Below are 41,976 nucleotides of genomic sequence, written 5' to 3'. Positions count from 1 at the left end.
GTATTACGAGCTCCTGTGCGAATTGGAGAGAGCGCTCCCGCAAACTGCCTCTTGACAACTTATAGGAGCGTCGGTTTTATTTCTCGAAATTCGGCATGCTTGAGGGTGATCGGTTAAACGTAGTAGATAGGCCCATTTCGTGGCGAACGAATCAGACTGAGGTGCAAAATAGCCCCCGCTCCAGAAAAATCGTCGGCAAGGTAGCAAAAGGCCCCGCGGGCAGGAGGCTGCTCGCGGGGCAAAGAAGAGGGGCTTGTTGGCGGCGGGCCAAGGCGCTCGGCGGGGAGTTTGCCGCGACCCGCTCTTAAGGCATTACAGCTCGACGAGCTGGCCGGTCTCGGCGGCCTCCTTGATGGCGTTGAGAAGCGTGAGCGTCTTGACGTTATCGGCGGGGGTCACGACGGGCTCGACCTCGCGGCGGACGACCTTCACAAAGTGCTTGAGCTGCATCTTGTGCGGCAGCGCCGGGTCCACAGCCGGGATCTCCATCTGCAGCGGCTTGTGCCAGTTAGAGGCGCCGTCGTAGGAGAACTGGTGCAGGCGGGGCAGCGACAGGGCGCCCTTAGTGCCGCCGATAAAGTAGGCGTCGGCGTCGAAGGGGCGGTACTGCGGATCCTCGCGAGCGGTTGCCTCCCAGTTCCAGGGGCTGGCGGTGGCGTCGGAGATGGTCATGCTCGCAAGTGCGCCATCGGCAAAACGGACGTTGACCACGGCGGAGTCCTCGGTCTCAAAACCGCGGGCGGCGCTGGACTGCATACCCTGGACGGCAACGGGCTCGCCCAGCAGATAGCGGAGTAGATCGACGTCGTGAACCAGGTTGACCAGGATCGGGCCGGCGCCCTTCTTGCGGCGCCACTCGACATCGAAATACTCGTCGTTCTTATAGATCATGTAGTGGAAGCTCGACACGGTGAGCTTGCCCAGCTCGCCGGACTCGATGATCTCCTTGGCCTTGTTGACGAAGGGGTTGTGGCGACGGTGCTGGCCCACGAGCACGGGCACGCCGGCGGTCTCGGCCTCGGCGGCGAAGGCCTGGGCATCCTCCAGGTCGTTGGAGATCGGCTTTTCGACCAACGGCACGATATTGCGCTTCACAGCCTCGCGAGCAACGCCCAGGTGCAGGTCGTTGGGGGTGGCGATAATGACGGCCTCGGGCTTGACCTCGTCCATCATCTGGGCGGGATCGGTGTAAAACGGCACACTGGCGGCTTCGGCCGTGGCGCGGGCGCCCTCAAAGGCGTCAGCGATGGCGACGAGCTCGGCCTCGGGCTCCTCGGTGACAAAGCGGATGTGGTTGCGGCCCATGGCGCCGGCGCCGATAACGGCAATGCGGACGGGGTTGAGCTCAGACATTTCGACTCCTTAATACTGGTGACCGGTGGAATGCGACAAAGGGGCTGTCCCTTTGTCGCATCGGTAAAACTAGGCGGACTTCTTCTTGCTGTCGGAGACCATCATGTAGACGGTGAGCACGACGGCGATGGCGGCGATTACGATGGCGCCGTAGAAGGACTGCTGGTAGGCGGCGCTGCCGGCCTCGGCGTGATACAGCACGGCGGTGATGGGCTGGCTGATCCAGGTGGAAGCGGCGTAGCCCAAAAACATGATGCCGTAGTTGACGCCGATGTTGCTGGTGCCAAAGGCGCCACCGGTGAGCGGCGGGTAGATGACGAGCAGGGCGCCAAAGCTAAAGCCGAGCAGGGCGAGCGCCACGAAGAACATGCTCTGCGTAAAGCTCATCGACATGATGACGAGGGCGACGATGGTGACGACAAGGCTGATGAGCAGTGACTTATAGGCGCCGAGCTTGTCGATGATCTGGCCAAAGGACAGGCGGCCAACCAGGTTGGCGCAGGTGTTGACGGAGACCACCACGCCGCCGAGGGCGACGGCCGCGGCGCTCGTGGGGTCGGCGAAGAGCTGGACGGCGGCGATGGAGGCAACCTTGCCCACGAGCAGGGTGCCCGCGGTGGCGGCAAAGGCGAAGGTGACGATGAGGACCCAGAAACGCGGGGTCTTGACCATCTCGCCCGGGGTGAGGTCGCCGAAGGTGCCGGCATGCGCGCCGCCCTTGGGAGCCTCGAAGCCCTCGGGTAGCCAGCCGGCCTCGGGGGCCTTCAGGAACAGGGCGGAGGCGGCGATCGTCACAAAGAAGATGACGCCGAGTGCCTTGAGGGCGCCAAAGATGCCCAGGCTCGGGATGAGCAGCGAGGCGAGTACCGGGGACAGCACGGCGGGACCGGCGGTCGAAGCGGCCAGGGTGATGCCGGAGGCGAGACCCTTCTTGTCGATGAACCACTTTTGGCCGGTGGTGAGCGCCGGGTTGTAGCCCAGGCCGTTGCCGACAGCGGCGACGAGCGAGAACCACAGGTAGAACTGCCACGGCTCGGTGACGGTGCCGGACATGAACCAGCCCAGGCCGTAGCACACGGCGGCGGCGATCACGACGTTGCGCGGACCGATCTTGTCGGAGATGCGGCCGGCGAAGATGCCCGTCACGGCCATGATGGTCTGAAAGACCGGGAACGCCCAGGTAAGGGCGCTGGACCACTCGGGGTAGACGGCGAGCAGATTCTTGCTCACGACGGAATACAGCGCGATGGAGCTGATGAAGAACATGGTGACGCACGCGGCGGAAAGCACGACGGCGCGACCCTTGTTGGAGTTGGTGGAAGCCATTGGACTCTTTCTAATCGATGCGGGGGAGGGGCGGGCGCGTCCGCGAGACCTCCCTGTCGGGCTGGTTTACTGGTCAGTCGGTTTTTCGACGCCGGACTCGTCGGACCAAAGCTCGACACCCTTGTTCTTGAGGTAGTTGTCGGCAAAGGCTCGGCGGCCGCCGGGCTTGGCGGTGAGGTCGCCCATCATATTGGAGAAGCCGCCGTCGACCTTGATGGCGTCGCCAGTGGTAAAGTCCGAGCGCTTGGATGCCAGGAACATGACGGCGTTGGCGATATCGCTGACCTCGCCGATGCGGCGCGTGGCGATGAGGCGGCTGCGGCTCTTCTCGACCTCGGGGTCGGCGTAAAAGCTCGCCGACATGGGGGTCTTGACAAAGCAGGGCTCGACGCAGTTGGAGCGCACGCCGTAAGGGCCCCACTCGGCAGCCAGCATCTTGGACATCATGTTGACACCGGCCTTGGTGGAGCTGTACACGCCCGAGAACGTCTCGGGGGAGTGGCTGGCAACGGTCGAGATGTGTACCAAGCGGCCCTGGCCGGCCTTGATCATCTCGCGACCAAAGCGCTGCGAGGTGATGAAGTAGCCGGTAAGGTTGACGTTGAGCACCTGCTCCCAGTCGCTCAGCGGCAGGTCCTCCATGGCGGCGAAGCGCAGGATGCCGGCGGTGTTGACGAGGACGTCGACGCGGCCGAAGTTGGCGATGGTGGCGTCGACGGCGGCCTGAACCTCGGCCTCGTCGGTGGCGTTCATCTTGTAGCCCTCGGCGTGGATGCCAAACTCGGCAGCGAGGTCGGCAGCAGCGGCCTTGACCTTCTCCTCGTCCAGGTCGAGCATGACGACGTTGGCGCCATTGCGGGCGAACTCACGGCAGATCTCGGCGCCCATACCGCCGAGTGCGCCGGTCACGGCGCAGACATCGCCCTCGAGCTTAAGCCAATTGCTCATAGGAACTTCCCTTCTTGTGCCTCCCTGTGGGTCGTTCCCATTAACCGACCCACGTGGTTTTCGCTGGTTATCGTATGCTTTGCGTTTGCGCAGGTGAATTGCATATTTGTTAGAATGGCGTTAATCGTAGGTTTATACCGTGTGCCGCAGTTTATCTGTGTTGAGCGTGTGACCTGCGAAAACGACCCCCTACGGCACCGTGTGGCCGTACGTGCGAAAACGGAGAGATGACGTGTACGATCGACGACTCGAGGCTATTTCGGCCGCCGCGGAGCTGGGAAGTTTCTCGCGCGCCGCGGCAAAATTACGCGTGTCGACGCCGGCGCTCGTCAAACAGGTATCGGGATTCGAGGCAGAGTTTGGTATCACGCTGTTCGAGCGCTCGCATTCGGGCGTCAAGGTGACGCCGGCGGGCGCACTGCTGGTCGATGACGCGCGCTCGATCATGCGCCAATCCGAGGATGCCCTGCGCCGTGCCCGACGCGCAGCGGGCGATGGCGGCGCGGTGCGCCTGGGCGTGTCGATGATGTGCCCGGGCCGTCAGACGCTTTCGATGTGGACGGGCGTGCACGAGTTGGAGCCGTCGCTGCGTTTTGAGATCGTACCGGTGAGCGACCTGTACGACGAGCGCGAGACCGTCATGCGCAGCTTGGGCCGCGAGGTCGACGTGGTGCAGTCGAGCTTTTCGACCCCGCGCTGGGGCGATGCGTGCCAAAAGCTCCTCATCGTCAACGTGCCGTTTTATATCGATGTGCCTCGCACGAGCCCGCTTGCGCGTAAGAGCCGCATCACAGTTGCCGACTTGGAGGGCATGCGCCTGCGCGTGCTGCGCCACGGCAACGACGCCATGGACAGTCTGCGCATCGACCTTTTGGCCGACGGCGGCGTGGACGTGATCGACGTGGACAGCTTCGACTTCGCACTCTTTAACGAGGCCGAGGAGAAAGGCGACGCGGTACTCACCTGCGGCGCGTGGTCGGGCGTGCATCCGGCCTTTGTGGGCGTGCCGTTCCTGTGCGGCCGCGAGGTGCCGGTCTATCTGCACTACCCGCTCGAGCCCACCCTCCAAGTACAAAAATTCGTCAACGCCATGGCCCAACTCCTCAACTAGCTCATCCTTACAAAACGAGGCCCTGGCCAAACGGCCAGGGCCTCACCAACTTTTATTCTGTTTTAATGACGGGTTGATTGCGCGCAGGAGGTCTCCCAGGCGGGCCGGGGTGTAACTTCCGCGCGCAGTTTCGCAGCGAAGCGAGAATGTTTGAGCACGGAGGTTACACCCCGGCCCGCCTGGGAGACCTCCGTGGAACAAACCTACCTACTCGAGCTCAAATGCACCCGTGTAGAGCTGATAGTAGTATCCGCGCTTGGCGATCAGCTCGTCGTGGTTGCCGCGCTCGATGATGCGGCCGTGGTCCAGACAGATGATCGCGTCGGAGTTGCGCACGGTGGACAGGCGGTGCGCGATGACAAACGTCGTGCGGCCCTCCATGAGCTTGTCCATGCCCGCTTGCACGATGGCCTCGGTGCGGGTGTCGATGGAGCTCGTGGCCTCGTCCAGAATCATCGCCGGCGGATCGGCGACGGCGGCGCGTGCGATCGAAATCAGCTGGCGCTGGCCCTGCGACAGCTGCGCGCCGTTGCCGGTGAGCATCGTGTCGTAGCCGTCGGGCAGGCGGGTGATAAAGTCGTCCGCGCCCGCGAGCTTGGCCGCCGCGATGCACTCCTCGTCGGTGGCGTCCAGGTTGCCGTAGCGGATGTTATCCATCACGGTGCCGGTGAACAGGTTCACGTCCTGCAGCACCACGCCCAGCGAGCGGCGCAGATCGGCCTTGCGGATCTTGTTGACGTTGATGCCGTCGTAGCGGATCTTGCCATCGGCGATGTCATAGAAACGGTTGATGAGGTTGGTGATGGTCGTCTTGCCGGCACCGGTGGCACCGACAAACGCGACCTTCTGACCCGGCTTAGCAAACACGGACACGCCGTGCAGCACCTCGTGGTCGGGCGTGTAGCCAAAGTCGACGTTGTCCATGACCAGGTCGCCGCGCAGCGGTACGTACTCGATCTCGCCGGTCGCGCGGTGCGGATGCTTCCACGCCCACATGCCGGTGTGGTGGTCGGCCTCCTCGAGCTGCCAGGTATCGGGGTTCACCTGCGCGTTGACGAGCGTCACGTAGCCTTCGTCGGTCTCGGGCTTCTCGTCGATGAGCTCAAAGATGCGGTCGGCGCCGGCGAGGCCCATGACCACGGCGTTGATCTGCTGCGAGATCTGACCGATCTGTCCGCAGAATTGCTTGGTCATGTTGAGGAACGGCACCACGACGGCGATGGACAGTGTCATGCCCGAGATGCTCAGGTTGGGCACGCCCAGCGCCAGGAAAATGCCGCCTGCCAGTGCGACCAGCACGTAGAGCAGGTTGCCCAGGTTCATAAGGATAGGCATGAGGATGTTGGCGTACATGTTGGCCTTCTGCGAGACCTCGAAGAGCTTTTCGTTGCGCTCGTCAAAATCAGCCTCGGCGGCAGACTCGTGGCAGAATGCCTTGACGACCTTCTGGCCGTTCATGACTTCCTCGATATGGCCCTCGACCACGCCGAGCTCGGACTGCTGCGCAATAAAGAAACGCGCGGAGTTGGAGCCGAGCAGCTTGGTCATAAAGGTCATAAAGACGACGCCGGCCACAATGACCAGGCACATCCACACGCTGTAGTACAGCATGATAAAGAATACCGTGACGATGACGATGGTCGTCATGAGCAGGTTGGGCAGCGACTGGCTGATCATCTGGCGCAGCGTGTCGATGTCGTTGGTGTAGTGGCTCATGATGTCGCCGCGCTGGTGCGTGTCGAAGTAGCGAATCGGCAGGTCCTGCATACGGTTGAACATCTTCTCGCGCAGCTTCTCGAGCGAGCCCTGCGTGACGATGGCCATGGCGCGGTTCCAGAAGAGCGAAGACAGGATGCCGATGCCGTAGATGCAGGCGAGGGTGGTCACGAGCTGTGCGATCTTGGGCTGTGCGGTCGTCCAATCGCCCGACTGCCACGATTCGCTAATAATCTGCAGGGCGCTCTGAAGGAAGGTCGCGCCGATGGAGTTGATGATGGCGCAGAGCACCACGCCGACGACGACGAGGGGCAAAAGCACGGGGTAGAAGCCAAAGAGCGTCTTGATGAGGCGCGACATGGTGCCGCCCTTGCGGTTGAGCGCGCGCTCGGCGGTCGTTGCCTTACTCATGTGCCTCGCCTCCTTCCTGGGTCTGAGCCTGCGTTGCGGATGCCTCGGTGTCGGCCTCGACGGCCCCTTCGCCCTCGGCAGACATCTTGTTTTGCGAGGTAAAGGTCTCGCGGTAGATCTCGCTCGTCTTAAGCAGCTCGTCATGGTTGCCGATCTGCGCGATGCGGCCGCCCTCCATGACGATGATGCGGTCTGCATCCTGTACGGAGCTAATGCGCTGGGCGATGATGAGCTTGGTCGTGTTGGGCAGATAGCTTGCCAACCCTGCGCGAATCTTGGCGTCGGTCTTGGTGTCGACGGCGCTAGTGGAGTCGTCCAGGATCAAGATCTTGGGGCGACGCAGCAGGGCACGCGCAATGCACAGGCGCTGCTTCTGACCGCCGGAAACATTGGAGCCGCCCTGCTCGATCCAGGTGTCGTAACCCTTGGGGAAGCCGTCGACAAACTCATCGGCGCAGGCCAGATGTGCCGCCTCGCGGACTTCCTCGTCGGTGGCGTTCGGGTCGCCCCAGCGCAGGTTCTCGGCGATGGTGCCGCTAAACAGCACGTTTTTCTGTAGCACCATGGCCACTTGGTGACGCAGTGCGTCCAGGTCGTAGTCGCGCACGTCCATGCCGCCCACGCGCACGGTGCCTTCGGTGGCGTCGTACAGGCGGGCGATGAGGTTTACGAGCGTGGACTTGGCCGAGCCGGTGCCGCCGATGATGCCGATGGTCTCGCCGCTCTTAATGTGCAGGTCGATATCGTCGAGCGCCTGGCGCTTCGCATGCGCGGAATACTTAAAGCTCACGTGGTCAAAGTCGATGGAGCCGTCGGCAACCTCGAGCACGGGCTCGGCGGGATCGGCGATCGTGGGCTCGGCGGCCAGCACCTCGGTAATGCGGTGCGCCGATTCGTCGGCCATGGTCACCATGACAAAGATCATCGACAGCTGCATCAGGCTCATGAGGATCTGAAAACCATAGGTAAAGATCGAGGAGAGCTGGCCCACGTCGAACAGCGTGCCCTGGCTCGTGATGATGAGCTTGGAGCCCAGGTAGATGATGACGACAAACGCGCCGTTGACGCAGATGTTCATCATGGGGTTGTTAAAGGCGAGTAGCTTCTCGGCGCGGGTGAAGTCCATCTGGACGTCGCGCGCGGCGGTGGCGAACTTCTCCTTCTCAAAGTCTTCGCGCACGTAGCTCTTGACCACGCGCATGCCGGTGACGTTTTCCTCGACGGACTCGTTAAGGGCGTCGTACTTGTGGAACACGCGCGAGAAGATGGGGCGTACCTTAAAGATGATAAAGAACAGTCCAAAGCCCAGCAGCGGAATGATGACCAGGTAGACCATGGCGACGCTGCCGCCCATGATAAATGCCATGGTAAAGGCGAAGATCAAGACCAGCGGCGCGCGCACGGCGATACGGATGATCATCATAAAGGCCTGCTGCACGTTGTTGATGTCAGTGGTCAGACGCGTGACGAGCGAGGAGCTCGAGAACTCATCGATGTTGGCAAAGCTGAACGTCTGGATCTTGTAGAACAGGTCGTGACGCAGGTTCTTGGCGAAGCCGCAACTCGCATGGCTGCAGGTGACGCCGGCAGCGGCACCAAAAGCAAGCGACGTCAGCGCGATGAGCACCAAAAAGCCTGCGGTGGGAAGCATCTCGGCTACGGTGGTACCGTCTTTGATGGCGTCGATCAGGTTGGCGGTGATAAATGGAATCAGCATCTCGCAGAGCACCTCGCCAAGCACGAGCAATGGCGTGGCAACAGCGACTTTCATATAGTCGCGGATGCTGCCCATGAGGGTTTTAATCATCCAGTTCCTCCCAGGTTACGCGGATTTTATCGAGCATTTCGGCGAGGTCCTCGCGCTCGTCGTGGGTGAGCGCGCTAAAGGCCTGTTTTCTAAAGCGGATGCGGGCCGCCTGGTCGATGCGGGCGTTTTCCCGGCCGGTTTCGGTCAGGCGAATGGTGAGTTGCCGTCGATCCTTGGGGTTACGGCTGCGTTCAATGAGGCCGTTGACCTCGAGCTTGGACAGGATTTCGGAAAGCGACCCCGGCTTGAGGTCAAAGTGCATGCCGAGTTCCTGCTGCGACATCTCGCCGTTTTCCTGCTTGGCAAGCAGGCAGACGATGGGCGCCTTGCCGGACACGCCGCCGCCGTGAAAGTGCATGTAGTGGCCGCAAAAGCCTAGGCCGCTCAGGATGCGCTTGGCGAGCTTGTCTTCGCCGTTAACTGCTTCGGGCACGTCTGCCGGCTGCGACGGGTCGCCGCCGGGCTCGTGCGGACGAAGGTTAAGGGGTTCATCGCACATGAATTCGTATCTCTCCTTTCTTTAGTTAGGTAGTGGGATTGTTTTGTGCCTAACCAATTTAGGAGCGCATAGATTCATTGTCAAGGTACCAAACTTTATAGTTACGGCGTTTTGCCAAACGCCGTAACCGCTCGACGCTGCAAACGCTCCTAAGCGGCAATCTGGCGTTCAATCGTCGGGCATGGCCACAAGGCCTATGCCCTCCTCTTTCACGCCACCTTGCTCGCTTAGGAGCGTTTTCGCTGTCCGTCCTCAACCTGTGATTCCGCCACGGTCTGCTTGGGTGCATGTGATCCCTTGGGGACGGAGGAAAAGGGATCATTTTCCGAAACCTTTCCGCAACAATGCGCTCTTCGCGGCCCTGGCGCCTGCTCGCAACGTCCCCTGCGCTACACTTAGTCGCACTGTGGCGCTGCTGCGCCGTGCCCGAACCAAGGGAGACCCTCATGAAGAACACTCAGCTGCTGCTGATCAACGATATGTGCGGCTACGGCAAGGTCGCGCTTTCCGCCATGCTGCCGGTGCTGTCGCACATGGGCTACCGCATCCACAACCTGCCGACGGCACTTGTGTCCGATACGCTCAACTATCCCAAGTTCTACATCCACGACACCACCGAGTACGTGCGCCAGAGCCTCGCCATCTGGGAGGAGCTCGGCTTTGAGTTCGACGCCATCTCTACCGGCTTTATCGTGACCGAGGAAGAGACGCGCATCATTTCGGACTTCTGCCACCGTCGCGCGCAAAAGGGTACCAAGGTGTTCGTCGACCCCATCATGGGCGACAACGGCAAGCTCTACGCCGGCGTGCCCGAGTCCACGATCGGTCTCATGAGGCACCTGCTCGAGTGTGCCGACTATGCGGTGCCCAACTATACCGAGGCGTGCCTGCTCACCGACACGCCTATTGCAGAGCAAATCACGCCTGACGAGGCCCACGCCCTTGTGGACGCCATGCGCGCGCTGGGCGCCAAGTCGGTGGTCATTACGAGCGCTGTGGTCGACGGCACGAACGCCGTCATCGGTTACGACCACGTGGCGGGGGAGTACTTCACGATTCCCTTCGACCTGATCCCGGTCTATTTCCCGGGCACCGGTGACACGTTCTCGGCGGTGCTCGTCGGTCGCGTGATGGCCGGCTGGAGTCTGCAGCGTGCAACGGCCGATGCCATGCGCGTGGTGGCAGAGCTTATCGAGCGCAACGCCGACCAGGAGGACAAGTCCGCCGGCCTGCCCATCGAGGCCTGCCTGGATGTGATCGACCATGAGTAGCGCCGGCGAAAGCATCCCCGAGCCCGCGAGCGAGAACAAGCCGCTCGGTGCGCCGCGTGGCAAGCGCCCGCGTATTCGCATTAGCTGCGTGGACCAGCTGGGTACGTGTCGCTGCCACCATGGGCACAAGCCGGGCGACGTCTTCGACTTCGACCGCGATCGCGGCAAGATGTGCTCCATGGCCTGCCATGTGGGCTTTCCCTATATCGATATCCTGCGCTATGGCGGAACCGTGCCCGGCAACGAGCCCGGCACGGCAAAGTTCTGCTGCCCCGAGGTCGATACGTTGAACGTTTGGCTCGCTGAGATCGTCGACGAGTAGTTGAGCGCAATGTGACAAAGGGACAGTTCCTTTGTCACATTCGCGGGTGGTGCCCGTTCTTTTTCGATTATAATCTCAAATCTCTGCATTTCATCCGATTTTAGGTTCTTAAAATTCTGCGTTTCATCGATAATCAAGCGTATAAAACTTTGCATTTCATTTGATGACACTGAGGGGAGAGCCTATGCTGCGCAGGAAAATAGCGGTAGAGCTGGAGCGTTGGCTGAAGTCTGCCGAGCAAAAGGCCTTATTCATTACGGGTTCTCGCCAGATTGGCAAAAGCTATTCGATTCGCGCATTTGGCAAAGCCAACCATGCAACCTACATCGAGCTTAACCTCATGGAAAATCGCCAGGCAAAAGATGCTCTTCTCGAGGCGCGGGATGCCGATGATTTCATCAGCAGGGTGACGCTTCTTTCGGGAAAGTCGATTGCACCAGGCAAAACGCTCGTGTTTATCGATGAGGTCCAAGAGGCCCCCGACATCATGACGATGGCAAAGTTCCTTGTAGAGGACGGGAGGTGCCGCTGGGCGTTTTCGGGGTCAATGCTCGGGACCCAGTTCAAGGGCGTCAGGTCCTATCCCGTGGGGTATGTCCACGAGCTTAGGATGTTCCCGCTCGATTTTGAGGAGTTTTGCTGGGCAACCGGGGTGAGCGAGGGGGCTCGCCAAACGATACGTGACGCGTGTATCAGCGAGAGGCCCATTCCTGATTACATTCATGACGCGATGATGGCAAACTTCAGGACCTATACCGTTGTCGGCGGAATGCCGGAGGTCGTGCAGCGTTTCCTTGACACGCAGGGCGACCTTGCCTCTGTTCGTCAGCTGCAGTCAGAGCTCAACGAACAGTACCGGCGGGATATCTCCAAGTATGCAAGCGGGCGAGCCCTGCAGGTGCAGAGCATCTACGATCAGCTCCCTATTATGCTCGAGGGCGAAAACAAGCGCTTCGTGCTCAATTCCATTGACCCCAAGGCTCACTACGAGAAGTATCAGCGAGATTTTGTATGGCTTGTCGATGCCGGCGTTGCTCTCAAAGCCGATATCGTAACCGAGCCAAAATCGCCCCTGCTCAAGACGGCACGGCCATCGCAGTTCAAGCTATATCAATCGGATACGGGCATGTTGATGGCGCGCTACCCCGTTGGAGTCGCCCAAGCGGCGTATCTTGATAGCAAAGAGCCCAATCTGGGCGGCATTTACGAAAACGTGGTGGCCCAGCAGCTAGCTGCCCAAAATCGCCAGCTTTACTACTATCAGACAAAAAAGCGCGGCGAAGTGGACTTTGTGGTCAATGGACCGGATGGGACGGCTGTTCCGATCGAGGTTAAATCGGGCTCCTATTACCACGCGCACGCTGCGCTCGGTCATGTGCTTGATACGGCTGAATATGGCGTAAGGCTCGGGATTGTTTTCTCGAGAGGCAACGTTGAGCGCAACGGAGCGGTTCTCTATTTGCCGCTATATGCGACCTGGGCCCTTTCGGATGTTTTGGGCGACTCCTGCGCCGAAGGGATAAAGCTGGAGGTCAAGCCGGTCTAGGGCCAGTCCCGGATGTGGCAAAGGGGCAGTCCCTTTGCCACATTCATGAGCGTGAATTTTCTCCCACCGAGATAACGAGCGTGGCCCGTGTGCCCGCGCCGCCCGAGCGCCTACAGTTGCTCGAGCATAGCGGTGCAACCGGCGAGCACATCGCGGTAGGTGGCATCGAAATTGCCGGTGTACCAGGGGTCGGCCACGTCGCCGGGGCGATCGGTCCAATCGAGCAGGCGCGAGATCTTGCCATCGGGGTCCTTCCCAAAAATTCGGTACAGGCCGCGGGCGTTCTCGTCGTCCATATAGACAATGTGGTCCCAGTCGCCATACTCCGCGCGACGCACCTGACGTGCACGATGTGCGACGACGGGAATCCCGACCTCGCGCAGCTTGGCAACGGTACCGTGGTGTGGCGGGTTGCCGATCTCCTCGGTCGAGGTCGCAGCGGAATCAATGACAAACTCGCCCGCGCGCCCGGCGCGCCGCACTAGCTCGGTAAACACGGACTCAGCCATCGTCGAGCGACAGATGTTCCCATGGCAGATAAACAGTACACGTTGCATATGCGGTTTCCTTTCGATCGCCATCATCGAGCTCGAGTATCGCATCTACGCCTGCGCCCTTGCCCGCCTGCGCTCCCAGTGAGCCAATTTAATCGTCACCAGCGTAAGCACCCAGGCCACAAGCGAGAACGCGGCACCCACTGCGCCTACGTGCGCAATGCCAATGCTGCTTACCACGGCGCCGCCCACTGCGGTGCCAAACGAGATGCCGACGTTAAACGCCATGGGCTCAACCGAACTTGCGAGTACCATCGACTTGGGATGGCGGCTGCGTGCCACGTCCATGAAGTGCGTGATGCACGACACCGAGAACAAGTACATGAGCAGCGCCAAGCTAAAGACAAAGGCCAGCGCGAGCGGCATGGTGCCGCCCACAGCAAACAGCCCGAGTAACGCCGCAGCCTGCAGCACGAACGTCACAAGCAGCGCCTTCATGCCAAAGCGCGCATCGATCCATCCGCCCAGGATGTTCGAGATCAGGCAGAACACGCCGTAGGCCATGAGCGTGGTACTGGCTTCGACCGTGCCCATGCCCAGCACCTGCTCAAGATAAGGCGTCACGTAGCCATAGAAAACGTAGACCGACCCCACGCCAAACAAAAAGATGAGCATGCCGGTGACGATGCTCGGCTCGCGTAGCAGACCCGCCTGCTCGCGAAAGGTGGCGGGCTCGTCGGTTTGCCCAGCGCGCGGCATAAACATCACGAGCGCTCCGCAGATCAGAACGGCAAAGGTCAGCGTGCCGTACATGGCCACGTGCCAGTCGAGCGTGTCGGCCACAAACTTGCCGATCGAAGTGACAAAGACCATTGCCACGGAAAACGCGCCGTACACCACCGAGATGGCGAGTGAGGTCTGCTGCGGGGACAGCAGCTCGGGGATATACGTCACGCCCACGGCGAGCAGTGCGCCCGAGACGGAGCCCAAGATGATGCGCGAGGCGAACAGCACTTGAAAGTTGGGTGCCAGCGCCATGACCAGATTGCCGAGCACAAAGACGATGCTATAGCACACGAGCAGTTGGTAACGACGGAAGCGCCCCGTGCTGAGCGCGAGCACCGGCGTCGCGATAGCGTAGATCAGTGCGAACACGCTAATAAGTTGGCCTGCGGTGGCAAGCGATACGCCGAGTTCCGTCGCCAAGTCACTTTCGATGCCGATGACCACGAACTCCGAACAGCCGAGCGAAAAGCCTAACAACACGAGCAGCGCCAGGCAGAGCTTGGTGCGCGCGGGGGAGAGCGCGGCGGCGGTTGACTTACTTTTTGGCGTGGTTGCGGCGGTCAAGGTTGTCACTCCAATGTCGCGTGAATAAGCGGGATTCAATCCCTGCAACTCTAACAGAATGTGACAAAGGGACAGTCTCTTTGTCACATGGAGAGCTTGCCTGTATAGTCGCAATACAGGCGAAGATGGTCTCAGGTACATCGCGGGCGACAGGAGATCCCATGGGTATGCACACGACAAAGGTTGCAGTGGGCGAGGGCAAGTTTGCGCTCGAGGCCCAGCTGACGGTGACGCCGCGAGGCATGGCGGTGTACGCCTGCTCGCCGGAGTTTGCGCACCTGGGCGCCACGGCGCAGGCCATTCCGCGCCCCGAGCCCGGCCGTACGGCGACGGTGGGCATCCTGGCCGTTCCGTGCCATCGAGACGAGATCCCGGCGCACGATATCGCGGCGGCGCTGGCCACGCGCTTTGACGTGCCGGTAGTTGCAAGCACGGGCTTTCATGTTGAACAGGCGAGCGGGGACGACCTGCAGCGCGTGCTCGACACCACCAAGGAGCTCATCGTTGCGCTCGAGGAGGCCGCAGCCCGTGTTCTGCGTGCCGGCTGGGATGAGGGCGGTGCGGGCGCCGAGGTCGTGGCGGTCGATGCCGCGACCGGCGAGACGCTTGGCCCCGTCGATCGCATCGATGCCCATACCGGCGAGGGCATTTTGCATCAGGCGTTTCTGACGCTTTTGGCTGAGGGCCGGGGCGAAGACGCGCGCCTGCTGCTCTGTCGCCGCAGTCCGCTCAAGCGACTGTGGGGCGGGGTGCTGGCCGATAGCTGTGCCGGCCATCCGCTCCCCGGGGAAGATGTCGCGGCCGCCACGGCGCGCCGCATCAACGAAGAGCTCGGCATTACGCGCGAGCCCGATCAGCTCGAGCACCTCGGACACGTGGCGTACCGCGAGGACCACGGCGACGGTCGCTGCGAGTGCGAATGGTGCGAGGTCTACCTTGCCCATGTTGAGCCGGGCGAGCTGCATATCAACCAAGAGGAGATCTCGGAGGTGCGCCGCGTGGCTCCGTCCGAGCTCGACGGCTATCTGCAGAGTCACCCCGAGCAGCTGGCCCCCTGGCTTCGCGAGGCCCTCAGCGACCCGTCCATCCGCACGGCCCTCGCTATGTAAAAAAGACAGTCCCTTTGTCGCATCCAAACCATCACAACATTCGATGAAAATCTCGAAATCGAGGAAAAGCGTCGAATGTTGTGACGGTTTTTGTGTCCGGCGCGGGTGAGCTTCGGTGTCGTCTGGGGGTATAAGACTAGCGAGTGTTTATTTGCGAGGCCTAAGGGGCGCCCCGTATGGATATCGATAACTTTGAATGGTGGTATAGCGAGGGTGAGGCTCCGGACGAGGGGTGGGACGAGCCCGCGTCGCGTGACGTGTCGAGCGACGAGGACGAGACCGGCAACGACGTCGCCGCCGACTCGGACGCCGCCCTCGACCCTGTCGAGCCCCTGACCTTCGAACAAGCTTGGGCCCAAGCCGAGGCAGACGCGGCCAAGGCCGACGCTACGGCCACGCTCGGCGAGCCAGCCGACATGTCGATCTCGCCGGCAAAGACCCCGCAGCCGCGTCACACTATCGACCCCGACAGCACGGCATCCTTCAGCATTCTCGACGTGCCCTCGCAGGGTGCCCAGGCGCCCGCACCCACACGTCGCCCCAATCTGTCTCGCGAGGAAGATGCAGGACGTCGCTCGCCGCTCGGCCCCATCCTTATCGCCTTTATGGCCGGCGTTATCGCATGCTCGGTAATTGGAAACGTCTGGAGCCATGTCGAACAACAGCGAAAAGACGCCGCCAAGGTCGAGATGTCTGTCGAGCAATCGCTCGGCCGCACGCGCTCGGTACATGTGTCGGTCGAGGTCAAGGACGGCGCGACGTGGGACACCGCGCGCGGCGACAGCCAAATGCTCATCCATATCGTGGGGCGCACGCTCAAAGGGCAGACGATTGACGAGTACCAATACGTCAATTCCGCTGGTGACGGCATCGAACTTAAGCCCGGCGACTACGAGCTCACCGTCGATGAACCGCCCGTCGCCACCGATGGCACGCGCTTCCGCGCCTCAAAGCGCATGGTTCCCGTGAGCTTTAACTCGCAGGCGCCCGATACGGTCGACAGCACGCCGCAGGGCGGATTCGACCTTTACGTGGATACCTAGTAGGCGCTCCCGCTCATTCCGCTATGGCTACTCAATAATCGCCTGCCGTCCCGTCCCGTCGCCAAGAGTGGGACAATAGCCCTCGACACTATTGTTTACTTTTGGAGGAAGTAGCATGTCTACCGTCACTACCATCAAGCGCGGCGGCCTCACCGCGGCCATCGATTCTATGGGCGCCCAGCTCACGAGCCTTGCCCTCAACGGCAACGAGTATCTGTGGCAGGGCGACCCCGCCTTTTGGGGCAAGCACGCGCCCATCCTGTTCCCCATTGTGGGCTCGCTGCGCAACAACACGGCAACGTCTGCGGCCGGCACCTGCGAGATGCCGCGCCACGGACTCGCGCGCATTGTCGAGCACAAGCTGGTCGAGGTTTCGGAGGACGGCTCCTCGGTAACGTATGAGATCACCGATACGCCCGAGTCGCTCAAGGCGTTCCCGTTCCACTTTAAGCTCAACATGACCTATGCCTTGACCGGCGATGCCACCCTCACGCAGACCTTTGCCGTTACGAACACCGGCGACGTGGACCTGCCGTTCTCGGTGGGCGGCCACCCCGCATTTAACGTGCCCGCCCCCGGTGCCGAGGACGAGGCGTTCGAGGATTACGAGCTGGCGTTTACCGAGGCTTGGACGAACGAGGCTCCCATCATCACGCCCGACGGTCTTATGACGTTCGAGGGTAGCTACAAGGCTCCCGATAACTCGGACGTGCTGCCCATCACGCACCGCAGCTTCGATAACGACGCCATCATGTTCACCGATACCCCGGGCTCCACGCTCACGCTGCGCGGCCGCAAGTCGGGCCACGGCGTCAAGATCGACTTTGAGGGCTTTAGGTACATTGGCGTGTGGTCTGCCGCCAACGACGCTCCGTTTGTGGCGCTCGAGCCCTGGACCGGTCACACCACCATGGACACCGAGGACGACGTCTTTGAGCACAAGGTCAACACCATCACCTTGGCTCCTGGCGCCACCGATAAACGTAGCTTTAGCGTCACACTGCTCTAGAGGTTCCGCCGTTCTGACGAACGGCGGGCCGGTCGACGCTGCGCGCTACCCAGAGCGACAATTTGTCATTCAAAAGGCACGGCATGACCAGAAGGTCTATGCCGTGCCTTTTTCATGCCAACTTGTTCGCTTTGGGCGGCGCTCGCTGGCATTGCCAAAACATCGACGTTCCCAATGACTACCGCGTGTCTATTAATTTTTCGCGCACATGCCGCGCTGCTGGTTGCGGGCGTATATCCTGTTAAGTCGTCAGCATACGATTCAACAGGGAAGGCAGATTATGCATTCTCCCCAACAGTGCGATGCGCAGACCCAGCCGATATGCAGCCGTCGCATCTTTTTGGGTAGCGCTCTCGCTGCGAGCGCTTCTGTCGTCGCCGGCGCACTTGCCGGTTGCCAGCGCCCCTCCACGCTGGAAGTAGTTCAGCCCACGACGGGCGGCGGTCGCGACGACCTGTCCGATTCCGTGATCGGCAAGGATAAGATCCGCATTGGCATGGAGGCGGCCTACGCCCCGTACAACTGGCAGGTCTCCGAAGCCAGCAAGTACACTATCCCCATCGACAACGTGCAGGGCGCCTATGCCGATGGTTACGACGTGCAGATCGCCAAGATCGTCTGCAAGGCCCTCGGTGGCGAGCCCGTTGCCGTCAAGCAGGGCTTCTCGGGTCTTATCGATTCGCTCAACAACGGCCAGATCGACCTCATCATTGCCGGCATGAGCGCCACGCCCGAGCGCGAGGAGTCCGTCGGCTTTTCCGACCCGTACTTCATTGGCTACTTTGGCCTGTTCGTAAAAGAGGGCTCGCCCTACCAAAATGCGACCAAGCTCAGCGACTTTAGCGGCGCAACGGTCCTCGGCCAAAAGGACACCATGCTCGATACCGTCATCGACGAGATTCCGGGCGTTGTGCACAAAAACCCGGTCGATTCGGTTCCCACGGTGTTTTCGAACCTGCTGCAGGGCACCTGCGACGCCGTGACCTATAACACCGAGAACGAGAAGGGCTATATGGCCCAAAACCCGGGTATCGTGCCGATTCAATTTGCCGAGGGCGAGGGCTTTAAGCAGGAGGTCACGGCAAACGTCGGCTGCCGCAAGGGCTCGGACAAGCTGCTTAAGCTCATCGACAAGACACTCAAGGGCATTAGCCAAGAGGAGCGCGACCAAATGTGGGACGCGTGCCTCGACCGTCAGCCGGCATAGGGAGGCAGCATGAAAACCATTAATCGCCTGGCCTCCTTTATCAGGGCCGACCACCGTTATGTATACCTGGGCACGAGCGTTATCGCGGCGCTCGGCCTGGCGTTTAGCCAGCGCAACCCCACGCCGCTGAGCTTCTTGGCCCCCACGGGCGTGTTCCAAGATTGCCTTTGGGCGATCCTGTGGGCGTGGCTCGTCGTGTCGGCGGCGGCGCTGGTCACCAAGCTTATGCACTGGAGCGACTATCGCGAAAAGTCGCCGTTCGCATCCGAGCGTTTCCGTCGTGGAGCACGCTTGGGCAGCTACGTCGTGGTCGCCATCGCGGCAGTTTTCTTTATCGACCGCTGCGTCATGTCGTTTATCGACCTGGTGCAGGTGAGCATTGTCTCGGATTCCAACCCCAGCGACTTTTTGTCGAGCCTGGTCTACATGACCTACAAGAGCGGGGACTTCTTCATTCGCGGTATCGAGATCACCATCGCGCTTGCCACCTTCGGCACCGTCATCGCATTCTTCCTGGCGCTGCTCTTCGTGTTCCTACGCATTCAGACGTTCGACCGCGTGGATAACGACCTGGTGCGCTCCTTTAAGAGTATCGGCCGCGGCTTTGCGACCGTCTACTCCACCATCGTGCGCGGCACGCCCATGATGGTCCAGGGTCTGCTCATCTATTACGCGGGCTTCACCGTTTTGCGCGGCATGGGCTTCGAGACCGCCCAGGCCAACCAGATCTGGAGCACCTTCACCGCCGGCCTCGTCACCATCTCGCTCAACTCCACCGCCTACATGATGGAGGTCCTGCGCGGCGGCATCGAGTCCATCGATCCCGGCCAGGCCGAGGCAGCACGCTCGCTGGGCCTGTCGCAGTGGCAAGCTATGCGCAAAGTCGTGTTCCCCCAGGGCATTAAAAACGCGATTCCGGCGCTCACCAACGAGCTCATCATCAACATCAAGGATTCGTCGGTGCTCTCGGTCATCGGCGTGTTTGACCTCATGTACGCCACCACCACCGTCGCCGGCGTGTACTACCGCCAGATGGAGGTCTACTGCGTGGCGCTCGTGGTCTACCTGATCCTGACGCTCGTGGCGAGCCGCCTGCTCGAGGCCTTTGGCAAAAAGCTCGGCGCCGAGGCTCCGGTCACGCTGCCCAGCTCCAACTAGGCTCAAGACGAGGAGAATCATCATGGCAGATACCGCCACTACCGGCACCGCGGCCGCCGCACAGACCAATGAGCCGCTCATCCGCGTCGAGGGCCTGCGCAAGAGCTTTGGCTCGCTCGAGGTACTCAAGGGCATCGACCTGTCCGTTAACCCCGGCGAGGTCGTCACCATTATCGGCGCCTCAGGCTCGGGCAAATCGACCTTTCTGCGCTGCCTCAACCTGCTCGAGACTCCGGACGCGGGCCACATCTGGTTCCACGGTCAGGACCTCACGGCCGAGCGCTGCAACATCAACAAGCTGCGTGAGGACATCGGCATGGTGTTCCAGGGCTTTAACCTGTTCAACAACATGGACGTGCTCGACAACTGCACGCTCGCGCCCGTCACGCTCAAAAAGATGAGCAAGGCCGAGGCCGAGAAGGTCGCGATGGAGCATCTGACGAGCGTGGGGCTCGAAAAGTTCGCGCACGCCGCCGTGGGTCGCCTGTCCGGTGGTCAAAAACAGCGCGTGGCCATCGCTCGTGCCCTATGTATGAATCCGCAGATCATGCTGTTCGACGAGCCGACCTCCGCACTCGACCCCGAGATCGTGGGAGAGGTGCTCGAGGTCATGCGCAAACTTGCTGCCGACGGCATGACCATGGTCGTCGTCACGCACGAGATGGCCTTTGCCCGCACCGTGTCCGATCGCGTGGTCTTTATGGACAAGGGCGTAGTGCTCGAGGACGCCGCGCCGGCAGAGCTCTTTGGCAACCCCAAGCACCAGCGTACCCGCGAGTTCCTCTCGCGTTATCTCGAGGACAAATAACCAACCGCAAGCGCTTATGTGGCAGGGCCGCTCCGGTGGGGCGGCCCTTGTCGTCACAATCGAAAGGATGTCATGGCCGAGGTTTGGCGCTTTTTTGCGCATGAGGATGATTTTGCCGATATAGACGAGGCCGGCGCGTGCGAGCGCCTGGGCCGTGTGCTGTCGTTTCCGACCATCTCGAGTATGGATGCCGAGGCGGTGGACTGGCGGCCGTTCGACGACCTGCGCGCGTATATGCAGCAGGCTTGGCCGCGCGTATTTACGGCGGGTAAAGTCGAGCTTATCGACCATTCGCTATTGGTGACGCTTAGCGGTTCCGACCCTGCCCTCAAGCCCATTATGCTCATGGGCCACATGGACGTGGTTCCCGTGGTACCCGGCACCGAGGCTGACTGGACGCACGCCCCCTTTAGCGGACATGTGGACGATGCCTACATTTGGGGCCGCGGCGCCATCGACATGAAAGACCAAGTCGCAGGCATTCTCGAGGCGGTTGAGTATGCGCTGGCGCACGGTTGGCAGCACGAGCGCACGCTGCTCCTGGCCTTTGGCCAGGACGAGGAGACTACGCAGTATGGCGCAGGCGCCATCGGCCGCGCGCTCGAGGAGCGCGGCATTGAGCTTGAGTACCTGATCGACGAGGGTGACTACCGCATCGTTCCAGCTGCCGAGTATGGCGCGGGCGAGGGCTGGCTTATGCATGCCGACCTTGCCGAGAAGGGCTACGCCGATATCGTGCTCAAGACGAAGAGCGAGGGCGGGCATTCGTCCAACCCCTACGGCGGCACATCGCTCGAGGTGCTGAGCCGTGCCATCACCGCAATCTGCGATATCGAATGGCCGGCGCGCGTGACCGACCTGCTTGCCGCGCAGCTCGTCGAGCTGGGGCTCTATACCGCCGATGAAATTGCCGCCAACGGGGGTGCCATTGTCCGCGATTGCCTCGCCAGCAAGAAGCTCTATCCGCTCGTGACCACCACCTGCGCGCCCACGCAGGTCGAGGGTGGCAGCACCGGCGCCAACGTAATGCCGCAGGATATGTGGGCCAATATCAATTTCCGTATGCTCGAGGGCACGAGCGTGGCCGATGTCGTGGCCCGCTGCCGCGTCGCCGTTGCCGAGGCGGGGCTCGCCGACCGTGTCGAGGTCGAGCTCGGCCCCGGCAGCTCTGAGCCCTCGCCGTCCCCGCGCATCGGTGGTCCCGGTCTCGAGGCGGTTCGCTCCATCGCCGCCCGCTATTTCCGTGATCCAAAGGGGACGGAGGAAAACGGATCATTCGAGCCAGTGGCAATTGTGCCCTCGACCGTGATCGGCGCGACCGACGCTGCCAACTACCAGCGCATTTGCTCCGAGTGCATTCGCTTCTCGGCCTTTGTGGTCGACGATGACGAGTGCGACCGAGGTGTCCACGGCACCAACGAGCGCATTACCCGCCGCGCCTACCTCCAGGGTGTCCGCTTCCTCATCGCCCTGCTCCATACGCTCTAGCCACAAAGCAAGCCCTTGGTGCAATGGGGTCAGGTTTGTTTGCACCAATCATTCCGTGCGGGTTATATGCAGGTTTGCCTGCGCACGCTATCATGTATGGGTTAGACCGCAATTATGTACCCCATACGCGAAGGGATGCGCATGTATCTGAAGATCGACATGCTCTAGCTGGGCTTACCCCCGCAGCGGCGCCCCGCGCCCCATCAATTCTGCCGATTTTCGCCTTCACGCATATAAAGGAGTCCGTCATGCGCGACAAGCTCGAAAAGATCATCAAGGCCTACGAGGAGCTCGAGAAGAAGCTTTCTGACCCGGCCGTCGCCTCCGACATCAAGGAGTTCACGCGTCTCAACAAGGAGTACGCGCACCAGTCTGACCTCATTGCCGCCTCGCGCGAGTACATCGGCGCGCTCGATGACATCGAGGCTGCCAAGGAAATGCTGCACGATACCACCGATGCCGATGAGAAGGAAATGCTCCAGATGGACATCTCCGAAAACGAGGCCAAGCTTCCCCAGCTCGAGGAAGATATCAAGTACATGCTCATTCCGAGCGACCCCAACGACGACAAGAACACCATCGTCGAGATTCGCTCCGCCGCCGGTGGCGACGAGGCGGCCATCTTCGCTGGCGACCTGTACAAGATGTACCAGCGCTTTTGCGAGTCGCGCGGCTGGAAGACCACCGTGCTCGATTCCAGCCCCAGCGAGGCCGGCGGTTTTAAATCCATCGAGTTCAAGGTCGAGGGCGACCGCGTCTATTCCGTCATGAAGTTCGAGTCCGGCGTGCATCGCGTCCAGCGCGTTCCCAAGACCGAGTCCCAGGGCCGCATTCAGACCTCCACGGCTACCGTCGCCGTACTTCCCGAGGCCGAGGAGATCGACGTCCAGATTAACCAGTCCGACCTGCGCATCGACACCTACTGCGCCTCCGGCCCTGGCGGTCAGTGCGTTAACACTACCTACTCCGCCGTGCGCATCACCCACCTGCCCACCAACACCGTGGTGCAGTCGCAGGAGCAGCGCTCCCAGATTCAGAACCGCGAGGTCTGCATGCAGATGCTGCGCGCCCGTCTGTACGAGATGGAGCTCGAGAAGCAGCAGGCAGAGCTTGGTGCCGAGCGCCAGAGCCAGATCGGCCACGGCAACCGTTCCGAGAAGATCCGTACCTACAACCAGCCCCAGGACCGCGTGACCGATCACCGCATCGGTTTCAACTCCACCTACAACGGCGTCCTTCTGGGCGATCAGCTCGGCACCGTCATCGAGGCACTCGCCGCCGCCGAGCGAGCCGAGAAGCTGGCACAGGCCGTTTAAGTTACGGCGTTTTACCAAACGCCGTAACTGCTCGACGCTGCAAACGCCCCTAAGCGGCAATCTGACGTTCAATCGTCGGTCGCGTACCAAAGTACGCTTCCCTCCTCTTTCACGTCACCTTGCTCGCTTAGGGGCGTTTTCGCTGTCCGCCCTCTACCTGCGGCGTTGCCTTGCTCCGGATGCGGGGTAGTCATTGGGGACGTTCTTAAATGACTAGGTTGGGTAAATTACTTTTCAAGTTTATTTAATCTGCTTTGTTAGAAATTAAGCTGTCTAACTGCTTAAAGTAATCAGCAGCCTTCATCTGTAATTGAAAATATTGCTCGAAAAATCGTTCAAGAAGTCGCGGGGTGATTTTTACCGCGTCGCGCGTCAAGTGATTTGGCAAGTTCTTGGTTAGATATTGGTCAGTTTTGGGGCAACTTTGCCAAAAGCTTGACGAATGCAGATTTAGACGTCGATGAATGAACATTTCAGGCAGGTTCCAAGCAAAAATCTGGGCTGATTCTCGATAATTGCCTTCAATCGTCCCTTGCCAAGCGCTAGCCTCGCGTACAATCTGCTCCGACATTCGCGCGCCGTCCGGCGCTTAAGAGGGGAGGGCCCCATGGCAAACGAGATTTGGACCATCAAGCGTTGTCTCGAGTGGACCAAGGAGTACCTGGCCGAGCGCGGCGAGGAGCACCCCCGTCTTTCTGCTGAGTGGCTGCTGTGTGCCGCCACGGGCCTGGCGCGCATTGACCTATATATGCGTATGGACGAGACGCTTAACGCGGCCCAGCTCGAGACCATGCATGCGGCCGTTGTCCGCCGCGCTAAGGGCGAGCCGCTGCAATACATCACCGGCAGCACGCAGTTTCGCATGATCGACGTCGCGTGCGCCCCCGGTGTGCTCATTCCGCGCCCCGAGACCGAGATGCTCGTCGAGGAAGTCCTCAATTATCTGGATGCCGAGGTGCTGAGCCCCGAGGCTGCTGCCCGTCAGCGTGTTGAGCTGCCTTGGAACGATGAGGTCGAAGAGGCCCGCAAAGCCGAGGCGGCGCTGGCCGACGAGCGCGCGACTGCCGAGCGCCGTGCCGCTAACCTGACGGCTGCCGATGAGGCGGCGTTAGGCGGCGACGTACTGGGCAGCCGTGCCTATGCCGAGGAACTGGCCGACCGCGAGGCCGAGGAAGCCGCCGCGCAGGCAGCAGAAGCCGAAGCCGCGGAAGCCGCCGAGTCCGAGCTCGACGAATACGGCATCGCCATCGAGGGTGCCGGCCAGGAGACGGCTTCAGCTCAGGATGCCGCTGCGCCTGCCCCAACCGAGCCCTGCACTGCCCGCGTTCTCGAGGTCGGCTGCGGCACGGGCTGCATTTCGCTCTCCCTTGCCTGGGAGCGCCGCGGCCACGTTACCTGCACCGCCACCGATATCGAGCCGCGCGCCATCGATCTGGCCACCAAAAACCGCGACGCCCTCGGCCTCACGGCAGATGAGGTTGCCTTTAGCCTCACCAACCTGGTGAGTTCCATTCCCCGCGAAGAGTGGGGCACCTTTGATGTGCTCGTCTCCAACCCGCCTTACATCCCGACCGACGTCATGCGCTCGCTGCCGCACGAGGTCAAGGACTTTGAGCCCGACCTGGCGCTCGAGGGCGGCGCCGACGGCCTCGATATTTTCCGCCGCCTGCTCAATGCGGCGCCTTACATGCTGCGCGCCGGCGGCCTGTTTGCCTGCGAGCTCTACGAGGGTGCCCTCGATGCCGCGGCCGAGCTCTGTCGCCAGGCAGGCCTTTCGGACGTGCGTATCGTCCATGACCTCACCGATCGCCCCCGCATCGTCCGAGCCATCGTCACCGAGCCCAAACAGCGTATTTAAGCTGAATTAATAGACATTTGCGCAAGTTTGTCCTTGCAATATACCGTAAAACTTCTACTATAGAAGGAGAAAGGTATGTCAAATCAGCTGCATCGGTACCGTATCGTGCTTGATTACATTGAACCTTGGCTTGATGAGCAGGATGAAGCTACGCTGAAGCAGATTTATGCAGACCTTTTGGTGCTCGAGAAGGAAGGTCCCAGCCTTGGTCGTCCGCTGGTTGACCGCGTAAAGGGCTCGAAGCTTCATCATTTAAAGGAGCTGAGAGTGACGTCGTGTGGTGGGCAGGTGATTCGCATCCTCTTCGCCTTTGACCCCAAGCGCCAGGCGGTATTGCTATTGGCGGGTGATAAGTCGCGAGCGGGATCGTCAAGGGCAAAATGGAACGGTTGGTATGCGATCAACATTCCAAGGGCCGAGCAAATATACCGTCGCCACGTAAGGAGGCTCGATCGAGATGGAACTGCATGAGTATATGGAATCTCGCGGGATAACACGCGACTCCATTACCGCCGAGCAGGAGAGGACTCGCAATCGTATCGAAGCCTATAAGCTTGCTCAGATTCGCAGGTTAAAAGATCTAACACAGGCGTCGGTCGCCCAGTCGATGGGCGTTTCTCAAAAACGTGTATCCGAGCTCGAGCGTGGGGAGTTGGGTTCGATGAGGCTCGACACGCTGAGCAGGTACGCAGAGAGCCTCGGCGGAAAACTGGTTGCAAGCATCGAGTTTCCCGATCGTACCGTTACGCTTGCGCGCTAAAAATCTTCAATTAACCCCCTCACTTTCACCGACTACTAGAGCCGCTCACCAAACCAACATGCGCTCTGGGCAAATAGGTTGAATGTTTCGTGCGAGAATGCCCCACAGTAAACAAACTTGCACCGGAGCGTAAGGGGCTGGCATACACATGCAGACGGTCTATCGGGTATACGAGGGAACGCGCGAGCCGCATCGGCTTGCCGTCGAGCGCACGGCCGAGGTGCTCGGCCGCGGCGGCCTGGCCTTGATTCCGACCGAGACCGTCTACGGTGTCGCCGTGGCAGTCAACGCCTTCTCGGACGCCGTGCCCCAAGATACAAGCGAATTCCCATCGTGGCCGCGCGATCCGCAGGCTGCCGTCAATGGCGCCGCAGTTCCTGCGCTCGGCACCGGCTATCGCCGTATCTTCACTCTCAAGCAACGTGAGCTCACGCAAACCGTCGCTTGGCTGGTCGATGGCGTCGAAGCACTCGACCGCTATGGCGTGGATATCCCGGAAGAGGCCCGCGTGCTTGCCCGACGATGCTGGCCGGGCGCCCTGACTATCGTGGTCAAGGCGGCCCCCTGCGTGCCGACCTTTATGCGCGCCGCCGACGACACGGTGGCACTTCGCGCTTCGGCTTCGCCCGTGGTGCAAGCGCTCATCCGCGCCTGCGGCAGTCCCCTTGCCTGCACGAGCGCCAACACGCACGGCGCGCCTTCGCCGGCAAGCTTTGCCGCCGTCGAGGGTCGCATCCTGGAGGGGGTCGATGTTGCCGTCGACGCCGGTGAGACCCCGTGTCGCGACGCCTCGACCATCGTGTCGTTCCAGCACGGCGGGCTCCAGATCCTGCGCCAAGGCGCACTTCCCGCATCAGAGATCGAGCGGGTCCTGTCCGACCCGATGCAATAGAAAGGTGTAAGCGATGTCGTTGAATCTGGGCAGCCTGGGCATGGAAGATGCCTCGTTTAACTTTGGCGGTTCCTACATCATGGCGCTCGACTGCGGCACCACCTCGGTACTTGCGACCATCGTCGACGAGTATGGATGCATCGTCGCGCAGGCACGTCGCAGCGTCAAAACCAGCTTCCCGCGTCCCGGTTGGGTAGAGCAAGACCCCATGGCGGTGCTTGCCAGCCAGATCGCCGTCATGATGGAAGTCCAGTTTAAGAGCGGTATCCACTCCGACCGCATTGCCGCCATCGGCATCTCCAACCAGCGCGAGACCACGGTGGTCTGGGACCGCGTGAGCGGTCAGCCGATCTATAACGCCATCGTATGGCAGTGCCGCCGTACCGCGTCGGTAATCGAGGCGTTGGTTGAACAGGGTTGCGAGGAGTTGGTGCGCTCCCGCACGGGACTCACGCTCGACCCGTATTTCTCGGCCTCCAAGGTGCAGTGGATTCTCGACAACGTCGACGGCGCACGCGAGAGCGCGGCGGCGGGCGACCTCATGTTCGGCACCATCGACACCTGGCTCATCTACAACCTCACTGGCGGCCAGGTCTTTGCCACCGACTACACCAATGCCAGCCGCACGGCACTCTTTAATATCCATACGCTCGATTGGGACGACGACCTGCTGGCGCTCTTTGACGTTCCACGTTCCATGATGCCCGAGGTTCGCTGGAGCTCGGGCGACTACGGCCGCGTCGCGAGCGACATCATGACCAACATGCCGCCCATCATGGGCGTGGCGGGCGACCAGCAGGCGTCGCTGTTCGGCCACTGCTGTTTCCGTCCCGGCCAGACCAAAAACACCTATGGCACGGGTTGCTTTATGCTCATGAACACCGGCGACGAGATCGTCGAATCCAAGAACGGCCTGGTCTCCACCATCGGTATCGCTGCGAACGGGAAGATCAGCTATGCACTCGAGGGCTCCATCTTTGCTGCCGGCTCCACCATGAACTGGCTTCGTAACAACATGGGCATCATCTCGAGCGTGAGCGAGTCGGCACAACTCGCCGCTTCGATTAACGACAACGAGGGCTGCTACTTCGTTCCCGCCTTTGCGGGTTTGGGCGCTCCCTGGTGGGACCCGCATGCCCGCGGTATCGTGTGCGGTCTGACCGGCGCCTCGAGCCGTGCGACCATCGTGCGCGCCGCCTGCGAATCCATGGCATATCAGAGCTACGACGTGCTGCGCGCCATGGAGCAGGACGTGGGGCTTTCGATCGAGCGCCTGTCTGTCGATGGCGGTGCCTCGCGCAACGAGTTCATCATGCAATTTCAGGCCGACCTGCTGGATATCCCCGTGCTGCAATGCGAGACGGTGGAGACCACGGCAATCGGTGCCGCGTACTTGGCGGGTCTTGCCGTCGGCTATTGGGAAGACCTGGAAGAGCTGGAGCAAAATGCCCAGATCGTTAGGACCTTCCTTCCCCACATGTCCGCCGTGCGCCGCGAGCAAAACCTTGCGGGCTGGCGTGATGCAGTCAAGCGCTCGCTCAGTACCGCACAGTAGGGCCGCGGTGGGCTGCTCGATACAACAAACCGCTAAACTAATGCATGGCGTGCGGTGGCGACATTGCTGCGCGCCTTGTCAGCAAGGCCGTTTTGCGGCCGCAACGAAAGGGGCAATCAACCCATGACCGTCACCTACGATGCGTCCCGTGTGACGCTTGTCGATCATCCGCTCGTTCAGCACAAGCTGTCGATCCTGCGCGATAAAAACACCGGCACCAACCAGTTCCGCCAGCTCGTGCGCGAACTCGCGCTTTTTGACGGCTACGAGGCCATGCGCAACCTGCCCATGGAAGACGTCGAGGTCGAGACCCCCATCACCACCGCCACGTTTAAGCAGCTTGCCGGCAAAAAGCTCGCCATCGTTCCCATCCTTCGTGCAGGCCTTGGCATGGTCGACGGCATTCTCGACCTGGTACCCTCTGCCCGCGTGGGCCACATCGGTATGGAGCGCGACGAGGTTACCCACGAGCCGCATGAGTACTACTGCAAGATGCCCAAGGATATCGACCAGCGTATCTGCCTGGTCGTCGACCCCATGCTCGCCACGGGCGGTTCGGCCGAGATGGCCATCAGCTACCTGCGCGAGCGCGGTGTCAAGGACATCCGCATGCTGTGCATCGTCGCGGCCCCCGAGGGTCTCAAGTCGCTGACCGAGAAGGACCCTGATGTGCATATCTATACCTGCGCTATCGATGACCATCTCAACGAGGCTGCCTACATCGTTCCCGGCCTCGGCGACGCCGGCGACCGCATCTACGGCACGCTCTAGTCGCTGGGCTAAGACGGCCGCGGCTGCAAATACGAAGAAACGGTGCGCGCGGACGAACAAAAGGCGACCGCGCGCACTCCTGTTAACGGACGTTTTGCCCTGCAGGGTTCGAGAAAAACGTATTACCGTACCTGCGGCATAAAGAAGGTCTTAAGAAAACGAACAGGTGCGTATTAACCGATGCTTTTTCGGTTGTACTTTAGCGATTGGCTCGTACAATAGTCACCAATGTTTGGCGGGAACTGTTCTGTGAAGCGTTAAAAAGGAAAGTGAGGACGCCAGTGTTTCAGATAGCCGATCTGCTCGCTATCGTTGCAGGCGCCATCGCGGGCGCAATTGCCTTCCTTCCCTTTGTCTTTACGCTCAAGCCGGTTCTTGACGATAAGCAGAATGCGGACATGCTCAAGGGCATGGTGAGTCTGGCGGTCTCGGCAGTCGCCCTGCTCGTCTTTACCTTGGTTGTGTTTGCGTTGTTCGGAGAGGCATTTCGCATGTTCCTCCTGGGCGAGGCGATCGGCTTCGTGGTCTTTATGGCCGCCTGCACGGTTCGCGTCGCCAAGGCGCTGCGAGATCCTCATGAGGTCGAAAGGTAAGTCGTGGAAATTTTTGAAAAGCTGCCTGATGAGATTAATCATCTGGTCAGCGAGTTCAGCTCCACCCCTGTCGTGGGCGATTTGGGCTGCGGCATCACGCAGTACTCGTTTTGGCTGATCGTCTCCACGATCGTGCTCCTGATCGTCCTGGCCGTGTTCAAGAAGAAGCAGACCCTGGTTCCCAAGGGCTTCTTCGTCAACGGTTTCGAGTACATCATCGAGTACGTCGAGAACGATATCGGCAAGGGCGTCGTGGGTGAGAACTGGAAGAAGCACTTCCCGTTCCTGTGCTCGCTTTTCCTGTTCATCCTGATCAATAACATGATCGGCCTGATCCCGGGAATGAAGCCCGGCACCGGCGCAATCGGCTCCACCGCCGCGCTCGCCATTTTCGCCTTCGTGTACTTCATCTACTACGGATGCAAGGCTCACGGCGTGATCGGCTACATCAAGAGCCTCGCCCCGCAGGGCGTGAGCTTCCCGATGAACGTGCTCGTGTGGGTTGTCGAGCTCTTCTCGACCTTCCTGCGCCTTATCACGCTCGCCGTCCGTCTGTTCTGCAACATGTTCGCAGGACACGTGGTCATGGGCTCGTTCGCCATCATGGCGAGCATGTTCATGCAGCCGCTGCTTCAGCAGGTTTCCGCGGCCCACGCCGTCGGCGCCCTGCCTTCGCTGGCCTGGCTTGCCATCCTCATCCTGATCTATGCGATCGAGCTTGTGGTCGGCGCCATCCAGGCTTACGTCTTCACGGTCCTTACCGCCGTGTATGTCTCCGAGGCAGAGGAGGTCGCGGAGGAGGAGTAGTCTTCCGTTCGCACCTTAAAGGTAAGGCAATTCGTTAAACCGCCGGTGCCCGTACCCATGGAGCCCGGCAGTTATAAAAAGGTTATCCTGCGTGAAATAAGACACGCACGACAAAGGAGGAATCGTGGGAGTTATCGGTTACGGTCTCGGTGTTATCGGCGCTGGTCTTGCTATCGGCCTGTCTGCTCTGGGTGCTACGGGTGCTATGGCCCGTCAGCCTGAGGTCCAGGGCCGCGTGTTCACCGTCTTCATCATGGGCTCCGCCTTCGGCGAGGCTCTGGCTCTGATCGGCTTCGTTGTCGCGCTGATCGTTAAATAGCACGGAGCGTCAAGTATGAATCTTTCATCCCAGAAGAGCGCGATCGCACTCTCCGCGTCCGCGGCCGCGCTGCTCATGCCGGTTTCCGCGTTCGCCGAGGACGGCGCTGCCGGTGCGGACATCCTCATCCCTAAGATGGCGGAGTTCATCCCGGCGCTTATCGCCTTCCTGATTATCTGGATCGTGCTGGCCAAGGTCGCCCTGCCGGGCATCATGAAAACCATGGAGGAGCGCGGCAAGAAGATCGAGGAGAGCCTCGACGAGGCCGAGAAGACCAAGCAGGAGGCTATCGCCAAGCGCACTGAGTCCGACTCGATCGTCACCGACGCCCGTCGTCAGGCTGCCGACATTGTTCTCGAGGCCCGTAAGGACGCCGAGTCCGAGCGCGCCCGTATCATCGAGGCTGCTCACAAGGAGGCCGAGGAGATCATCGCCAAGGCCCATACGACCGTCGAGGACGAGCGCAAGTCCATCTACGCCGGTGCCGCGAGCTCCATTGCCGACCTGTCCGTTGCCGTCGCCACCAAGATCGTGGGCGAGGCACTCGAGGACGAGGCCGAGCAGAAGAAGCTCATCGAGCGCTACATCCAGGAAGCAGGTAGCCTGAATGCCGACTAGCCGCTATCAGGACAAGGTGCTCGAGACCTACGCGCGCTCCATTCTGGAAGCCGCTAAGGCCGAGAACCATGTGTTCGAGGACCTCGAGATGATCGAGCGCCTGGCTTCTGCCAGCCCCGAGATCATCGCTGTGCTCGACACCATGTCCAAACGCGACCAGCTCGACCTTCTTCCCAAGGTGGCAGCTGCCTTTAAGTATGTTGCCGAGGAAGACGAGGATGTAGTGGGCGTGACCGTCACCACGGCGATCCCGCTCGACGACGAGCTGCGTCAAACCATCACTAAGAAATGCGAGCAGGACTTCGGCCGCAAGGTATTCCTTATCGAGCAGGTCGACCCGTCTATCGTGGGCGGCCTGGTGCTCGAGGCTCGCGGCGAGCGTCGTGACATTTCCGTCAAGACGCAGCTGCGCATCGCGCAGGAGACCCTCGCAAACTCTGCTAATTCGTACGGAGGTGAAGCCTAATGTCCGAAACCCTCAATGCCCAGGATATCGCCAAGAAACTGCAGGAGCAGCTCACGAGCCTCTCCGCGACGGTCGATACGCATGAGGTTTCAACGGTCGACGAGGTAGGCGACGGCATCGCGCGCGTCTCCGGCCTCAAGAGCGCCATGGCAGGCGAGCTTCTGGAGTTCAAGAGCTCCGATACCGGTGAGACCGTTTTCGGCCTTGCCCAGAACCTTGACCGTGACGAGGTCGGCGCCGTTCTGTTTGGTGCCGTCGACTCCATCAAGGAAGGCGACGAGTGTCGCACCACTGGCCGCATTATGGATATCCCCGTGAGCCGTGCCATGCTCGGCCGCGTCGTCAATCCGCTCGGCCAGCCCATCGACGGTTTGGGTGACATTGTCGCCACGCACCGTCGCCCCATCGAGTTCAAGGCCCCCGGCGTCATCGACCGTACACCGGTGTGCGAGCCGGTTCAGACTGGCCTGCTCGCCATCGACTCCATGGTGCCTATCGGCCGCGGCCAGCGCGAGCTTATCATCGGCGACCGTAAGACCGGTAAGACCGCCATTGCCATCGACGCTATCCTCAACCAGCGTGGCAAGGGCATGGTCTGCATCTATGTCGCCATCGGCCAGAAGGCCTCCACGGTTGCCAACATCCGTGAGACCCTCGCCCAGCACGGTGCGCTCGACTACACCATCATCGTTTCGGCAACCGCTGCCGATTCCGCCCCTATGCAGTACATCGCGCCTATGGCCGGTGCCGCTATCGGCGAGTTCTTCATGTACAACGGCGAGGACGGCAAGCCCGCCAGCGAGACCAACCCCGGCGGCCACGTGCTCGTCATCTACGACGACCTGTCCAAGCAGGCTGTGGCCTACCGTCAGATGTCGCTGACGCTGCACCGTCCGCCCGGACGCGAGGCCTATCCTGGCGACATCTTCTACCTGCACTCTCGTCTGCTCGAGCGTGCCGTCAAGATGTCCAAGAAGAACGGTTACGGCTCCATGACGGCTCTGCCGATCATCGAGACCCAGGACGGCGACGTTTCGGCTTACATTCCGACCAACGTTATTTCCATTACCGATGGTCAGATCTACCTGCAGTCCGAGCTCTTCTTCCAGGGCCAGCGCCCGGCAGTCGACGTGGGCATCTCCGTGTCCCGCGTCGGTGGCGACGCACAGACCAAGGCCATGAAGCAGGTCGCCGGCAACCTCCGTCTGGACCTTGCTTCGTACCAGGAGCTCGCCGGCTTCACACAGTTCGGCTCCGACCTCGACGAGGCCACGCAAAAGCAGCTTACCCACGGCGCTCGCATGACTGAGCTCCTTAAGCAGCCGCGCTACAAGCCGTTTGAGGTTGGCGAGCAGATCGTTACGCTGTTCGCTGGCAACGAGGGCTTCCTGGATGACCTGGAGATTGCCGACGTGCTGCCTTTCCGTGCCGAGCTCATCGAGTACATGGACAATGGCTTTGGCTCGCTGCTCGACAAGGTTCGCGCCAAGAAGATCGATGATGACACCAAGGCTGAGCTCTTGCGCGTCATCGGCGACTTCAAGCAGCAGTTCATGGCCAAGCACCATTCGGATGTTTCTGGATCAGAGGAGAACTAAGCCCCATGGCCAACCTTCGCGACATTAAGAAGCGAATCTCCTCGGTTACCACGACCAAGCAGATCACGCGCACGATGGAGATGGTCTCTACGGCCAAGATCCGTCGTGCTCTCGATCGCTCCAAGCAGGCCGAGCCCTATAAGGAGGCGCTGACCGACGTCATGTTGACGGTCGCCGGCGACGCCTCCTGTTCGGGCACCGATCCCATGCTGCAGAAGCATGAGAGCGTCAAGCATGGCCTGATTGTCGTTATTGCCTCGGACCGCGGCCTTGCCGGCGGTTTCAATACGACGGTGGAGCGCACGGCCGAAAAGCTCGCCGCTTCTTGGGCGAACGACGGCATCGAGTGCGAGATCATCGCGTGTGGGCGCAAACCGGCCACGTATTTCCGTGACCGCGAAAACGTCGTCATGCACTTTGAGGGCAACTCCTCTGAGCCCGATTTCAATCAGGCCCGCATGATCTCCTCTCATATCTGCGATGCGTATCGTGCCGGTGAGCTTGACCGTGTCGAGCTTGTCTACCACCACGCCAAGAACCGCGTGGATCAGGAGCTTCGCGTCGAGCATCTGTTGCCGCTCGACCCCGAGATGATCGCTATGGCCCACGGTCCGCGTAAGAACGAGACCGACGCCCCTAAGCGCATCTCGTCCACGTTCGAGTTCGTGCCCTCTCCCGAGCATGTTCTCGGCAAGCTTGTGCCGTCTTATATCCTGACGGTCATCTACCAGGCCCTGATCGATTCGGCGGCTGCCGAGCAGGGTGCACGCCGCAAGGCCATGCACTCCGCGACGGAAAACGCCACCGCGATCATCTCGACCCTTACCCGCACGTATAGTCGCGTGCGCCAGGCTTCGATCACGACCGAGATTAACGAGATCGTCGGCGGAGCCTCAGCATTGGAGGAACAGTAATGGCTAATAACACCGTAAAGCTTGCGGTCGAGGAAGCCACCAAGAAGACGACTGCCGGTGATGGTCGCATCGTGCGAATCATCGGCCCTGTCGTCGACGTCAAGTTTGACGGCGCGGTGCCCCCGATCTACAACGCGCTCACGGTCGAGGCCGAGACCCCGATCGGTCACCTGAGCACGATCCTCGAGGTCGAGAGCCAGCTTCCGGGCGGCGTCGTCCGCACGGTCGCCATGTCCTCGACCGACGGCCTGCAGCGCGGCCTCATCGCCACTGATACCGGTGAGCCCATGAAGATGCCCGTTGGTCCCAAGACGCTCGGCCGCATTTGGAACGTCATGGGCAAGCCCGTCGACGGCAAGCCCATGCCCGAGGTGGAGGAGTTCTACCCCATCCACCATGCAGCGCCCCGTTTCGACGAGCTCACCACCAAGACCGAGATCTTCGAGACCGGCATCAAGGCTGTCGACCTGCTCGAGCCCTACATCCGTGGCGGCAAGACGGGCCTGTTCGGCGGCGCCGGCGTCGGCAAGACCGTTCTGATTCAGGAGCTCATCAACAACCTCGCCCAGGAGCACGGCGGCACCTCGGTGTTCACCGGCGTCGGCGAGCGTACCCGCGAGGGCACCGACCTGTTCCTCGAGATGAGCGAGTCTGGCGTTATCGACAAGACCTGCTTGGTCTATGGTCAGATGAACGAGCCGCCCGGAGCGCGTCTGCGCATCGGTCTGGCCGGCCTTACTACCGCTGAGTATTTCCGTGATCGTGGCCAGGACGTTCTGCTGTTCATCGACAACATCTTCCGCTTCTCCCAGGCAGGTTCCGAGGTTTCCGCACTGCTGGGCCGTATGCCGTCCGCCGTTGGTTACCAGCCCACGCTGGCAACCGAGATGGGCGACCTCCAGGAGCGCATTACCTCGACCAAGACGGGCTCCATTACCTCCGTCCAGGCTGTCTACGTCCCCGCAGACGACCTGACCGACCCGGCGCCTGCCACAACGTTTACGCACCTCGACGCCACCACGGTTCTTTCGCGTAGCATTTCGTCGCTCGGCCTGTTCCCGGCTATCGACCCGCTCGCATCTTCCTCCGACGCTCTCGATCCCTCGATCGTCGGCGAGGAGCACTACCGTGTCGCCGTCAAGGTCCAGGAGCTCCTGCAGGAGTACTCCGACCTTCAGGACATCATCGCCATTCTGGGTATGGACGAGCTGTCCGAGGAGCAGCGCCTTACGGTCAACCGTGCCCGTAAGATTCAGCAGTTCCTCTCGCAGTCCTTCCACGTCGCCGAGAAGTTCACCGGCAACCCCGGTGTCTACGTCCGCGTCGAGGATACCGTCCGCTCTTTCGCCGAGATTGTCGACGGCAAGGCCGATGACCTGCCCGAGCAGGCTTTCCGCTATGCTTCCACGATTGAGGACGTGCGCGAGCGCGCCCGCAAGATGGGGGAGAAGTAGGTTATGCGTATCCGCATCGTGTGCCCCGTGAGCTGCGCCTATGAGGGCGACGCTGCGTTTGTGTCGATTCCGTCCACGGATGGCGAGTTTGGCGTTCTGCCTGCTCACTCCAGCGAGATCTGCACGATCGACCGCGGTTACGTTCGCGTTTCCGATAAGGCCATGGGCACTGTCGACCACACGTTTGCCGTGGCCGGCGGCTATGCCCAGGTTGCGGACGATGTCGTGACCGTTCTCGCCGAGCGCGCTTGCGATTTGGCGACCGTCGATGCCGACAAGCTTAAAGCTGATATTCAAGGTTTTGAAGAGAAGCTGGGTAATTTGTCGGAGGATGATGCACGCCGCGCCTACCTCTATAATGAAATCGCATGGTGTAAGCTCAAGCTTGCCCAATAGTCAAACGATTTAGCGTTCGACCATTTGCGAACACATCATGCCCGGGATGGCCCAGCCATCCCGGGCATGCTTTTTGAAAGGGTAGACCTTGGATATTATCCGCGTTGAGGGTGGCCACGCCATCGGAGGCTCCGTGTCCGTTTCGGGCGCCAAGAACTCCGCGCTCAAACTCATGGCGGCAACGCTTCTGGCGCCGGGCAAGACGACGCTGCAGAACGTGCCCGATATTTCCGATGTCCACGTGATGGGCAAGGTGCTCAAGGGTATGGGCGCCACAATCGATGTCCTTGACGAGCACACGCTCGAGATCGATACCTCTCAGGTCGATTCTTGGGAGGCCCCCTACGAGCTCGTTGCCAAGATGCGTGCTTCCACAGCCGTGATGGGACCCCTGCTGGGTCGCTTCCATCGCGCCAAGATCGCCATGCCGGGCGGCTGCAACCTGGGTGCTCGCAAGATCGATATGCACATTCTTGGTCTTGAGGCCCTGGGCGTTGAGTTCGATACCGCCCACGGCTACATCAACGCTAATGCGCCCCAAGGTCTGCGCGGTACCACCGTCACGCTCGAGTTCGCCAGCGTCGGTGCGACCGAGAACCTCATCATGGCATCCGTGCGCGCGCAGGGCACCACGGTTATCGACAATGCCGCCCGCGAGCCCGAGATCGTCGATCTCGCCAACATGCTCAACGAGATGGGCGCCAAGATTGTCGGCGCGGGTACGCCCGTCGTGACCATCGAGGGCGTGGAAGAGCTGCATCCTGTTACCCATCGCGTAGTGGGCGACCGCATCGAGGCCGGTACCTTTATCGTTGCCGGTGCGTTGATGGCCGACGATCGCGGTGTCGATGTCACGGGCTTTTGCCCCATTCACTTGGGCATGGTGCTCAAGAAGATGGAGCTTATGGGTATCGACTGCGAGCGCGTCGAGGATGGCGTCCATGTAAACCGTGCCGAGCGTATCAAGCCGGTCGACATCCAGACGCTTCCGTTCCCCGGCTTCCCGACGGACATGCAGGCGCAGATTATGGTGCTCTCCGCCCTTGCCGACGGCAGTTCCGTTATTACCGAGAACATCTTCGAGAATCGCTTTATGTTTGCCTCTGAGCTGGTGCGCATGGGTGCCGACATTCGTATCGAGAGCCATCATGCCATGATTCATGGCGTTAAGGGCTTCTCGGGTGCACAGGTTACCTCGCCCGATCTGCGTGGCGGAGCGGCCCTCGTCGTAGCGGGCTTGATCGCCGACGGGACGACCGAGGTTTCGGCCATCCATCACATCAAGCGCGGCTACGAGCAGTTTGTCGAAAAGCTGCAGGCGCTCGGCGCGCATGTCGAGCATGCTTCCGTCCCCGATCCCGTCATCTACTAATACAGGTTGCCTATGTTTAATAAAAAGCCCCTCGCGGATACCACCGCCCGAAGACCCTCAACTGGTGCGCAGGCCAAGATCTACAGTCGCGATAACGTGGCTCGCTATTCCGAGCGCGCTCGTCAACGTCGTCGTAGCCACACGATTCGTCACGTCGCGCTCATTGTCGTGCTTGGTGTGCTGCTGAGTGCCACTACCGCTGCCGGCCTGTGGTTTGCCACCATTATGGGCAAGCTCGGCGATTCTAATGTCATTACCGACAATCTGCGTCGGGTTCTGGTTGACACCGATGAGGCAAAGGATCCGTTCTACGTGCTGCTTCTTGGCACCGACGGCCGTCCGGGCGAGGATACGTATCGTGCCGACTCGATTATCCTGGCACGCATCGACCCCACGCAAAAGCAGGCGACGCTCATTTCCGTTCCGCGCGACACCAAGGTCGAGTACAAGGGCGAGACCATGAAGATCAACGCCTGCCATACCGTTGGCGGCGCCGAGGCCATGGTCGAGGCGGTCAACGAGCTGTGCGGTGTTCAGATTTCCCACTATGCCGAGGTCAGCTTCGACGGTATGCAGGCGCTGATTGATTCGGTTGGCGGTATCGACATTAACGCAACCGATGATGTTGACGACCCCGAGCACCTGGATATTAAGATTACCGCTGGCCAGCAGCATATGGACGGTGCCACCGCCCTTACCTATGCCCGCTGCCGCTACACCTATGCCGACGGCGATTACACGCGCATGCGCCACCAGCGTCAGGTGCTTGGCGCCCTTGCCAACCAGATTCTCAATAACTTCGATGCCACGAAGATTTTTGGCCTGGTTAATTCGCTGTCCGATATGCTCGTAACCGATATGAGCGTTCAGGATATCGTGGCTACGGTCAACGCCATGCGCGGTATGGATGTCGACGGTATCTACTCGGCCAACCTGCCCTCGTACGCCGACGACAGCACCATGATCGACGGTGTGAGCTACGTCTTTGTCTACGAGGACGAGCTCAAGGAAATGATGGAGCGCGTCGATGCCGGCAAGGATCCCAAGGGTCCCAACACTATGGGTCTTTCCGACGGTTCCAGCTCTACGATCGGCGACCTGAACAACAACACGTCTGACGACTACGCAAACGGTACCGCAACTTCATCGGTCAGCTCTGACGATTCCGATGACTCAAGCGATTCGAGCGATTCGGACTACTACGAAGAGCCCACCGGCGACGGCAACGGCTACGAAGCCAACTACTAGAGTTACGCGGGCTTACCAGCCCGCGTAACGGCTCGACGCTGCGCGCCGCCCAGAGCGACAATTTGTCATTCAAAAGGCAGGGCATGACCAGAAGGTCAATGCCCTGCCTTTTTCATGCCAACTTGTTCGCTCTGGACGTCGCTCGCTGACGTTGATTCAACCAGCGATGCCGACTACACTCCTTGCACCAAAAATCGCCCCGTTCTCGGTTGAGGACGGGGCGATTCGTCTTTTAGGGTTGTGCAGCTAGGCTTATGCGAAGCGGGCGACGAGTTCCTGGAGGATGTCGGTCATCTTGACGAGCGAGCTGACCGGGACGAACTCGTTGACGCCGTGGTAGCAATAGCCGCCGGTGGAAAGGTTGGGGCAGGGCAGACCGCGGAACGACAGCTGCGCGCCGTCGGTGCCGCCGCGAATCGGCAGCACTTGGGGCTCAACGCCGCAGGCAAGGTAGGCTTCCTTGGCAACATCAATAAGCTCGGGATAGTCACGAACGATCTCGGCCATATTTCGATACTGCTGCTTAATCTCGACCGTCACGCGCTTCTCACCCAGACGCTGGTTGAGCATCGAGGCGGCGGCATCAATAAGATCGAGTTTCTGCTGGAACTTGGCGGCGTCATGGTCACGGACGATATAGCGCGCTGTGGCGTGATCGACGGTCGCAGATACACCCTCAAGGTGATAAAAGCCCTCGTAGCCTTCCGTATACTCCGGGCGCTGCACGTAGGGGAGCAACGCGTTGAAGTCACAGAACAGATTGCCTGCGTTGACCATACGGCCCTTAGCGTCGCCCGGGTGGATGGACTGGCCCTCAAAGCGGACGGTCGCCTCGGCGGCGTTAAAGCACTCCCACTCCAGCTCGCCGATGGGGCCGCCGTCGACCGTGTAGGCGTACTTGCAGCCAAAGTTATCGATATCCAACAGCTCGGCTCCGTGGCCGATCTCCTCGTCAGGGCAGAAGCAAATGCCGAGTGCGGGATGGGGCAGAGAGGGGTCCTGAGCGATACGCGCGACAAGTGACATGATCTCGGCGACGCCTGCCTTGTCGTCCGCGCCCAGCAGCGTGGTGCCATCGCTGCAGACCAGGTCCTCACCCGCGAGGCCGTTCAGGGCGGGAAGCTTGGCGGTACTCATGGCAACGGGCTTACCGTCAACCGTGCCGCAGACCAGGTCGCCGCCTTCGTAGTGTACGATGTGCGGTTTCACGCCGGCACCCGGTGCAACTTCGGTGGTGTCGAGATGGGCGATCAGGCCCAGGGCGGGCTTGTCCTCAGCGCCCGCACTTGCGGGGATATGCGCGCAGACATAGGCGTGCTCGGTCACGTGGGCATCTTCCGCACCAAGCTCGCGTAGCTCTTCAGCCAGCACGTTGGCAAGGTCAAACTGAACGGCGCTCGAGGGTACCTGGTCGCAGTTTGCATCCTCGGACTGCGTGTTGATCTGGACGTAGCGCAAAAAGCGTTCGAGGACATCGGGGCTCGTGGTGGTGTTTTCCATAAAGACCGCTCCAATCTTGGTCGTCGTGTGCAACAAGAACTCTAGCACGGTATGCCACGGCATACCACGACGCTTGGATGGGGTAGAATCAGCCATTGAATGCAGAAGGGACGGAAGATCATGGATACGACAAATAGCTCGCGCGAACTACATCTGACGGTGGCGAACGAAGACTACTTGGAGTGCATGGTTCGCATTGAAAGCGAAGAGGGGGAAACCAACGGCGTGCGATCGGTCGACATCGCGCAGCGCCTTGGCGTCTCCAAGGCATCGGTCAATAAAGCGGTTTCGGCGCTCAAGGCATCCGAACTTGTCGAGCAATCGCACTACGGCAAGGTAGTCCTGACCGATCGCGGCCGCGAGGTTGGCACGGCTATCTGGTACCGTCATCGCCTCATCCGCACGTTTTTGGTTCAGGAGCTCGGTGTCGAATTTGAGCGAGCCGATTCCGAGGCCTGCATGATGGAGCATGCGCTTTCCGAGGACACGATGAACCGCTGGCTCGCCTATCTCGAAAAGCAGGGAATCAGCGTCGAGGAATAGCGGGATATATATGGATACGAGTTATTACAACCGGTTTGGTGTCGAGGAACTTACGCGCCGCTTGTCGAGCGAGACCTTGTTGGCGCAGGGTCCCATGGGCAGTGTTCTGTTGAGTGAGTACGATGCCGCCGACATTCCACCGGCGTTTTGGAATCTGGCAGAGCCGCAGACCGTTTCTCGTATCCATCGCTTGTATGTCGCCGCCGGCGCACAGGTGCTCATTACCAACACCTTTCAGGCATCGAGCTATGCCCTCAAGCACGACCAGATTGCGCCGTCCGTGGCGGAGGTCAATCGCGGGGCCGTCGACGATGCCCGCCAGGCGCACCCTCAGCTGCTGCTGGGCTCGATGGGCCCGATCGGTATTGAATGGTTTGCCGAGGACTCTGCCGAGTATCGTGAAATCCGAGGCATTGCGCGCGAACAGGCGCACGCCTTGCTCAACGCCGGCGTTGACGGTTTGCTGATCGAGACGGTGACGTCTATCCGTAATTTGCAGCCCATGCTTGCCGGCGCCCGAGATGCCGCCGACGGCATGCCTGTTCTGGTGAGTTTTGTCGTTGACGATAAAGGCGACCTGTTGGGCGATGGCCTCAACATCGAGGCAGCCGTTTTGTACGCCGAAAAACACGGCGCAAACTCGGTTGGTGTTAATTGCTGTTCGCTTGCGGCCGCGAACGCGGCGGTGCCCAGGATGGTTGCATCGGCGACTACTCCCGTCACGGTGCGTCCCAACGTAGGCGATCCGGTCCAGACTCAGGATGGCCCCGTATGGCTCGAGAACCCCGAAGCTTTCGCGCGCGCATGCATCGAATGGAGACATGCCGGTGCCGCAATGGTGGGCAGTTGCTGTGGAACCACGGCAATCACTACGGCCGCGATGGCCGAGGCGCTCGATATATAAAGGGTAAAACCGCTCCATACGGGGCGGTTTTTTTATTTATTTCAAGACTTTAGTCCGCTGGCCGCGCAGCGGCCAGCTTTAAACCACCCGCTACGCGGGTGGAGACAAACGGCTTT

General features: G+C 60.8%; 41 protein-coding genes. 31 read left to right on the top strand and 10 right to left on the bottom strand.

The window, feature by feature from the left end; translation table 11 throughout:
* Window positions 1-312: 312 nt before the first annotated feature.
* The 3 genes from I1969_RS09520 to I1969_RS09510 form a co-directional block, all read right to left on the bottom strand.
* Window positions 313-1,353 carry a Gfo/Idh/MocA family protein gene (locus tag I1969_RS09520; protein ID WP_161155847.1) on the bottom strand — a complete coding sequence of 347 codons (1,041 nt, stop codon included), beginning with the start codon at window positions 1,351-1,353 and terminating at the stop codon, window positions 313-315.
* A 69-nt stretch (window positions 1,354-1,422) separates the two neighbouring features.
* Window positions 1,423-2,679 carry an MFS transporter gene (locus I1969_RS09515; protein WP_117637692.1) on the bottom strand — a complete coding sequence of 419 codons (1,257 nt, stop codon included), beginning with the start codon at window positions 2,677-2,679 and terminating at the stop codon, window positions 1,423-1,425.
* Window positions 2,680-2,745: 66 nt separating this feature from the next.
* On the bottom strand, window positions 2,746-3,627 hold the full coding sequence (locus tag I1969_RS09510; RefSeq protein WP_195234887.1) for an SDR family NAD(P)-dependent oxidoreductase: 882 nt from the start codon (window positions 3,625-3,627) through the stop codon (window positions 2,746-2,748).
* Between the two features lie 232 nt (window positions 3,628-3,859).
* Here I1969_RS09510 and I1969_RS09505 point away from each other — a divergent pair, with 232 nt between their 5' ends.
* Entirely contained in the window at window positions 3,860-4,738 is an 879-nt protein-coding gene (locus tag I1969_RS09505) for a LysR family transcriptional regulator (protein WP_195234885.1), read from the top strand.
* Between the two features lie 207 nt (window positions 4,739-4,945).
* On the opposite strand, the gene I1969_RS09500 is transcribed toward I1969_RS09505, so the two are convergent.
* The 3 genes from I1969_RS09500 to I1969_RS09490 are packed head-to-tail and all read right to left on the bottom strand — an operon-like array spanning window position 4,946 to window position 9,171.
* Window positions 4,946-6,865: an ABC transporter ATP-binding protein gene (locus tag I1969_RS09500; RefSeq protein WP_195234883.1), complete on the bottom strand. Its 1,920-nt coding sequence runs from the start codon at window positions 6,863-6,865 to the stop codon at window positions 4,946-4,948.
* Window positions 6,858-8,672, bottom strand: coding sequence for an ABC transporter ATP-binding protein (locus I1969_RS09495; RefSeq protein ID WP_195234881.1), 1,815 nt, complete (start codon window positions 8,670-8,672; stop codon window positions 6,858-6,860). The genes I1969_RS09500 and I1969_RS09495 overlap by 8 nt, the downstream gene beginning before the upstream one ends.
* Window positions 8,665-9,171: a MarR family winged helix-turn-helix transcriptional regulator gene (locus tag I1969_RS09490; RefSeq protein WP_195234879.1), complete on the bottom strand. Its 507-nt coding sequence runs from the start codon at window positions 9,169-9,171 to the stop codon at window positions 8,665-8,667. Before I1969_RS09490 ends, I1969_RS09495 begins: the two co-directional genes overlap by 8 nt.
* Window positions 9,172-9,617: 446 nt before the next feature.
* Here I1969_RS09490 and I1969_RS09485 point away from each other — a divergent pair, with 446 nt between their 5' ends.
* The 3 genes from I1969_RS09485 (at window position 9,618) to I1969_RS09475 (ending at window position 12,310) form a co-directional block, all read left to right on the top strand.
* Window positions 9,618-10,442, top strand: a complete 825-nt coding sequence (locus tag I1969_RS09485) for a PfkB family carbohydrate kinase (protein ID WP_195234877.1) — start codon at window positions 9,618-9,620, stop codon at window positions 10,440-10,442.
* Window positions 10,435-10,764 (top strand): TIGR04076 family protein, encoded by a 330-nt coding sequence (locus tag I1969_RS09480; RefSeq protein WP_229028380.1) that lies wholly within the window; start codon window positions 10,435-10,437, stop codon window positions 10,762-10,764. The genes I1969_RS09485 and I1969_RS09480 overlap by 8 nt, the downstream gene beginning before the upstream one ends.
* Window positions 10,765-10,948: 184 nt before the next feature.
* Window positions 10,949-12,310: an ATP-binding protein gene (locus I1969_RS09475; protein ID WP_195234875.1), complete on the top strand. Its 1,362-nt coding sequence runs from the start codon at window positions 10,949-10,951 to the stop codon at window positions 12,308-12,310.
* Between the two features lie 110 nt (window positions 12,311-12,420).
* Here I1969_RS09475 and I1969_RS09470 read toward each other — a convergent pair whose 3' ends face one another.
* Together I1969_RS09470 and I1969_RS09465 are read right to left on the bottom strand one after the other, a co-directional pair.
* On the bottom strand, window positions 12,421-12,867 hold the full coding sequence (locus I1969_RS09470) for a low molecular weight protein-tyrosine-phosphatase (protein ID WP_195234873.1): 447 nt from the start codon (window positions 12,865-12,867) through the stop codon (window positions 12,421-12,423).
* A gap of 45 nt (window positions 12,868-12,912) precedes the next feature.
* Window positions 12,913-14,163 (bottom strand): MFS transporter, encoded by a 1,251-nt coding sequence (locus I1969_RS09465; protein WP_253279170.1) that lies wholly within the window; start codon window positions 14,161-14,163, stop codon window positions 12,913-12,915.
* Window positions 14,164-14,315: 152 nt separating this feature from the next.
* Here I1969_RS09465 and idi point away from each other — a divergent pair, with 152 nt between their 5' ends.
* The 8 genes from idi (at window position 14,316) to prfA (ending at window position 23,292) form a co-directional block, all read left to right on the top strand.
* Window positions 14,316-15,263: an isopentenyl-diphosphate Delta-isomerase gene (gene idi, locus I1969_RS09460; RefSeq protein WP_195234871.1), complete on the top strand. Its 948-nt coding sequence runs from the start codon at window positions 14,316-14,318 to the stop codon at window positions 15,261-15,263.
* A gap of 176 nt (window positions 15,264-15,439) precedes the next feature.
* Window positions 15,440-16,306: a hypothetical protein gene (locus I1969_RS09455; RefSeq protein WP_195234869.1), complete on the top strand. Its 867-nt coding sequence runs from the start codon at window positions 15,440-15,442 to the stop codon at window positions 16,304-16,306.
* A 115-nt stretch (window positions 16,307-16,421) separates the two neighbouring features.
* Window positions 16,422-17,315 (top strand): aldose 1-epimerase family protein, encoded by an 894-nt coding sequence (locus I1969_RS09450; protein ID WP_195234867.1) that lies wholly within the window; start codon window positions 16,422-16,424, stop codon window positions 17,313-17,315.
* A 280-nt stretch (window positions 17,316-17,595) separates the two neighbouring features.
* The gene (locus I1969_RS09445; protein ID WP_195234865.1) at window positions 17,596-18,522 is read left to right on the top strand and encodes a transporter substrate-binding domain-containing protein; all 927 of its coding nucleotides are present in this window, start codon (window positions 17,596-17,598) and stop codon (window positions 18,520-18,522) included.
* Window positions 18,523-18,531: 9 nt separating this feature from the next.
* Complete coding sequence (locus I1969_RS09440; RefSeq protein ID WP_195234863.1) at window positions 18,532-19,680, top strand: amino acid ABC transporter permease; 1,149 nt, start codon at window positions 18,532-18,534, stop codon at window positions 19,678-19,680.
* A 22-nt stretch (window positions 19,681-19,702) separates the two neighbouring features.
* Entirely contained in the window at window positions 19,703-20,488 is a 786-nt protein-coding gene (locus I1969_RS09435) for an amino acid ABC transporter ATP-binding protein (protein WP_148346613.1), read from the top strand.
* A 72-nt stretch (window positions 20,489-20,560) separates the two neighbouring features.
* Window positions 20,561-21,976: a M20/M25/M40 family metallo-hydrolase gene (locus tag I1969_RS09430; RefSeq protein ID WP_195234861.1), complete on the top strand. Its 1,416-nt coding sequence runs from the start codon at window positions 20,561-20,563 to the stop codon at window positions 21,974-21,976.
* Between the two features lie 248 nt (window positions 21,977-22,224).
* Window positions 22,225-23,292: a peptide chain release factor 1 gene (gene prfA, locus I1969_RS09425; RefSeq protein ID WP_055252487.1), complete on the top strand. Its 1,068-nt coding sequence runs from the start codon at window positions 22,225-22,227 to the stop codon at window positions 23,290-23,292.
* Between the two features lie 244 nt (window positions 23,293-23,536).
* Here prfA and I1969_RS09420 read toward each other — a convergent pair whose 3' ends face one another.
* Window positions 23,537-23,863, bottom strand: coding sequence for a hypothetical protein (locus I1969_RS09420; RefSeq protein WP_195234891.1), 327 nt, complete (start codon window positions 23,861-23,863; stop codon window positions 23,537-23,539).
* A gap of 36 nt (window positions 23,864-23,899) precedes the next feature.
* Between I1969_RS09420 and I1969_RS09415 the strand changes: the two genes are divergently transcribed.
* From I1969_RS09415 to I1969_RS09335, 17 genes are all read left to right on the top strand, one after another.
* Window positions 23,900-25,150, top strand: coding sequence for a N5-glutamine methyltransferase family protein (locus tag I1969_RS09415; RefSeq protein ID WP_195234859.1), 1,251 nt, complete (start codon window positions 23,900-23,902; stop codon window positions 25,148-25,150).
* Window positions 25,151-25,225: 75 nt separating this feature from the next.
* Window positions 25,226-25,621 carry a type II toxin-antitoxin system RelE/ParE family toxin gene (locus tag I1969_RS09410; RefSeq protein ID WP_022094268.1) on the top strand — a complete coding sequence of 132 codons (396 nt, stop codon included), beginning with the start codon at window positions 25,226-25,228 and terminating at the stop codon, window positions 25,619-25,621.
* Window positions 25,608-25,910: a helix-turn-helix domain-containing protein gene (locus tag I1969_RS09405; protein ID WP_195234857.1), complete on the top strand. Its 303-nt coding sequence runs from the start codon at window positions 25,608-25,610 to the stop codon at window positions 25,908-25,910. The genes I1969_RS09410 and I1969_RS09405 overlap by 14 nt, the downstream gene beginning before the upstream one ends.
* Window positions 25,911-26,058: 148 nt before the next feature.
* On the top strand, window positions 26,059-26,802 hold the full coding sequence (locus I1969_RS09400; RefSeq protein WP_117630040.1) for an L-threonylcarbamoyladenylate synthase: 744 nt from the start codon (window positions 26,059-26,061) through the stop codon (window positions 26,800-26,802).
* Window positions 26,803-26,815: 13 nt separating this feature from the next.
* Window positions 26,816-28,357, top strand: a complete 1,542-nt coding sequence (gene glpK, locus I1969_RS09395; RefSeq protein ID WP_195234855.1) for a glycerol kinase GlpK — start codon at window positions 26,816-26,818, stop codon at window positions 28,355-28,357.
* 123 nt (window positions 28,358-28,480) lie between these two features.
* Window positions 28,481-29,128, top strand: a complete 648-nt coding sequence (gene upp, locus I1969_RS09390) for a uracil phosphoribosyltransferase (RefSeq protein WP_195234846.1) — start codon at window positions 28,481-28,483, stop codon at window positions 29,126-29,128.
* 281 nt (window positions 29,129-29,409) lie between these two features.
* Window positions 29,410-29,721 carry a hypothetical protein gene (locus tag I1969_RS09385; RefSeq protein WP_195234844.1) on the top strand — a complete coding sequence of 104 codons (312 nt, stop codon included), beginning with the start codon at window positions 29,410-29,412 and terminating at the stop codon, window positions 29,719-29,721.
* Between the two features lie 3 nt (window positions 29,722-29,724).
* A complete protein-coding gene (atpB, locus tag I1969_RS09380) occupies window positions 29,725-30,528 on the top strand; it encodes a F0F1 ATP synthase subunit A (protein ID WP_195234836.1) in 804 nt (267 codons plus the stop codon).
* Between the two features lie 124 nt (window positions 30,529-30,652).
* A complete protein-coding gene (locus tag I1969_RS09375; RefSeq protein WP_022094262.1) occupies window positions 30,653-30,847 on the top strand; it encodes an ATP synthase subunit c family protein in 195 nt (64 codons plus the stop codon).
* A gap of 15 nt (window positions 30,848-30,862) precedes the next feature.
* Window positions 30,863-31,465, top strand: a complete 603-nt coding sequence (atpF, locus tag I1969_RS09370; RefSeq protein ID WP_195234834.1) for a F0F1 ATP synthase subunit B — start codon at window positions 30,863-30,865, stop codon at window positions 31,463-31,465.
* Complete coding sequence (locus I1969_RS09365; protein ID WP_195234832.1) at window positions 31,455-31,931, top strand: F0F1 ATP synthase subunit delta; 477 nt, start codon at window positions 31,455-31,457, stop codon at window positions 31,929-31,931. Before atpF ends, I1969_RS09365 begins: the two co-directional genes overlap by 11 nt.
* Window positions 31,931-33,529 (top strand): F0F1 ATP synthase subunit alpha, encoded by a 1,599-nt coding sequence (atpA, locus tag I1969_RS09360; RefSeq protein ID WP_035138794.1) that lies wholly within the window; start codon window positions 31,931-31,933, stop codon window positions 33,527-33,529. The genes I1969_RS09365 and atpA overlap by 1 nt, the downstream gene beginning before the upstream one ends.
* Window positions 33,530-33,534: 5 nt before the next feature.
* Window positions 33,535-34,443 (top strand): ATP synthase F1 subunit gamma, encoded by a 909-nt coding sequence (gene atpG, locus I1969_RS09355; protein WP_055310126.1) that lies wholly within the window; start codon window positions 33,535-33,537, stop codon window positions 34,441-34,443.
* On the top strand, window positions 34,443-35,897 hold the full coding sequence (gene atpD, locus I1969_RS09350; protein WP_006235717.1) for a F0F1 ATP synthase subunit beta: 1,455 nt from the start codon (window positions 34,443-34,445) through the stop codon (window positions 35,895-35,897). Before atpG ends, atpD begins: the two co-directional genes overlap by 1 nt.
* Window positions 35,898-35,900: 3 nt before the next feature.
* A complete protein-coding gene (gene atpC, locus I1969_RS09345) occupies window positions 35,901-36,293 on the top strand; it encodes an ATP synthase F1 subunit epsilon (RefSeq protein WP_006235718.1) in 393 nt (130 codons plus the stop codon).
* A gap of 88 nt (window positions 36,294-36,381) precedes the next feature.
* Window positions 36,382-37,665, top strand: coding sequence for a UDP-N-acetylglucosamine 1-carboxyvinyltransferase (murA, locus tag I1969_RS09340; protein ID WP_195234831.1), 1,284 nt, complete (start codon window positions 36,382-36,384; stop codon window positions 37,663-37,665).
* Between the two features lie 12 nt (window positions 37,666-37,677).
* Window positions 37,678-38,913, top strand: coding sequence for an LCP family protein (locus I1969_RS09335; RefSeq protein WP_006235722.1), 1,236 nt, complete (start codon window positions 37,678-37,680; stop codon window positions 38,911-38,913).
* A gap of 252 nt (window positions 38,914-39,165) precedes the next feature.
* Here the strand turns inward: I1969_RS09335 and pepT are convergent, their stop codons facing one another.
* Entirely contained in the window at window positions 39,166-40,413 is a 1,248-nt protein-coding gene (gene pepT, locus I1969_RS09330) for a peptidase T (RefSeq protein WP_195234828.1), read from the bottom strand.
* A 120-nt stretch (window positions 40,414-40,533) separates the two neighbouring features.
* On the opposite strand from pepT, the gene I1969_RS09325 reads away from it, so the two are divergent.
* Window positions 40,534-40,956 (top strand): metal-dependent transcriptional regulator, encoded by a 423-nt coding sequence (locus I1969_RS09325; RefSeq protein ID WP_035138800.1) that lies wholly within the window; start codon window positions 40,534-40,536, stop codon window positions 40,954-40,956.
* A gap of 10 nt (window positions 40,957-40,966) precedes the next feature.
* On the top strand, window positions 40,967-41,860 hold the full coding sequence (locus tag I1969_RS09320; protein WP_195234826.1) for a homocysteine S-methyltransferase family protein: 894 nt from the start codon (window positions 40,967-40,969) through the stop codon (window positions 41,858-41,860).
* The last annotated feature ends 116 nt before the right edge of the window (window positions 41,861-41,976 follow it).

The sequence above is a fragment of the Collinsella aerofaciens genome, assembly GCF_015548375.1.
In the GTDB taxonomy this organism is placed as follows: domain Bacteria; phylum Actinomycetota; class Coriobacteriia; order Coriobacteriales; family Coriobacteriaceae; genus Collinsella; species Collinsella aerofaciens_AB.
Note: the sequence above shows the minus strand (reverse complement) of the source record. Positions and strands in the feature narration are given on the sequence as shown.

Bases quoted from the DNA above. Each gene is read 5' to 3' on its own strand.
- I1969_RS09520 (WP_161155847.1), bottom strand. From the start codon at position 1,353: ATGTCTGAGCTCAACCCCGTCCGCATTGCCGTTATCGGCGCCGGCGCC.
- I1969_RS09515 (WP_117637692.1), bottom strand. From the start codon at position 2,679: ATGGCTTCCACCAACTCCAACAAGGGTCGCGCCGTCGTGCTTTCCGCC.
- I1969_RS09510 (WP_195234887.1), bottom strand. From the start codon at position 3,627: ATGAGCAATTGGCTTAAGCTCGAGGGCGATGTCTGCGCCGTGACCGGC.
- I1969_RS09500 (WP_195234883.1), bottom strand. From the start codon at position 6,865: ATGAGTAAGGCAACGACCGCCGAGCGCGCGCTCAACCGCAAGGGCGGC.
- I1969_RS09495 (WP_195234881.1), bottom strand. From the start codon at position 8,672: ATGATTAAAACCCTCATGGGCAGCATCCGCGACTATATGAAAGTCGCT.
- I1969_RS09490 (WP_195234879.1), bottom strand. From the start codon at position 9,171: ATGTGCGATGAACCCCTTAACCTTCGTCCGCACGAGCCCGGCGGCGAC.
- I1969_RS09485 (WP_195234877.1), top strand. From the start codon at position 9,618: ATGAAGAACACTCAGCTGCTGCTGATCAACGATATGTGCGGCTACGGC.
- I1969_RS09480 (WP_229028380.1), top strand. From the start codon at position 10,435: ATGAGTAGCGCCGGCGAAAGCATCCCCGAGCCCGCGAGCGAGAACAAG.
- I1969_RS09475 (WP_195234875.1), top strand. From the start codon at position 10,949: ATGCTGCGCAGGAAAATAGCGGTAGAGCTGGAGCGTTGGCTGAAGTCT.
- I1969_RS09470 (WP_195234873.1), bottom strand. From the start codon at position 12,867: ATGCAACGTGTACTGTTTATCTGCCATGGGAACATCTGTCGCTCGACG.
- idi (WP_195234871.1), top strand. From the start codon at position 14,316: ATGGGTATGCACACGACAAAGGTTGCAGTGGGCGAGGGCAAGTTTGCG.
- I1969_RS09455 (WP_195234869.1), top strand. From the start codon at position 15,440: ATGGATATCGATAACTTTGAATGGTGGTATAGCGAGGGTGAGGCTCCG.
- I1969_RS09450 (WP_195234867.1), top strand. From the start codon at position 16,422: ATGTCTACCGTCACTACCATCAAGCGCGGCGGCCTCACCGCGGCCATC.
- I1969_RS09445 (WP_195234865.1), top strand. From the start codon at position 17,596: ATGCATTCTCCCCAACAGTGCGATGCGCAGACCCAGCCGATATGCAGC.
- I1969_RS09440 (WP_195234863.1), top strand. From the start codon at position 18,532: ATGAAAACCATTAATCGCCTGGCCTCCTTTATCAGGGCCGACCACCGT.
- I1969_RS09435 (WP_148346613.1), top strand. From the start codon at position 19,703: ATGGCAGATACCGCCACTACCGGCACCGCGGCCGCCGCACAGACCAAT.
- I1969_RS09430 (WP_195234861.1), top strand. From the start codon at position 20,561: ATGGCCGAGGTTTGGCGCTTTTTTGCGCATGAGGATGATTTTGCCGAT.
- prfA (WP_055252487.1), top strand. From the start codon at position 22,225: ATGCGCGACAAGCTCGAAAAGATCATCAAGGCCTACGAGGAGCTCGAG.
- I1969_RS09420 (WP_195234891.1), bottom strand. From the start codon at position 23,863: ATGTCGGAGCAGATTGTACGCGAGGCTAGCGCTTGGCAAGGGACGATT.
- I1969_RS09415 (WP_195234859.1), top strand. From the start codon at position 23,900: ATGGCAAACGAGATTTGGACCATCAAGCGTTGTCTCGAGTGGACCAAG.
- I1969_RS09410 (WP_022094268.1), top strand. From the start codon at position 25,226: ATGTCAAATCAGCTGCATCGGTACCGTATCGTGCTTGATTACATTGAA.
- I1969_RS09405 (WP_195234857.1), top strand. From the start codon at position 25,608: ATGGAACTGCATGAGTATATGGAATCTCGCGGGATAACACGCGACTCC.
- I1969_RS09400 (WP_117630040.1), top strand. From the start codon at position 26,059: ATGCAGACGGTCTATCGGGTATACGAGGGAACGCGCGAGCCGCATCGG.
- glpK (WP_195234855.1), top strand. From the start codon at position 26,816: ATGTCGTTGAATCTGGGCAGCCTGGGCATGGAAGATGCCTCGTTTAAC.
- upp (WP_195234846.1), top strand. From the start codon at position 28,481: ATGACCGTCACCTACGATGCGTCCCGTGTGACGCTTGTCGATCATCCG.
- atpF (WP_195234834.1), top strand. From the start codon at position 30,863: ATGAATCTTTCATCCCAGAAGAGCGCGATCGCACTCTCCGCGTCCGCG.
- I1969_RS09365 (WP_195234832.1), top strand. From the start codon at position 31,455: ATGCCGACTAGCCGCTATCAGGACAAGGTGCTCGAGACCTACGCGCGC.
- atpA (WP_035138794.1), top strand. From the start codon at position 31,931: ATGTCCGAAACCCTCAATGCCCAGGATATCGCCAAGAAACTGCAGGAG.
- atpG (WP_055310126.1), top strand. From the start codon at position 33,535: ATGGCCAACCTTCGCGACATTAAGAAGCGAATCTCCTCGGTTACCACG.
- atpD (WP_006235717.1), top strand. From the start codon at position 34,443: ATGGCTAATAACACCGTAAAGCTTGCGGTCGAGGAAGCCACCAAGAAG.
- atpC (WP_006235718.1), top strand. From the start codon at position 35,901: ATGCGTATCCGCATCGTGTGCCCCGTGAGCTGCGCCTATGAGGGCGAC.
- I1969_RS09335 (WP_006235722.1), top strand. From the start codon at position 37,678: ATGTTTAATAAAAAGCCCCTCGCGGATACCACCGCCCGAAGACCCTCA.
- pepT (WP_195234828.1), bottom strand. From the start codon at position 40,413: ATGGAAAACACCACCACGAGCCCCGATGTCCTCGAACGCTTTTTGCGC.
- I1969_RS09325 (WP_035138800.1), top strand. From the start codon at position 40,534: ATGGATACGACAAATAGCTCGCGCGAACTACATCTGACGGTGGCGAAC.
- I1969_RS09320 (WP_195234826.1), top strand. From the start codon at position 40,967: ATGGATACGAGTTATTACAACCGGTTTGGTGTCGAGGAACTTACGCGC.